At 53.6% G+C, this 41,421-nt stretch carries 47 protein-coding genes, 4 tRNA genes and 2 rRNA genes (1 of these 53 running past the window's edge); 1 reads left to right on the forward strand and 52 read right to left on the reverse strand.

The window, feature by feature from the left end:
• Positions 1-1,037, reverse strand: the 5' portion of a protein-coding gene (locus tag EQV93_RS03440) for an MFS transporter (RefSeq protein WP_122782084.1). The gene continues 355 nt to the left of window position 1, outside the view; only the first 1,037 of its 1,392 coding nucleotides appear in the window; the start codon lies at positions 1,035-1,037; the stop codon falls past the left edge of the window.
• 197 nt (positions 1,038-1,234) lie between these two features.
• On the opposite strand from EQV93_RS03440, the gene uvrA reads away from it, so the two are divergent.
• Positions 1,235-4,069 (forward strand): excinuclease ABC subunit UvrA, encoded by a 2,835-nt coding sequence (uvrA, locus tag EQV93_RS03445; protein WP_240890884.1) that lies wholly within the window; start codon positions 1,235-1,237, stop codon positions 4,067-4,069.
• 66 nt (positions 4,070-4,135) lie between these two features.
• Here uvrA and bfr read toward each other — a convergent pair whose 3' ends face one another.
• The 51 genes from bfr to EQV93_RS03700 all read right to left on the reverse strand — a co-directional run.
• Positions 4,136-4,600, reverse strand: a complete 465-nt coding sequence (gene bfr, locus EQV93_RS03450; RefSeq protein WP_122782086.1) for a bacterioferritin — start codon at positions 4,598-4,600, stop codon at positions 4,136-4,138.
• Positions 4,601-4,755: 155 nt separating this feature from the next.
• The gene (locus EQV93_RS03455) at positions 4,756-6,204 is read right to left on the reverse strand and encodes a catalase (protein WP_122782087.1); all 1,449 of its coding nucleotides are present in this window, start codon (positions 6,202-6,204) and stop codon (positions 4,756-4,758) included.
• A gap of 179 nt (positions 6,205-6,383) precedes the next feature.
• Positions 6,384-6,770, reverse strand: coding sequence for a 50S ribosomal protein L17 (rplQ, locus tag EQV93_RS03460; protein ID WP_016779185.1), 387 nt, complete (start codon positions 6,768-6,770; stop codon positions 6,384-6,386).
• A 42-nt stretch (positions 6,771-6,812) separates the two neighbouring features.
• A complete protein-coding gene (locus tag EQV93_RS03465; protein WP_003176403.1) occupies positions 6,813-7,814 on the reverse strand; it encodes a DNA-directed RNA polymerase subunit alpha in 1,002 nt (333 codons plus the stop codon).
• Positions 7,815-7,836: 22 nt separating this feature from the next.
• On the reverse strand, positions 7,837-8,457 hold the full coding sequence (gene rpsD / locus EQV93_RS03470) for a 30S ribosomal protein S4 (RefSeq protein WP_003444359.1): 621 nt from the start codon (positions 8,455-8,457) through the stop codon (positions 7,837-7,839).
• An 18-nt stretch (positions 8,458-8,475) separates the two neighbouring features.
• Complete coding sequence (rpsK, locus tag EQV93_RS03475) at positions 8,476-8,865, reverse strand: 30S ribosomal protein S11 (RefSeq protein WP_007924177.1); 390 nt, start codon at positions 8,863-8,865, stop codon at positions 8,476-8,478.
• Positions 8,866-8,895: 30 nt separating this feature from the next.
• Complete coding sequence (gene rpsM, locus EQV93_RS03480) at positions 8,896-9,252, reverse strand: 30S ribosomal protein S13 (protein WP_016779184.1); 357 nt, start codon at positions 9,250-9,252, stop codon at positions 8,896-8,898.
• Positions 9,253-9,381: 129 nt separating this feature from the next.
• Positions 9,382-9,498, reverse strand: coding sequence for a 50S ribosomal protein L36 (rpmJ, locus tag EQV93_RS03485; protein ID WP_002555468.1), 117 nt, complete (start codon positions 9,496-9,498; stop codon positions 9,382-9,384).
• Positions 9,499-9,526: 28 nt separating this feature from the next.
• The gene (gene secY / locus EQV93_RS03490) at positions 9,527-10,855 is read right to left on the reverse strand and encodes a preprotein translocase subunit SecY (RefSeq protein ID WP_003444361.1); all 1,329 of its coding nucleotides are present in this window, start codon (positions 10,853-10,855) and stop codon (positions 9,527-9,529) included.
• Positions 10,856-11,293: a 50S ribosomal protein L15 gene (rplO, locus tag EQV93_RS03495; protein ID WP_003444362.1), complete on the reverse strand. Its 438-nt coding sequence runs from the start codon at positions 11,291-11,293 to the stop codon at positions 10,856-10,858.
• Positions 11,294-11,296: 3 nt separating this feature from the next.
• On the reverse strand, positions 11,297-11,473 hold the full coding sequence (gene rpmD / locus EQV93_RS03500) for a 50S ribosomal protein L30 (RefSeq protein WP_003444363.1): 177 nt from the start codon (positions 11,471-11,473) through the stop codon (positions 11,297-11,299).
• A 2-nt stretch (positions 11,474-11,475) separates the two neighbouring features.
• Positions 11,476-11,976, reverse strand: a complete 501-nt coding sequence (gene rpsE, locus EQV93_RS03505; RefSeq protein ID WP_003186035.1) for a 30S ribosomal protein S5 — start codon at positions 11,974-11,976, stop codon at positions 11,476-11,478.
• A 3-nt stretch (positions 11,977-11,979) separates the two neighbouring features.
• Complete coding sequence (gene rplR, locus EQV93_RS03510; RefSeq protein WP_122782088.1) at positions 11,980-12,330, reverse strand: 50S ribosomal protein L18; 351 nt, start codon at positions 12,328-12,330, stop codon at positions 11,980-11,982.
• A gap of 10 nt (positions 12,331-12,340) precedes the next feature.
• The gene (gene rplF / locus EQV93_RS03515) at positions 12,341-12,874 is read right to left on the reverse strand and encodes a 50S ribosomal protein L6 (RefSeq protein WP_016779180.1); all 534 of its coding nucleotides are present in this window, start codon (positions 12,872-12,874) and stop codon (positions 12,341-12,343) included.
• A 12-nt stretch (positions 12,875-12,886) separates the two neighbouring features.
• Complete coding sequence (gene rpsH / locus EQV93_RS03520) at positions 12,887-13,279, reverse strand: 30S ribosomal protein S8 (RefSeq protein WP_122782089.1); 393 nt, start codon at positions 13,277-13,279, stop codon at positions 12,887-12,889.
• A 211-nt stretch (positions 13,280-13,490) separates the two neighbouring features.
• Positions 13,491-13,796 carry a 30S ribosomal protein S14 gene (gene rpsN / locus EQV93_RS03525; RefSeq protein ID WP_019409906.1) on the reverse strand — a complete coding sequence of 102 codons (306 nt, stop codon included), beginning with the start codon at positions 13,794-13,796 and terminating at the stop codon, positions 13,491-13,493.
• Between the two features lie 13 nt (positions 13,797-13,809).
• Positions 13,810-14,349, reverse strand: a complete 540-nt coding sequence (gene rplE / locus EQV93_RS03530) for a 50S ribosomal protein L5 (protein WP_003186044.1) — start codon at positions 14,347-14,349, stop codon at positions 13,810-13,812.
• Between the two features lie 22 nt (positions 14,350-14,371).
• The gene (gene rplX, locus EQV93_RS03535; RefSeq protein ID WP_003444369.1) at positions 14,372-14,686 is read right to left on the reverse strand and encodes a 50S ribosomal protein L24; all 315 of its coding nucleotides are present in this window, start codon (positions 14,684-14,686) and stop codon (positions 14,372-14,374) included.
• Positions 14,687-14,697: 11 nt separating this feature from the next.
• The gene (gene rplN, locus EQV93_RS03540; protein ID WP_002555479.1) at positions 14,698-15,066 is read right to left on the reverse strand and encodes a 50S ribosomal protein L14; all 369 of its coding nucleotides are present in this window, start codon (positions 15,064-15,066) and stop codon (positions 14,698-14,700) included.
• A 23-nt stretch (positions 15,067-15,089) separates the two neighbouring features.
• On the reverse strand, positions 15,090-15,356 hold the full coding sequence (rpsQ, locus tag EQV93_RS03545) for a 30S ribosomal protein S17 (RefSeq protein ID WP_003194644.1): 267 nt from the start codon (positions 15,354-15,356) through the stop codon (positions 15,090-15,092).
• 2 nt (positions 15,357-15,358) lie between these two features.
• Entirely contained in the window at positions 15,359-15,550 is a 192-nt protein-coding gene (rpmC, locus tag EQV93_RS03550) for a 50S ribosomal protein L29 (protein WP_003444371.1), read from the reverse strand.
• On the reverse strand, positions 15,550-15,963 hold the full coding sequence (rplP, locus tag EQV93_RS03555; protein ID WP_003444372.1) for a 50S ribosomal protein L16: 414 nt from the start codon (positions 15,961-15,963) through the stop codon (positions 15,550-15,552). The genes rpmC and rplP overlap by 1 nt, the downstream gene beginning before the upstream one ends.
• Before the next feature lie 12 nt (positions 15,964-15,975).
• The gene (rpsC, locus tag EQV93_RS03560) at positions 15,976-16,662 is read right to left on the reverse strand and encodes a 30S ribosomal protein S3 (RefSeq protein ID WP_003176422.1); all 687 of its coding nucleotides are present in this window, start codon (positions 16,660-16,662) and stop codon (positions 15,976-15,978) included.
• Between the two features lie 13 nt (positions 16,663-16,675).
• Positions 16,676-17,008, reverse strand: coding sequence for a 50S ribosomal protein L22 (rplV, locus tag EQV93_RS03565; RefSeq protein ID WP_003444373.1), 333 nt, complete (start codon positions 17,006-17,008; stop codon positions 16,676-16,678).
• A 13-nt stretch (positions 17,009-17,021) separates the two neighbouring features.
• Complete coding sequence (rpsS, locus tag EQV93_RS03570; RefSeq protein ID WP_003232420.1) at positions 17,022-17,297, reverse strand: 30S ribosomal protein S19; 276 nt, start codon at positions 17,295-17,297, stop codon at positions 17,022-17,024.
• A gap of 16 nt (positions 17,298-17,313) precedes the next feature.
• Positions 17,314-18,138 (reverse strand): 50S ribosomal protein L2, encoded by an 825-nt coding sequence (rplB, locus tag EQV93_RS03575; RefSeq protein WP_095037963.1) that lies wholly within the window; start codon positions 18,136-18,138, stop codon positions 17,314-17,316.
• A 14-nt stretch (positions 18,139-18,152) separates the two neighbouring features.
• Positions 18,153-18,452, reverse strand: coding sequence for a 50S ribosomal protein L23 (gene rplW, locus EQV93_RS03580; RefSeq protein WP_003444375.1), 300 nt, complete (start codon positions 18,450-18,452; stop codon positions 18,153-18,155).
• Positions 18,449-19,051: a 50S ribosomal protein L4 gene (gene rplD / locus EQV93_RS03585; protein ID WP_019409903.1), complete on the reverse strand. Its 603-nt coding sequence runs from the start codon at positions 19,049-19,051 to the stop codon at positions 18,449-18,451. The genes rplW and rplD overlap by 4 nt, the downstream gene beginning before the upstream one ends.
• Before the next feature lie 12 nt (positions 19,052-19,063).
• Entirely contained in the window at positions 19,064-19,699 is a 636-nt protein-coding gene (gene rplC / locus EQV93_RS03590) for a 50S ribosomal protein L3 (RefSeq protein WP_003444377.1), read from the reverse strand.
• A gap of 81 nt (positions 19,700-19,780) precedes the next feature.
• Positions 19,781-20,092 (reverse strand): 30S ribosomal protein S10, encoded by a 312-nt coding sequence (gene rpsJ, locus EQV93_RS03595; RefSeq protein WP_003186070.1) that lies wholly within the window; start codon positions 20,090-20,092, stop codon positions 19,781-19,783.
• A 141-nt stretch (positions 20,093-20,233) separates the two neighbouring features.
• Complete coding sequence (gene tuf, locus EQV93_RS03600) at positions 20,234-21,427, reverse strand: elongation factor Tu (protein ID WP_146384565.1); 1,194 nt, start codon at positions 21,425-21,427, stop codon at positions 20,234-20,236.
• A 35-nt stretch (positions 21,428-21,462) separates the two neighbouring features.
• Complete coding sequence (gene fusA / locus EQV93_RS03605; protein WP_122785684.1) at positions 21,463-23,568, reverse strand: elongation factor G; 2,106 nt, start codon at positions 23,566-23,568, stop codon at positions 21,463-21,465.
• Positions 23,569-23,598: 30 nt separating this feature from the next.
• The gene (gene rpsG / locus EQV93_RS03610; RefSeq protein ID WP_019824369.1) at positions 23,599-24,069 is read right to left on the reverse strand and encodes a 30S ribosomal protein S7; all 471 of its coding nucleotides are present in this window, start codon (positions 24,067-24,069) and stop codon (positions 23,599-23,601) included.
• A gap of 123 nt (positions 24,070-24,192) precedes the next feature.
• Positions 24,193-24,564: a 30S ribosomal protein S12 gene (rpsL, locus tag EQV93_RS03615; protein ID WP_002555494.1), complete on the reverse strand. Its 372-nt coding sequence runs from the start codon at positions 24,562-24,564 to the stop codon at positions 24,193-24,195.
• A 215-nt stretch (positions 24,565-24,779) separates the two neighbouring features.
• A complete protein-coding gene (gene rpoC / locus EQV93_RS03620) occupies positions 24,780-28,979 on the reverse strand; it encodes a DNA-directed RNA polymerase subunit beta' (RefSeq protein WP_122785685.1) in 4,200 nt (1,399 codons plus the stop codon).
• Positions 28,980-29,043: 64 nt separating this feature from the next.
• Entirely contained in the window at positions 29,044-33,117 is a 4,074-nt protein-coding gene (rpoB, locus tag EQV93_RS03625; protein WP_122785686.1) for a DNA-directed RNA polymerase subunit beta, read from the reverse strand.
• 219 nt (positions 33,118-33,336) lie between these two features.
• Positions 33,337-33,702, reverse strand: a complete 366-nt coding sequence (gene rplL / locus EQV93_RS03630) for a 50S ribosomal protein L7/L12 (RefSeq protein WP_048378431.1) — start codon at positions 33,700-33,702, stop codon at positions 33,337-33,339.
• An 80-nt stretch (positions 33,703-33,782) separates the two neighbouring features.
• Complete coding sequence (gene rplJ / locus EQV93_RS03635; RefSeq protein ID WP_122785687.1) at positions 33,783-34,283, reverse strand: 50S ribosomal protein L10; 501 nt, start codon at positions 34,281-34,283, stop codon at positions 33,783-33,785.
• Between the two features lie 195 nt (positions 34,284-34,478).
• On the reverse strand, positions 34,479-35,174 hold the full coding sequence (gene rplA / locus EQV93_RS03640) for a 50S ribosomal protein L1 (protein WP_122785688.1): 696 nt from the start codon (positions 35,172-35,174) through the stop codon (positions 34,479-34,481).
• Entirely contained in the window at positions 35,174-35,605 is a 432-nt protein-coding gene (gene rplK, locus EQV93_RS03645; RefSeq protein WP_240890885.1) for a 50S ribosomal protein L11, read from the reverse strand. Before rplK ends, rplA begins: the two co-directional genes overlap by 1 nt.
• Before the next feature lie 120 nt (positions 35,606-35,725).
• Positions 35,726-36,259 carry a transcription termination/antitermination protein NusG gene (nusG, locus tag EQV93_RS03650; protein ID WP_094992107.1) on the reverse strand — a complete coding sequence of 178 codons (534 nt, stop codon included), beginning with the start codon at positions 36,257-36,259 and terminating at the stop codon, positions 35,726-35,728.
• A gap of 9 nt (positions 36,260-36,268) precedes the next feature.
• Positions 36,269-36,637, reverse strand: a complete 369-nt coding sequence (gene secE / locus EQV93_RS03655; protein ID WP_122785689.1) for a preprotein translocase subunit SecE — start codon at positions 36,635-36,637, stop codon at positions 36,269-36,271.
• 45 nt (positions 36,638-36,682) lie between these two features.
• Positions 36,683-36,758: transfer RNA gene (locus EQV93_RS03660), tRNA-Trp, on the reverse strand.
• A gap of 242 nt (positions 36,759-37,000) precedes the next feature.
• Positions 37,001-37,076 (reverse strand) — tRNA-Thr (locus EQV93_RS03665).
• 26 nt (positions 37,077-37,102) lie between these two features.
• Positions 37,103-37,176: transfer RNA gene (locus EQV93_RS03670), tRNA-Gly, on the reverse strand.
• A gap of 24 nt (positions 37,177-37,200) precedes the next feature.
• A tRNA-Tyr gene (locus tag EQV93_RS03675) sits at positions 37,201-37,285 on the reverse strand.
• Between the two features lie 161 nt (positions 37,286-37,446).
• On the reverse strand, positions 37,447-37,872 hold the full coding sequence (locus tag EQV93_RS03680) for a hypothetical protein (protein ID WP_240890886.1): 426 nt from the start codon (positions 37,870-37,872) through the stop codon (positions 37,447-37,449).
• A 7-nt stretch (positions 37,873-37,879) separates the two neighbouring features.
• On the reverse strand, positions 37,880-38,623 hold the full coding sequence (locus tag EQV93_RS03685; protein WP_146426768.1) for a pantothenate kinase: 744 nt from the start codon (positions 38,621-38,623) through the stop codon (positions 37,880-37,882).
• Positions 38,613-39,560, reverse strand: coding sequence for a bifunctional biotin--[acetyl-CoA-carboxylase] ligase/biotin operon repressor BirA (gene birA / locus EQV93_RS03690; RefSeq protein ID WP_240890887.1), 948 nt, complete (start codon positions 39,558-39,560; stop codon positions 38,613-38,615). Before birA ends, EQV93_RS03685 begins: the two co-directional genes overlap by 11 nt.
• Before the next feature lie 231 nt (positions 39,561-39,791).
• Positions 39,792-39,907: ribosomal RNA gene (gene rrf, locus EQV93_RS03695) — 5S ribosomal RNA — on the reverse strand.
• A 153-nt stretch (positions 39,908-40,060) separates the two neighbouring features.
• A 23S ribosomal RNA gene (locus EQV93_RS03700) occupies positions 40,061-41,421 on the reverse strand; the annotation flags it as partial.

The following is a 41,421-nucleotide window of genomic DNA, read 5'->3' on the forward strand; positions in this document are numbered from 1 at the left end:
ACCCCCATCGCCGTGCCCTTGCCGCCTGCCGGTGACACCTTGCTGATAAGCGAAGGCAATGAAGCTTCCAGCAAGTTGAACGCGGTAAAAAACACCACAGTGCCAATCACCAATGTTCGCAAGCTGTCACCGAACTGCCAAAAGAATAGCTCAGTGAGCATCAACGTACCCACAGCGCCAAGCAAAACTCGTTTCATTTTGCGTTTCTTTTCGCCATAGATGATGAATGGGATCATGGCAAAGAAAGAAATCAGCAACGCGGTCAGGTACACCCACCAGTGTTGCTCTTTGGGCAGGCCGGCCTTTTCAACCAGCGCCAGCGGCAACGCAATAAAGCTGGACATCAACATGGCATGTAACACAAAGATGCCCAGGTCCAGTCGCAGCAGGTCGGGATGACGCAGTGTTGGCAACAGCGCCTGCCTGGCTACGCCGGACTCACGATGCTGCAAGGTGCCGGTTGAGCGCGGCACCATGAACATGACGATCACGATCCCCACCAACGCCATTGCAGCCGTAGCCAGAAACAGGCCGGACAAACCAAAAGCGTTGGTCAGCAGTGGCCCTACCACCATTGCGACAGCAAACGATAAACCAATGGTCATACCAATCATGGCCATGGCTTTGGTGCGGTGCTGTTCGCGGGTCAGGTCTGATAGCAGCGCCATCACTGCTGCGGAGATCGCGCCTGCACCCTGCAGGACTCGTCCAGCGATAACACCCCAGATCGAGTCAGAGTTAGCTGCCAGCACACTGCCGAGAGCGAAGACGATCAAACCAAGGTAGATGACGGGCCGGCGACCGATACGGTCAGAAATGACACCGAAAGGAATCTGAAAAAGCGCCTGAGTCAGACCATAAGCGCCAATGGCCAAGCCAATCAGGGCAGGCGTCGCACCGGCGAGGTCCATCCCGTAGGTCGCCAACACCGGCAATACCATAAACATGCCAAGCATACGGAAGGCGAACACAAGGGCCAGACCACTTGCTGCTCGGGTCTCGCCGCTGCTCATGCGTTCGCTGTGGGGATCGTGCATGGAAAAACCTCATGTGAACCGGCGGCGATTCTACCAGTCCCATCGTGTAACAGCACACACACGAGAGAGGCGCGACGCTTTGTCACGTAAAAGTTATAAATGGCCTTTAATGACATCGTGCCATTAAGGGCCTGCACACTTTTCGCACAGAACCGTATACTCATTCGTTTACGTAATGCCCGCCAAGCGAGGCCGCAGTGGACAAGATCCTGATACGTGGGGCACGAACCCACAACCTGAAGAACATCGACTTGACCCTGCCAAGGGACAAACTGATCGTCATCACCGGACTGTCTGGCTCCGGCAAATCATCCCTGGCGTTTGACACGTTGTACGCCGAAGGCCAGCGCCGTTATGTCGAGTCACTGTCGGCCTATGCCCGGCAATTTCTTTCGATGATGGAAAAGCCTGACGTTGATACGATCGAGGGCTTGTCGCCGGCAATTTCCATCGAACAGAAATCGACGTCGCACAACCCGCGTTCGACAGTCGGCACCATCACTGAAATTTACGATTACCTGCGCCTGTTGTATGCCCGCGTCGGTATCCCGCGCTGCCCGGATCACGATATTCCGCTGGAAGCCCAGACCGTCAGCCAAATGGTTGATTTGGTGCTGGCGCAGCCTGAAGGCAGCAAACTGATGCTGCTGGCCCCGGTGATCCGAGAGCGTAAAGGTGAACACCTTTCGGTCTTTGAAGAGCTGCGAGCTCAGGGGTTCGTGCGCGCTCGCGTTGACGGCAAGTTGTGCGAGCTGGACGAGTTGCCGAAACTCGACAAGCAGAAAAAACACACGATTGATGTGGTGGTCGACCGCTTTAAAGTTCGTGCCGACTTGCAGCAACGCCTCGCAGAATCGTTTGAAACCGCTCTAAAACTGGCTGATGGTATTGCGCTGGTCGCTCCGATGGACGACGAGCCTGGCGAAGAGATGATCTTCTCTGCGCGCTTCGCCTGCCCTATCTGTGGTCACGCGATCAGTGAGTTGGAGCCCAAGCTCTTTTCGTTCAACAACCCTGCGGGTGCCTGCCCGACTTGTGACGGCTTGGGGGTGAAGCAGTTTTTCGATATCAAGCGGCTGGTCAATAGCGAGTTGACGCTTGCCGAAGGCGCCATACGCGGCTGGGATCGACGAAACGTTTATTACTTCCAGATGCTCGGAGCGCTGGCCAAGCATTACGATTTCAGTCTGGAAGTGCCGTTTGGTGAATTGCCTGCCGATAAGCAAAAAGTCATTTTGTATGGCAGCGGCACCCAGAATGTAGATTTTCGCTATCTGAATGATCGCGGCGATATCGTGAAACGTGCGCACCCTTTTGAAGGCATCGTGCCGAACCTTGAGCGGCGTTATCGTGAAACCGAGTCCGCCACTGTACGCGAAGAGCTGGCGAAGTTTTTGAGTACCCAGTCATGCCCTGATTGCCGTGGTACTCGTTTACGCCGCGAGTCCCGTCACGTATGGGTGGGCGAGAAAACACTGCCTGCCGTGACCAGCATGCCTATTGGCGATGCGACCGAATACTTCAGCACCCTGAGCCTGACCGGGCGACGCGGTGAAATCGCGGACAAAATCCTTAAGGAGATCCGCGAACGCCTTCAGTTCCTTGTGAATGTGGGGCTCGATTATCTGTCCCTGGATCGCAGCGCCGATACGTTGTCCGGCGGTGAGGCGCAGCGTATTCGCTTGGCCAGTCAGATCGGCGCGGGCCTGGTCGGCGTGTTGTACATCCTCGATGAGCCCTCGATTGGTCTGCATCAGCGCGACAACGATCGTTTGCTGGGCACGCTCAAACATCTGCGTGATATCGGCAACACCGTGATTGTGGTTGAACACGATGAAGACGCTATTCGCCTGGCGGACTACGTGGTCGATATTGGCCCCGGTGCGGGCGTTCATGGCGGCCATATCGTTGCCCAAGGCACTCCAGCAGAAGTGATGGCGCACCCTGACTCGCTGACAGGCAAGTATTTGTCTGGCCGTGTGAAAATCGCCGTGCCTGCCAAACGTACACCACGCAACAAAAAGCTGACGCTGTCACTCAAAGGTGCGCGCGGCAACAACTTGCGCAACGTGGATCTTGAAATCCCGATTGGCCTGCTGACCTGTGTCACCGGCGTATCGGGGTCGGGTAAATCTACGCTGATCAACAATACGCTTTACCCGCTAAGCGCCACCGCCTTGAACGGCGCGACTACGCTGGAAGCGGCTGCTCACGACAGCATTAAAGGTCTGGAGCATCTGGACAAGGTAGTTGATATCGATCAAAGCCCGATTGGACGCACACCCCGCTCCAACCCGGCGACGTACACCGGCCTGTTTACCCCGATCCGTGAATTGTTTTCAGGCGTGCCTGAGTCTCGGTCGCGGGGCTACGGCCCAGGGCGTTTCTCCTTCAATGTGAAGGGCGGGCGTTGCGAAGCATGTCAGGGTGATGGCTTGATCAAGGTAGAAATGCACTTTCTGCCGGACATCTATGTGCCTTGTGATGTGTGCAAGAGCAAACGCTACAACCGCGAAACCCTGGAAATAAAATACAAGGGCAAGAGCATCCACGAAGTGCTCGAGATGACGATCGAAGAAGCCCGCGCGTTCTTCGACGCTGTACCTGCGCTCGCTCGTAAGCTACAAACGCTCATGGATGTAGGTTTGTCGTATATCAAGCTGGGGCAATCCGCCACGACGCTGTCAGGCGGGGAGGCGCAGCGGGTCAAGCTGTCTCGTGAGCTGTCCAAGCGTGATACCGGCAAGACGTTGTACATCCTTGATGAACCTACAACTGGTCTGCACTTTGCCGACATTCAACAGTTACTGGATGTACTGCATCGCTTGCGTGATCACGGCAATACCGTGGTCGTGATCGAGCACAATCTGGACGTGATCAAAACTGCTGACTGGTTGGTGGATCTTGGGCCGGAAGGTGGCTCCAAGGGTGGTCAGATCATTGCGACGGGTACGCCTGAAGAGGTTGCCGAGATGAAGCAGTCGCATACGGGTTTCTACCTGAAGCCATTGCTGATTCGCGACAAGGCTTAAATTGACCCACGAAAAAGCCCCTGTCACCGAAAGATGTCAGGGGCTTTTTTTTGAGGCTTGAATCGATCAGAGCTGCGACTGGAGGTAGTTCTGCAAACCAATCGATTTGATCAGACCCAGCTGCTTTTCGAGCCAGTAGGTATGGTCTTCTTCCGTATCAGCCAACTGAATACGCAGCATGTCTCGGCTCACGTAGTCCTTGTGCAGCTCACATAACGCGATGCCTTTACAGAGTGCCGCGCGCACCTTGTACTCAAGGCGCAGGTCAGCTGCGAACATCTCGGGCACTGTAGTGCCTACGTCCAGGTCATCGGGGCGCATGCGCGGCGTACCTTCGAGCATCAGAATCCGGCGCATCAACGCATCAGCGTGTTGTGCCTCCTCTTCCATTTCGTGGTTGATACGCTCGTAAAGCTTGGTGAAGCCCCAATCCTCGTACATACGGGAATGGACAAAGTATTGGTCACGTGCAGCCAGCTCACCGGTGAGCAACGTGTTGAGGTAATCGATTACGTCCGGGTGCCCTTGCATCGCCGCACATCTCCCTGCTTGAAAGTCTGTAGTTTGAACCAAGCCGACCGAGAGGTCACGGATCAATCGCAATAAAACATCCAATATGCGTAGAAAATGAGGCTAAATAACGCAAAAACCGCCCAATTGAGGGCGGTTCTGCTTCTCACTTAGAGTTAGTTCCCAGTTACGCCCAGTGCTTTGGCAATGCCTTCGCCATAGGCTTGGTCGGCATTGTAAAAATGCTGCAACTGACGCTCTACGACATCACTTGATACATTGGCCATGGTGCCTGCAATGTTGTTGATCAACAGCGTCTTCTGTTCGTCACTCATTAAACGAAACAGTGCACCGGCATAGCTGTAGTAGTCCGAGTCTTCGCGGTGATCGTAACGATCGGCTGCACCGCTCAACGCCAGTGGCGGCTCTGCAAATTGAGGAGCCTGCTTGGGCGCATCGGCGTAGCTGTTAGGCTCATAGTTAGGTGCAGCGCCGCCGTTGTTACCGTAGGCCATCGAACCATCACGCTGATAGGTGTGCACAGGCACACGTGGCGCGTTGACCGGCAAGTGCTGATGGTTGGTGCCCACACGGTAGCGATGCGCATCTGCATAAGCGAACACCCGCCCTTGCAGCATGCGGTCAGGCGAGAGACCCACACCGGGAATCATGTTGCTTGGGCCAAATGCCGCCTGCTCAACTTCAGCAAAGTAGTTCAACGGGTTGCGGTTCAACTCCAACTCGCCAATTTCGATCAGCGGAAACTCTTTCTGCGACCAGGTTTTGGTCACATCGAACGGGTTGTCATGATGGGACGCAGCTTGCGCTTCGGTCATGACTTGCATGCACACACGCCATTTAGGGAAATCACCGCGCTCTATCGCCTCAAACAAGTCACGCTGAGCATAATCGGGATCGGTGCCTGCCAGACGTGCTGCTTCAGCGGGCGGTAGATTTTTGATCCCTTGTTTGGTCTTGTAGTGCCACTTCACCCAGTGCCGTTCACCCGCCGCATTGATCAGGCTGTAAGTGTGGCTGCCGAAACCGTGCATGTGGCGGTAGCCATCGGGAATCCCGCGATCAGAAAACAGGATCGTGACCTGGTGCAGTGACTCAGGAGAGTGCGACCAGAAGTCCCACATCATTTGCGCACTTTTCAGATTGCTTTGCGGCAGACGTTTTTGGGTGTGGATAAAGTCAGGGAATTTAAGCGGGTCACGGATAAAAAACACCGGAGTGTTGTTACCCACAATGTCCCAGTTCCCTTCTTCGGTGTAGAACTTGATCGCAAAGCCACGTGGGTCTCGCTCGGTGTCAGCGGAGCCGCGCTCGCCACCTACGGTCGAAAATCGCATAAAGGTGGGCGTTTGCTTTCCAACGGTATCAAACAGCTTGGCACTGCTGTACTGCGCAATATCACGGGTCAGGGTGAAGGTGCCATGAGCACCTGAACCTTTGGCGTGCACACGACGCTCGGGAATATTTTCGCGATTAAAGTGCGCGAGCTTCTCAATCAGATGAAAGTCATCGAGCAACAGGGGGCCACGAGGCCCAGCCGATCGCGAGTTCTGGTTGTCAGCAACAGGGGCGCCACTGGCGGTCGTAAGCGTTTTGGTCAGGCTCATGCTAATCCTTCCTCAGTCAGTCTTGATGCTGCCGGCTAATCGGCTGAGGACGAGTATTGACCACGATCTCTAAACGGGCAAATGCATTGAACTTCACAAACCAATAGAAAATAACAATAGCTAAATGACGCGCACAAAAAACCGGGCACTAGGCCCGGTTCTCTGTAGAGACTGACGTCTTACTCAGCGGATACAGCTTCACCGCCAACTGGACGATCAACCAACTCGACGTACGCCATAGGCGCGTTGTCGCCAGCGCGGAAACCGCACTTGAGGATGCGCAGGTAGCCACCCTCACGAGTTGCATAACGCTTGCCCAGATCGTTGAACAGCTTACCAACCATAGCTTTCGAACGAGTACGGTCGAAAGCCAGACGGCGGTTAGCAACAGAATCAATCTTGGCCAGAGTAATCAGCGGCTCAGCAACGCGACGCAATTCTTTGGCTTTCGGCAGAGTCGTTTTGATCAGCTCGTGCTCGAACAACGACACTGCCATGTTTTGAAACATAGCCTTGCGGTGCGAGCTAGTGCGGCTCAGGTGACGACCACTTTTACGATGACGCATGGTTCATTCCTTACCAAACACAACGTTCGGTGATTACGACGATCAGGCAGTCGCCTTGTCGTCCTTCTTAAGACTTGCAGGCGGCCAGTTGTCGAGGCGCATGCCGAGGGACAGACCACGGGAGGCCAGAACGTCCTTGATTTCAGTCAAGGATTTCTTGCCCAGGTTCGGAGTCTTCAACAGTTCTACTTCGGTGCGCTGAATCAGGTCACCGATGTAGTAAATGTTCTCCGCCTTAAGGCAGTTGGCCGAACGCACGGTCAGTTCCAGATCGTCAACCGGACGAAGCAGGATCGGATCGATCTCGTCTTCCTGTTCGATAACCACTGGCTCGCTGTCACCTTTGAGGTCGACGAATGCAGCCAACTGCTGTTGCAGAATGGTTGCAGCACGACGGATAGCCTCTTCAGGATCCAGGGTACCGTTGGTCTCCAGATCAATAACCAGCTTGTCCAGGTTAGTACGCTGTTCGACACGGGCGTTTTCCACCACGTATGCGATACGGCGAACCGGGCTGAACGAAGAGTCAAGCTGCAAGCGACCAATGCTGCGGCTTTCATCTTCATCGCTCTGACGCGAGTCTGCTGGTTCATAACCACGACCACGAGCTACGGTGAGCTTCATGTTCAAGGCGCCGTTAGACGCCAGGTTGGCGATTACGTGATCGGGATTAACGATCTCGACATCATGATCCAGCTGAATATCGGCAGCGGTAACCACCCCCGAACCCTTCTTCGACAAGGTCAGCGTAACTTCGTCACGGCCGTGCAGCTTGATAGCCAGACCTTTAAGGTTCAACAGGATTTCAATTACGTCTTCCTGTACACCTTCGATGGCGCTGTACTCGTGGAGCACACCATCAATCTCGGCCTCGACTACTGCACAGCCTGGCATTGAGGACAACAGGATGCGTCGCAGCGCGTTGCCCAGGGTGTGGCCAAAACCACGCTCGAGAGGCTCGAGAGTGATTTTAGCGCGGGTTGGACTGACAACTTGCACATCAATATGGCGAGGTGTCAGGAACTCATTTACCGAAATCTGCATGGATGCACCTATTTTCTAGCCCTTACTTGGAGTAGAGCTCGACAATCAGGCTTTCGTTGATGTCGGCGGACAGATCACTGCGAGCAGGAACGTTCTTGAAAACGCCCGACTTCTTCTCAGTGTCTACTTCTACCCATTCTACGCGGCCACGTTGGGCACACAGATCGAGAGCTTGGACAATGCGAAGCTGGTTCTTTGCTTTCTCGCGGATAGCGACCACGTCACCAGCACGAACCTGGTAGGACGGAACGTTTACGGTTTGACCGTTAACGCTGATCGACTTGTGCGATACCAACTGACGAGATTCGGCACGAGTAGAACCGAAACCCATACGGTATACGACGTTATCCAGGCGGCATTCGAGCAGTTGCAGCAGGTTTTCACCGGTTGCACCTTTTTTGCCAGCAGCTTGTTTGTAGTAGCCGCTGAACTGACGCTCGAGAACGCCGTAGATACGACGGACCTTCTGCTTTTCACGCAGTTGGGTACCGTAGTCGGATTGGCGACCGCGGCGTTGGCCGTGGATGCCTGGAGCAGCTTCAATATTGCACTTCGATTCGATAGCGCGCACACCACTCTTCAGGAAGAGATCGGTGCCTTCACGACGTGCCAGTTTGCATTTTGGACCAATGTAACGAGCCATTCTTTACAGTCTCCTGGATTACACGCGGCGCTTCTTCGGCGGACGGCACCCGTTGTGCGGGATAGGCGTCACGTCGGTGATGCTGGCGATCTTATAGCCACAGCCGTTCAAAGCACGGACAGCGGACTCACGACCTGGACCTGGGCCCTTAACGTTAACGTCAAGGTTTTTCAGGCCATATTCCAGCGCAGCTTGACCAGCACGTTCAGCAGCTACTTGAGCAGCGAACGGGGTGGACTTGCGAGAACCGCGGAAACCCGAACCACCGGAGGTTGCCCAAGAAAGCGCATTACCCTGACGGTCGGTGATGGTCACGATGGTGTTGTTGAAAGACGCGTGGATGTGGGCGATGCCATCAACCACTGTCTTTTTAATTTTCTTACGAGGACGAGCAGCAGGTTTTGCCATGACTAAATTCCTGTCGATTCGCTGGTGCGATTACTTGCGGATCGGCTTACGCGGACCTTTGCGAGTACGCGCGTTGGTCTTGGTACGCTGACCGCGTACTGGAAGACCACGACGATGGCGCAGACCGCGGTAGCAGCCCAAGTCCATCAAGCGTTTGATTTTCATGTTGACTTCACGACGCAGGTCACCTTCAGTGGTGAACTTCGCCACTTCGCCACGCAGCAACTCAATCTGCTCGTCGCTCAGATCCTTGATCTTAGCGGCTGGGTTTACACCAGCATCCGCACAGATTTTCTGTGAGGTAGTGCGACCAACACCATAGATGTAGGTCAGCGAGATAACAGTGTGCTTGTTATCTGGAATGTTAACGCCTGCAATACGGGCCATTCAGTGGGACTCCAATTGACAGCTACCTACGCCCCGGAAGCCAAGAAATAGGGCGCGAGATAATATCGCTGTAATAACAAATAATCAACCCAGCAGCGCACTAGCTGCTGGGCTTCAAACAGATCACACTCAGCCTTGGCGCTGTTTGTGACGTGGTTCCGCGCTGCAAATTACTCGAACAACACCTTCGCGGCGAATAATCTTGCAGTTACGGCACAGCTTTTTCACCGATGCACGAACTTTCATCACCAACTCCTATCACCTTATGGACACTTCAGCGAAGCATTCCGCTGCCGTAGCCCTTCAGGTTGGCTTTCTTCATCAGGGATTCGTACTGGTGTGAAACGAGGTGCGATTGTACTTGGGACATGAAGTCCATAACAACCACGACAACGATCAGCAACGAGGTCCCGCCAAGGTAGAACGGAACGTTTGCTGCAACCACCAGGAACTGGGGCAACAAGCACACGGCCGTCATATAAAGAGCACCGAACAGAGTCAAACGAGTCAAAACGCCATCAATATAGCGTGCCGACTGCTCACCTGGACGGATACCCGGAATAAAGGCACCGGACTTCTTCAGGTTTTCCGCTACGTCTTTCGGATTGAACATCAACGCCGTATAGAAGAAGCAGAAGAAAATAATCCCTGCACTAAACAGCAGAATATTCAACGGCTGACCAGGAGCGATCGACTGCGAGATGTCCTGCAACCAGCCCATACCTTCAGACTGACCGAACCAGGCACCCAGCGAAGCCGGGAACAGCAAAATGCTGCTCGCAAAAATAGCCGGAATAACACCGGCCATATTCACTTTCAGCGGTAGGTGGCTCGTCTGTGCAGCAAACACCTTGCGGCCCTGCTGACGCTTGGCGTAGTGAACAGCAATACGACGCTGGCCACGCTCAATGAACACCACAAAACCGATAATCGCTACTGCCAGCAAACCGATAGCAACCAGAGCGAAGATATTGATATCACCCTGACGCGCAGACTCGAAAGACTGCCCTATTGCTCTCGGAAGACCGGCGACGATACCCGAAAAAATCAACATCGAGATACCGTTGCCAACTCCGCGCTCAGTAATCTGCTCACCCAGCCACATCATGAACATTGCACCTGCCACAAACGTGGTAACTGCAACGAAATGGAAGCCTAGATCACCAGTGAACGCGACGCCCTGCCCTGCCAAACCAATGGACATGCCAATGGCCTGGACAAGAGCAAGAGCGACAGTGAGGTAGCGGGTGTACTGGCTTATCTTGCGACGACCAGCTTCACCTTCCTTCTTCAACTGCTCCAGCTGTGGGCTGACAGCGGACATAAGCTGCATGATGATCGATGCCGAAATGTACGGCATGATCCCCAGCGCAAAAATACTCATCCGCTCCAGCGCACCGCCGGAAAACATGTTGAACAAGCTAAGTATGGTCCCCTCATTCTGTCGAAACAGGTCCGCTAGCCGGTCCGGGTTGATACCTGGAACTGGGATGTGTGCGCCTATTCGGTAGACGATAATCGCCAAGAATAGAAATCGCAGACGAGCCCAGAGCTCGGACAACCCGCCTTTGCTGAGCGCTGAGAGAGCACCTTGCTTAGCCATTTATTCCTCGAACTTGCCGCCAGCTGCTTCGATAGCCGAACGCGCACCTTTGGTGGCGCCGATTCCCTTGCCGATTGTGACAGCGCGAGTAACTTCACCGGACAGCATGATTTTCACACGCAGTACGTTGACGTTGATCACGTTGGCATCTTTCAGGGTCTGCACAGTAACGATGTCGCCTTCCACTTTAGCCAGCTCGGACAAACGCACTTCTGCGCGATCCATGGCTTTCAGGGAAACGAAACCGAACTTAGGCAGACGGCGATGCAGCGGCTGTTGACCGCCTTCAAAGCCTGGAGCAATAGTGCCACCGGAGCGGGAGGACTGACCTTTGTGACCACGGCCACCAGTCTTACCCAAACCACTACCGATACCACGGCCCGGACGATGCTTTTCGCGACGGGAACCCGGCGCTGGACTCAGATCATTGAGTTTCATCGATTAACCCTCTACACGCAGCATGTAGTAAGCCTTGTTGATCATCCCGCGATTCTCGGGAGTATCAAGTACTTCTACAGTGTGACCGATGCGACGCAGACCCAGACCCTTAATGCACAGTTTGTGATTAGGGATGCGGCCGGTCATGCTTTTGATCAGCGTTACTTTAACGGTAGCCATGATCAGAAGATCTCCTTAACGCTTTTGCCACGCTTAGCGGCAATAGACTCAGGAGACTGCATAGCTTTCAAACCTTTGAAAGTGGCGTGAACCACGTTTACCGGGTTAGTCGAGCCGTAGCACTTGGCCAGTACGTTCTGAACACCAGCAACTTCGAGGACAGCACGCATAGCGCCGCCAGCGATGATACCGGTACCTTCAGAAGCAGGCTGCATGTAAACCTTGGAAGCGCCGTGGGCGGATTTCATGGCGTACTGCAGAGTGGTGCCGTTCAGGTCCACTTGAATCATGTTGCGGCGAGCAGCTTCCATTGCCTTCTGGATCGCAGCAGGCACTTCACGTGACTTGCCACGGCCGAAGCCAACGCGCCCTTTACCATCACCAACCACGGTCAACGCGGTGAAAGTGAAGATACGGCCGCCTTTAACGGTTTTGGCTACGCGGTTAACTTGAACCAGCTTCTCAATGTAGCCTTCGTCGCGCTTTTGGTCGTTATTTGACATAACTTAGAACTCCAGCCCAGCTTCACGAGCAGCCTCAGCCAGCGCTTTCACGCGGCCGTGGTACTTGAAGCCAGAGCGGTCGAAAGCCACCTGCGAGACGCCAGCGGCTTTTGCACGCGTAGCGACCAGCTGGCCAACCTTTGTGGCCGCGTCGATGTTGCCAGTGGCACCATCACGCAGTTCTTTGTCCAAAGTCGAGGCGCTTGCCAAGACTTTGCTGCCGTCGGCCGAGATGACCTGGGCGTATATATGCTGAGACGAGCGGAACACGCAGAGACGCACGACTTCGAGTTCGTGCATTTTCAGACGTGCTTTGCGAGCGCGACGCAGTCGAGTAACTTTTTTGTCGGTCATTTGCTATGCCCTACTTCTTCTTGGCTTCTTTACGACGGACGACTTCGTCCGCGTAACGTACACCCTTACCTTTATAAGGCTCTGGTGGACGGAAACCGCGGATCTCAGCGGCCACCTGACCTACCAGTTGCTTATCGATACCCTTGATCAGGATGTCGGTTTGGCTTGGGGTCTCAGCGGTGATGCCTTCCGGCAATTCGTAATCCACTGGGTGCGAGAAGCCAAGAGCCAGGTTCAGCACTGTGCCTTTTGCTTGCGCTTTGTAACCAACACCGACCAGCTGGAGCTTGCGCTCGAAGCCTTGGCTTACGCCTTGGACCATGTTGTTTACCAACGCACGAGTGGTACCAGCCATTGCACGTGTTTGTTGATCGCCATTGCGAGCAGCGAAACGCAGCTCACCAGCTTCTTCAACAATTTCAACGGACGAATGGATGTTCAGTTCTAGAGTGCCCTTGGCACCCTTCACCGAAAGCTGTTGGCCGGCGAATTTTACTTCGACACCAGCTGGCAGCTTAACGGGGTTCTTAGCGACGCGTGACATGCTTATCCCCCCTTAGAACACAGTGCAAAGAACTTCGCCGCCGACACCGGCAGCGCGCGCAGCACGATCCGTCATCACACCTTTGTTGGTGGAGACGATAGACACACCAAGACCGCCACGAACTTTCGGCAGATCATCAGAGGACTTGTACTGACGCAGGCCTGGACGGCTAACGCGCTTAACTTCTTCGATAACCGGACGGCCTTCGAAGTACTTCAGCTCGATAGACAGCAGAGGTTTTGTTTCGCTGCTGATCTGATAATCCGCGATGTAACCTTCGTCTTTAAGAACTTTGGCTACAGCTACCTTCAACGTGGAAGACGGCATGCTTACGACGGACTTTTCAGCCATCTGGGCATTACGGATTCGAGTTAGCATGTCCGCTAACGGGTCCTGCATACTCATGGGCTAGATGCTCCTGATACAAAAAAAATTAGCCTTGCGGCTACAACTTTCGCCGAGTACTCAATGCTCAAAAAGCACGGGCTCAGGCGAGCCGGTCATTCTAGACACACGTCAGAAATGAATCAAGCCCCAATAGGGGCTTGATTCATATTCAAGGTCACCGGCTGTCAGGATCTTGAGACCCTGGCAGCGATAACTTTGCCTGTGCGCCTTACCAGCTGGCTTTAACCAGACCTGGTACGTCGCCACGCATTGCTGCTTCACGCAATTTGTTACGGCCCAGGCCGAACTTGCGGTAAACACCATGCGGACGGCCAGTCAGGCGGCAGCGGTTACGCATGCGCGCAGCGCTTGCGTCACGTGGCTGCTTCTGCAGAGCAACTTGAGCTTCCCAACGGGCTTCTGGACTTGCGTTCAGATCCACGATGATAGCTTTCAGCTCAGCACGCTTCTTGGCGAACTTGGCAACCGTGAGCTGACGTTTCAGCTCGCGGTTTTTCATGCTCATCTTAGCCATGGTCCTACTCCAATCAGTTGCGGAACGGGAATTTGAAAGCACGCAGCAAGGCGCGACCTTCATCATCTGTCCGAGCAGTGGTGGTCAGGGTAATGTCCAGACCGCGGAGGGCATCGATTTTGTCGTAGTCGATTTCCGGGAAGATGATCTGCTCTTTTACGCCCATGCTGTAGTTACCACGACCATCGAAGGACTTGGCATTCAGGCCGCGGAAGTCGCGTACCCGAGGCAGGGAGATCGACAGCAGACGATCCAGGAATTCGTACATACGCTCACGGCGCAGAGTTACTTTGACGCCGATCGGCCAGCCTTCGCGAACTTTAAAGCCTGCGATGGACTTGCGAGCGTAGGTCACAACAACTTTTTGACCAGTGATCTTTTCCAAATCAGCTACAGCGTGCTCGATGACTTTTTTGTCACCGATCGCTTCGCCCAAACCCATGTTCAGGGTGATTTTGGTAACGCGCGGAACTTCCATCACGTTCGAAAGCTTAAGTTCTTCCTTAAGTTTCGGAGCGATTTCCTTCCGGTAAATCTCTTTTAGTCGTGCCATGGTCTTATCTACCTAGCAGTGTTCAAGCATCAACCGCTTTTTGGGTCGACTTGAAGACACGAATTTTTTTGCCTTCTTCTACTTTGAAACCAACGCGGTCAGCCTTGTTGGTTTCGCCGTTGAAAATGGCTACGTTAGAAGCGTCCAGTGGAGCTTCTTTCTCGACGATACCGCCTTGTACGCCCGACATCGGGTTAGGCTTGGTATGACGCTTTACCAGGTTCAGACCGCCAATAACCAGACGGTTGTTAGCGAGAACCTTAAGCACCTTACCGCGCTTACCTTTGTCTTTGCCGGCGATCACGATGATCTCGTCGTCACGACGAATCTTTTGCATGTCGGATCTCCTTACAGCACTTCTGGGGCGAGCGAGACGATCTTCATGAACTTCTCAGTACGAAGTTCACGGGTCACTGGCCCAAAGATACGGGTGCCGATCGGCTCTTGCTTGTTGTTCAGAAGAACAGCAGCGTTGCCATCAAAGCGGATAATGGAGCCATCAGCACGACGTACGCCGTGACGAGTGCGGACTACAACAGCAGTCATCACTTGGCCTTTTTTCACTTTACCGCGAGGAATTGCTTCCTTCACGGTAACTTTGATGATGTCACCGATACCAGCGTAACGACGATGGGAGCCACCCAGCACCTTGATGCACATAACGCGGCGTGCGCCGCTGTTATCGGCCACATCGAGCATGGATTGAGTCTGAATCATATAATTTCTCCGACCCCTAGTCCTTAGACTTCCACAGCGCGTTCGAGAACATCAACCAATGCCCAAGACTTAGTCTTGGCCATCGGACGAGTTTCACGAATAGTGACTTTGTCGCCGATGTGGCACTGATTGGTTTCGTCGTGCGCGTGCAGCTTAGTCGAACGCTTAACGTATTTACCGTAGATCGGGTGCTTAACGCGACGCTCGATCAGAACGGTGATGGTTTTGTCCATCTTGTCGCTGACAACACGGCCAGTCAGCGTACGGACAGTTTTTTCGGCTTCAGCCATGATTACTTACCTGCCTGCTGTTTGAGCACAGTCTTCACGCGAGCAATGTCACGCTTAACTTGCGAGAGCAGATGCGACTGCCCCAACTGGCCAGTTGCTTTCTGCATACGCAGATTGAACTGGTCGCGCAGCAAGCCGAGCAGTTGCTCGTTCAGCTGCTGTGCGGATTTTTCACGAAGTTCATTCGCTTTCATCACATCACCGTCCGTTTAACAAAGGAGGTGGCGAGCGGCAGCTTTGCAGCAGCCAGGGCGAAAGCCTCACGCGCCAGCTCTTCAGTAACACCCTCGATTTCATACAGGACTTTGCCTGGCTGAATCTGGGCAACCCAATATTCCACGTTACCCTTACCTTTACCCATCCGAACTTCGAGTGGCTTTTTGGTTACAGGCTTGTCCGGGAATACACGGATCCAGATCTTGCCGCCACGTTTAACGTGACGGGTCAGTGCACGACGCGCTGACTCGATCTGACGAGCGGTGAGACGACCACGAGCAACAGACTTCAGCGCATATTCGCCGAAGCTGACTTTGCTACCGCGCAATGCCAAGCCACGGTTGTGGCCAGTCATCTGCTTGCGGAACTTCGTACGCTTAGGTTGTAACATTTGGCGTACCCCTTACTTAGCAGCTTTTTTACGAGGCGCTGGTGCTTGTGGCTTCAGTTCTTCTTGGCGACCACCAATTACTTCGCCTTTGAAGATCCAAACCTTTACACCGATCACACCGTAAGTGGTGTGAGCTTCGTAGTTGGCATAGTCGATGTCGGCACGCAGGGTGTGCAATGGCACACGACCTTCGCGATACCATTCAGTACGTGCAATTTCAGCACCGCCGAGACGACCGCTCACTTGGATTTTGATGCCTTTGGCACCAATGCGCATAGCGTTCTGTACAGCGCGTTTCATCGCGCGACGGAACATTACACGACGCTCCAGCTGCTGAGCTACGCTCTGCGCAACCAGCATACCGTCGAGTTCCGGCTTGCGGATCTCTTCGATATTGATGTGCACAGGCACACCCATTTGCTTGGTCAGGTCCTGACGCAGTTTCTCAACATCTTCACCTTTCTTCCCGATAACAATACCTGGACGAGCAGTGTGGATGGTGATGCGTGCAGTTTGGGCCGGACGATGGATATCGATACGGCTTACGGACGCGCTTTTTAGTTTGTCTTGGAGGTATTCACGCACCTTCAGATCTGCGAACAAGTAGTCCGCATAAGTCCGACCGTCTGCGTACCAGACGGAGGTGTGCTCCTTGACGATTCCCAGGCGAATGCCAATGGGATGTACTTTCTGACCCATCTCTTCGACTCCGTTACTTGTCAGCAACCTTGACAGTGATATGGCAAGACCGCTTGACGATGCGATCAGCGCGGCCTTTGGCACGCGGCATGATGCGCTTCAGCGAACGCCCTTCGTTGACGAAAACGGTGGCGACTTTAAGGTCGTCAACGTCTGCGCCTTCGTTATGCTCGGCGTTGGCTACGGCCGACTCCAGCACTTTCTTGATGATCTCGGCGGCTTTCTTGTTGCTGAAAGCCAACAGGTTGAGCGCTTCGCCCACCTTCTTCCCGCGGATCTGGTCGGCGACCAAGCGGGCTTTCTGGGCGGAGATTCGAGCGCCCGACAACTTAGCGGCTACTTCCATCGTTCCTTACCCCTTAACGCTTGGCTTTCTTGTCTGCCACGTGCCCACGATAAGTGCGGGTACCGGCAAACTCGCCTAGTTTATGGCCAACCATGTCTTCGTTCACGAGAACTGGGACATGAAGACGACCGTTATGCACAGCGATGGTCAGACCGACCATTTGTGGCAGGATCATCGAACGACGCGACCAGGTTTTCACCGGTTTGCGATCGTTCTTTTCCGCCGCCACTTCGATCTTCTTCAGTAGGTGAAGATCAATAAAAGGACCTTTTTTCAGAGAACGTGGCACTGTCGTATCCCTCTATTTACTTGCGACGACGGACGATCATTTTGTCGGTACGCTTATTACCACGAGTCTTCGCGCCCTTAGTCGGGAAGCCCCATGGCGATACCGGATGACGACCACCAGAGGTACGACCTTCACCACCACCATGTGGGTGGTCAACCGGGTTCATGGCAACACCACGAACGGTTGGGCGAACGCCACGCCAGCGTTTGGCACCAGCTTTACCCAGCGAACGCAGGCTGTGCTCGGAGTTCGAGACTTCGCCCAGCGTTGCACGGCATTCAGCCAATACTTTACGCATTTCACCGGAACGCAGACGCAGGGTCACGTAGACACCATCACGAGCGACCAGCTGAGCCGAAGCACCAGCGGAACGAGCGATCTGTGCGCCTTTGCCCGGCTTCAATTCGATGCCGTGTACGGTGCTACCAACTGGAATGCTGCGCAGCTGCAACTGGTTGCCTGGCTTGATCGGAGCCAAAGCACCCGAAATCAGCTGGTCGCCAGCGCTCACGCCTTTAGGGGCGATGATGTAACGGCGTTCGCCGTCTGCGTACAACATAAGAGCAATGTGAGCAGTACGGTTTGGATCGTATTCGATACGCTCAACAGTGGCTGGAATGCCATCTTTGTCGTTGCGACGGAAGTCGACCATACGGTAATGCTGTTTATGACCACCACCGATGTGACGAGTGGTAATACGGCCATTGTTGTTACGACCACCAGTCTTCGATTTTTTCTCGAGCAGCGGTGCGTGAGGAGCGCCTTTATGCAGCTCCTGGTTGACCACCTTGACCACATGACGGCGGCCAGGGGAAGTCGGTTTGCATTTAACGATTGCCATGATGCACCCCTTCCTTACTCAGCACTGCTGCTGAAATCGAGATCTTGGCCTGGCTGAAGGGAGATTACTGCCTTCTTCCAGTCATTACGCTTGCCCACGCCGCGAGCGGTGCGCTTGCTCTTACCCAGAACATTCAGGGTAGTAACACGCTCAACTTTCACGCTGAACAGGCTTTCGACGGCCTTCTTGATTTCCAGCTTGGTTGCATCAGTAGCAACCTTGAAAACGAACTGGCCTTTCTTGTCTGCCAGAACCGTAGCCTTCTCGGAAACGTGCGGGCCAAGCAGAACTTTAAATACGCGTTCCTGGTTCATCCCAGCAGCTCCTCGAATTTCTTCACGGCCGACACGGTGATCAACACCTTGTCGTATGCGATCAGACTAACTGGATCGGAACCTTGCACGTCACGAACATCAACGTGTGGCAGGTTACGAGCAGCCAGGTACAGGTTCTGATCAACAACTTCAGACACGATCAGAACGTCTGTCAGACCCATGCCAGTCAGTTTGTTCAGCAGATCTTTGGTTTTCGGCGCTTCAACAGCGAAGTCCTGAACCACGACCAGACGATCAGTACGCACCAGCTCAGCAAGGATGGAACGCATTGCTGCGCGATACATCTTCTTGTTCAGCTTCTGAGAGTGATCTTGTGGGCGAGCTGCGAAAGTAGTACCACCGCCGCGCCAGATTGGGCTACGGATAGTACCGGCACGAGCACGGCCAGTACCTTTCTGACGCCAAGGGCGCTTACCGCCACCACGAACGTCGGAACGGGTTTTTTGCTGCTTGCTACCTTGACGGCCGCCGGCCATGTAGGCCACGACTGCTTGGTGAACCAGCGTCTCATTGAACTCGCCGCCGAATGTCAGTTCGGAAACTTCGATCGCTTGAGCGTCATTTACATTTAATTGCATGTCAGCTTCCCCTTAACCGCGAGCCTTGGCCGCCGGACGTACAACCAGGTTGCCGCCAGTAGCGCCAGGAACAGCACCCTTGACCAACAACAGATTGCGTTCAGCGTCGACGCGCACTACTTCGAGGGACTGCACGGTCACGCGCTCAGCGCCCATATGACCGGACATTTTTTTGCCCTTGAATACACGACCAGGAGTCTGGCACTGGCCAATAGAGCCCGGGACGCGGTGGGAAACGGAGTTACCGTGAGTGTTATCTTGGCCACGGAAATTCCAACGCTTGATCGTACCCTGGAAGCCTTTACCTTTGGACTGACCGGTCACATCGACCATCTGACCTGCGGTGAAGATTTCAGCGTTGATCAGATCGCCTGCCTGGTACTCGCCTTCTTCAAGGCGGAATTCCATTACGGTACGACCAGCAGCAACGTTTGCTTTAGCGAAGTGACCCGCTTGAGCAGCTGTTACGCGCGAAGCGCGACGCTCGCCGACAGTGACTTGCACTGCACGATAGCCATCGGTTTCTTCAGTTTTGAACTGGGTGACGCGATTCGGCTCGATCTCAATGACCGTGACCGGAATGGAGACACCTTCTTCGGTGAAAATACGGGTCATACCGCATTTACGACCGACTACACCAATAGTCATGTTGTAAACCTCATGAGTGTACGGGGCTTTCACCCGCTATGGCCGCCCATTTCAGAGCGTTACACGACTAAGACCCAAGTCTTAGCCGAGGCTGATCTGTACTTCCACACCGGCCGCCAGATCTAGCTTCATAAGAGCATCAACGGTTTTATCCGTTGGCTGAACGATGTCCAGTACGCGCTTATGAGTACGGATCTCGTACTGGTCACGCGCGTCTTTGTTGACGTGCGGGGAAACCAGAACAGTGAACCGCTCTTTACGAGTAGGCAGTGGAATAGGACCACGAACCTGAGCACCAGTACGTTTCGCGGTTTCCACGATTTCCTGGGTTGATTGGTCGATCAGGCGATGGTCAAAAGCCTTCAACCTGATACGGATTTGCTGATTTTGCATTGGATTTCAGACTCCGATTGCTGTTCCCACCGAGCGCAATACGCCCGTTAAAAGGAGGCGCAATTCTATAGACGGCCCCAGCGGGTGTCAACTCAATAAAAAAGCCCCCGCTGAGCGGGGGCCTTTTTAAGCGATCAACGATTACTCGATGATTTTGGCTACAACGCCAGCGCCTACAGTACGACCGCCTTCACGGATTGCGAAACGCAGGCCGTCTTCCATTGCGATAGTTTTGATCAGGGTAACAACCATTTTGATGTTGTCGCCCGGCATTACCATCTCAACGCCTTCCGGCAGTTCGCAGTTACCAGTTACGTCAGTTGTACGGAAGTAGAACTGAGGACGGTAGCCTTTGAAGAACGGAGTGTGACGACCGCCTTCTTCCTTGCTCAAAACATAAACTTCAGCTTCGAACTTGGTGTGCGGCTTAACCGAACCTGGCTTAACCAGAACCTGGCCACGCTCAACGTCGTCACGCTTGGTACCACGCAGCAGAACGCCGCAGTTCTCGCCTGCACGACCTTCGTCAAGCAGCTTGCGGAACATTTCAACGCCGGTGCAAGTGGTAACAGTTGTGTCACGCAGACCAACGATTTCCAGTGGGTCTTGAACGCGAACGATACCGCGCTCGATACGACCAGTTACAACAGTACCGCGACCAGAGATCGAGAACACGTCTTCGATTGGCATCAGGAACGGCTTGTCGATAACACGAACTGGATCTGGAATGTAAGTATCCAGAACTTCTACCAGTTTACGAACGGCAGTGGTGCCCATTTCGTTGTCGTCTTTGCCTTCCAGCGCCATACGAGCCGAACCGATGATGATCGGAGTGTCGTCGCCTGGGAAGTCGTAAGTCGACAGCAGGTCACGAACTTCCATCTCAACCAGTTCCAGCAGCTCAGCGTCGTCTACCAGGTCAGCCTTGTTCAGGAAAACCACGATGTACGGAACGCCAACCTGACGGGACAGCAGGATGTGCTCACGGGTTTGTGGCATCGGACCATCAGCGGCCGAACAAACCAGGATAGCGCCGTCCATCTGAGCAGCACCGGTGATCATGTTCTTCACGTAGTCAGCGTGACCTGGGCAGTCAACGTGAGCGTAGTGACGGATCAGCGAGTTGTATTCAACGTGCGCAGTGTTGATCGTGATACCACGAGCTTTTTCTTCTGGCGCGCTGTCGATTTTATCGAAGTCAACGATTGCCGAACCGAAAACTTCGGAGCAAACACGAGTCAGAGCTGCGGTCAGTGTGGTTTTACCATGGTCAACGTGACCGATAGTGCCAACGTTGACGTGCGGTAGGGAACGATCAAATTTTTCTTTAGCCACGACAATTAACTCCTTGCCTAAAGGACTGAACTAAATCAGCCTTGTTTTTTAGTAACAGCTTCGACGATGTGCGACGGAGCTGTATCGTATTTTTTGAATTCCATAGAGTAGCTTGCGCGACCCTGAGACATGGAACGAACGTCGGTCGCATAACCGAACATTTCACCCAACGGAACTTCAGCACGAATTACTTTGCCGGAGACCGTATCTTCCATACCTTGGATCATGCCGCGACGACGATTCAAGTCGCCCATCACGTCACCCATATAGTCTTCAGGTGTAACAACCTCTACCGCCATGATCGGCTCAAGCAACTCACCACCGCCTTTGGAGGCCAGTTGCTTGGTAGCCATGGAAGCAGCCACCTTAAACGCCATCTCGTTGGAGTCGACGTCGTGGTAAGAACCATCAAACACGGTAGCCTTCAGGCCGATCAGCGGATAGCCGGCAACAACACCGTTCTTCATCTGCTCTTCGATACCCTTCTGGATAGCCGGGATGTATTCCTTAGGAACCACACCACCTACCACTTCGTTCACGAATTGCAGACCTTCCTGACCTTCGTCAGCAGGTGCAAAACGGATCCAGCAATGGCCAAACTGACCACGACCGCCGGACTGACGAACGAACTTGCCTTCGATCTCACAGCTCTTCGTGATGCGCTCACGATACGAAACCTGAGGCTTACCGATGTTGGCTTCGACGTTGAACTCACGGCGCATCCGGTCAACCAGGATGTCCAAGTGCAGCTCGCCCATGCCAGAGATGATCGTTTGACCGGTCTCTTCATCAGTTTTTACGCGGAAAGATGGATCTTCCTGAGCAAGTTTGCCCAGAGCGATACCCATTTTTTCCTGGTCATCCTTGGTCTTAGGCTCAACGGCAACCGAAATAACCGGCTCCGGGAAGTCCATACGAACCAGAATGATTGGCTTGTCAGCGCTGCACAAGGTTTCACCAGTGGTGACGTCCTTCATGCCGATCAAGGCCGCGATGTCACCAGCGCGTACTTCCTTGATCTCTTCACGGGCGTTTGCGTGCATTTGCACCATACGACCCACACGCTCTTTCTTGCCTTTAACCGAGTTGATTACGCCGTCGCCGGAGTTCAACACGCCCGAGTAAACTCGAACGAAGGTCAAAGTACCCACGAATGGGTCAGTAGCGATCTTGAACGCCAGAGCCGAGAACGGCTCGTTGTCGTCTGCATGACGCTCCAGCTCGATAGTCTCGTCATCCGGGTCAGTACCCTTGATGGCAGGAATCTCGGAAGGAGCAGGCAGGTAGTCGATAACGGCGTCGAGAACCAGGGGAACACCCTTGTTCTTGAACGAAGAACCGCAAACAGCCAGAACGATCTCACCAGCAATAGTACGCTGACGCAGAGCGGCCTTGATTTCCTCGTTGGTGAGTTCTTCACCCTCGAGGTACTTGTTCATCAGCTCTTCGCTGGCTTCGGCCGCAGCCTCAACCATGTTACCGCGCCACTCTTCAGCCAATTCCAGCAATTCAGCAGGAATCGCCTCACGACGTGGAGTCATACCCTTGTCAGCGTCATTCCAGTAAACAGCTTCCATGGACATCAGGTCGATCTGACCCTGGAAGTTGTCTTCTGAACCGATAGCCAATTGGATTGGCACCGGAGTATGACCCAGACGCTGCTTGATCTGACCGATCACGCGCAGGAAGTTGGCACCAGCACGGTCCATCTTGTTTACATAAACAAGACGTGGAACGCCGTATTTGTTGGCTTGACGCCATACGGTTTCCGACTGAGGCTCAACGCCCGAAGTACCGCAGAACACAACGACCGCGCCGTCGAGTACACGCAGGGAACGTTCAACTTCAATAGTGAAGTCAACGTGGCCCGGTGTATCGATTACGTTGAAACGATACTGGTCTTTGTGCTGCTTAACGGAACCCTGCCAGAAGGCGGTAATAGCAGCAGAAGTAATGGTAATACCACGCTCCTGCTCCTGAACCATCCAGTCTGTGGTCGCGGCGCCGTCATGCACCTCGCCCATTTTGTGACTTTTGCCAGTGTAAAAAAGGACGCGCTCGGTGGTGGTGGTTTTACCAGCATCCACGTGAGCAACGATACCGATGTTACGGTAGCGATTAATCGGAGTAGTACGAGCCATAAAGCCCTCGCAAAATGAGTTGCGCTGAAATTAGAAGCGGTAGTGCGAGAAAGCTTTGTTGGCTTCAGCCATACGGTGCACGTCTTCACGCTTCTTAACTGCTGCGCCTTTGCCTTCAGCAGCGTCCAACAGTTCGCCAGCCAAGCGCAGAGCCATAGACTTCTCGCCGCGCTTGCGGGCGAAGTCTACCAACCAGCGCATTGCCAGGGCGTTACGACGGGACGGACGAACTTCGACCGGAACCTGGTAAGTAGCACCGCCTACACGGCGCGACTTCACTTCGACCAGCGGAGCGATGGCGTCGAGAGCTTTCTCGAAGATTTCCAGGGGATCGCTGTTCTTGCGTTCTTTAACCTTTTCCAGCGCGCCATAAACGATACGCTCGGCAACGGCTTTTTTGCCGCTTTCCATTACGTGGTTCATGAACTTGGCCAGAATTTGGCTTCCGTATTTTGGATCGTCAAGCACATCGCGCTTGGCTGCTACGCGTCTTCTTGGCATGGATAAGCCCTCAAACGGTCTTCAGGTTAGCTCGGAACCATTACACCCAGAGGATGCACGCCCGACCTTACTCTTATCGACTCAGAAAAAAAGAAATCTGCAATTTTTACCAGTAACCGAAAACTACTTCGGCTTCTTGGTACCGTACTTCGAACGACCTTGGTTACGACCTTTAACGCCGGAAGTATCCAAAGAGCCGCGAACGGTGTGATAACGAACACCTGGCAAGTCTTTTACACGACCGCCACGAATCAGTACCACGCTGTGTTCTTGCAGGTTGTGACCTTCACCACCGATGTACGAGGAAACCTCGAAACCGTTGGTCAGGCGCACACGGCATACTTTACGCAGTGCCGAGTTAGGTTTTTTCGGCGTAGTTGTATACACACGGGTGCATACGCCACGACGTTGCGGGCAGTTTTGCAGCGCAGGCACGTCGGATTTCTCGACGATACGCTTACGCGGCTGACGTACCAGCTGGTTGATAGTTGCCATCTACTAGCTCCACTGTTGTCTTGCGACGCTATTGTCTTGCAAGAAAAGCAAAATGGCAGGAACGAATTCCCGCCAAATTTAGGGGTACAAGAGTCTAAAGAGGATCTTGTCCCCAGTCAAGGCAAGGCCCCGACACTTCCACTCACCAAACCCAGACAATTGCCAGGATTCGATGAACGGAACTGCCGGGGCCCGCCCATCATTTACCGCAGAACTCAGTTACCGCTCGAGTTCAGCGCTTCGGTCAGTGCAGCTTCCACTTCACTGGCGCTTACGCGCAACGGTTTGTCAGCATCACGGCGACGCTTACGCTCGCTGTGATAAGCCAGACCGGTACCAGCCGGGATCAAACGACCCACGACCACGTTTTCTTTCAGGCCGCGCAGGTAATCGCGCTTGCCGGTTACCGCTGCTTCGGTCAGTACTCGCGTAGTCTCTTGGAAAGAGGCCGCGGAGATGAACGATTCAGTCGACAACGACGCCTTGGTGATACCCAGCAGAACACGAGTGAACTTGGAGACAAACTTGTCTTCAGTGCTCAGACGCTCGTTCTCAGTCAACACCTGGGTCAACTCCATCTGGTCGCCCTTGATGAAGGTGGAATCACCAGACTCGGCAATTTCAACTTTACGCAGCATCTGACGCAGAATCGTCTCGATGTGCTTATCGTTGATTTTTACGCCTTGCAGACGGTAAACGTCCTGAATCTCGTTAACGATGTACTTGGCCAGCGCACTCACACCCAGCAGACGCAGGATGTCATGTGGATCGCTAGGACCGTCGGAGATAACTTCACCGCGGTTCACTTGCTCGCCTTCGAAGACGTTCAGGTGACGCCACTTTGGAATCAGCTCTTCGTACGGATCAGTACCGTCGTTCGGGGTAATAACCAGACGGCGCTTGCCTTTGGTTTCTTTACCGAACGCGATGGTGCCGCTGACTTCAGCCAGAATCGAGGCTTCTTTCGGGCGACGTGCTTCGAACAAGTCAGCAACCCGTGGCAGACCACCGGTGATGTCTCGAGTCTTCGAAGTTTCTTGCGGAATACGAGCGATAACGTCACCGATCGCGATTTCCGCACCATCCGCTACACCGACCAAGGCGTTAGCTGGCAGGAAGTACTGAGCCGGTACGTCGGTACCTGGCAACAGCAGATCCTTGCCATCAACACCGACCATCTTGACGGCTGGACGAATGTCCTTGCCGGCAGCTGGACGGTCTTTGGCATCAAGCACTTCAATGTTGGTCATACCGGTCAATTCGTCAGTCTGACGCTTGATCGTGATGCCTTCTTCCATGCCCACGTAGGTCACGGTACCTTTCATTTCAGTAACGATTGGGTGAGTGTGCGGATCCCACTTGGCTACGATAGAGCCAGCGTCAACCTTGTCACCTTCTTTAACCGAAATAACGGCGCCGTACGGCAGTTTGTAACGCTCACGCTCACGACCGTAGTCATCAGCGATCGCCAACTCACCGGAACGCGATACCGCTACCAGACAACCATCTACACGCTCTACGTGCTTCAGGTTGTGCAGACGGACAGTACCGCCATTCTTCACCTGAACGCTGTCAGCAGCAGAGGTCCGGCTTGCCGCACCACCGATGTGGAACGTACGCATTGTCAGCTGTGTACCCGGCTCACCGATCGACTGTGCAGCGATTACGCCGACAGCTTCACCGATGTTCACCTGGTGACCACGAGCCAGATCACGGCCGTAGCACTTGGCGCAGATACCGAAGCGGGTTTCGCAGCTGATTGGCGAGCGAACGATCACTTCGTCGATGCTGTTCAGCTCGATGAATTCAACCCACTTCTCGTCAACCAGAGTGCCTGCAGGAACAATGATTTCCTCAGTACCCGGCTTGAATACGTCACGGGCGATCACTCGACCCAGAACGCGCTCACCCAACGGCTCAACAACGTCACCGCCTTCGATGTGCGGAGTCATCAGCAGACCGTGTTCGGTACCGCAGTCAACCTCAGTCACCACCAAGTCTTGCGCAACGTCTACCAGACGACGCGTCAGGTAACCGGAGTTAGCTGTTTTCAAGGCGGTATCCGCCAGACCCTTACGAGCACCGTGAGTCGAGATGAAGTACTGAAGTACGCTCAAACCTTCACGGAAGTTCGCAGTAATCGGCGTTTCGATGATGGAACCGTCTGGCTTGGCCATCAGACCACGCATACCGGCCAGCTGACGGATCTGCGCAGCAGAACCCCGAGCACCGGAGTCAGCCATCATGTACATCGAGTTGAACGACTCTTGCTCAACTTCAACACCGTGACGATCAATAACCTTCTCTTTCGAGAGGTTCGACATCATGGCCTTGGAAACTTCGTCGTTAGCCTTCGACCAAAGGTCGATTACTTTGTTGTACTTCTCGCCCTGTGTTACCAGGCCCGAGGCGTACTGGCTTTCGATCTCTTTCACTTCATCGGTTGCAGCCGCGATGATGCGAGCTTTCTCATCCGGGATAACGAAGTCGTTAACACCGATGGATACGCCAGAGATGGTCGAGTAAGCAAAACCGGTGTACATCAACTGGTCAGCGAAGATCACGGTCTCTTTCAAACCAACCACGCGGTAGCACTGGTTGATCAGCTTGGAGATCGCCTTTTTCTTCATCGGCAAGTTGACGACGTCGTACGACAGACCTTTTGGCACAACCTGGAACAACAGCGCACGACCGACAGTGGTGTCGACGATACGGGTGTTGCTCACGCTGCCGCCATCACGGTCATTGACAGTTTCGCTGATGCGAACCTTGACCTTGGCATGCAGTGCGGCTTCACCGGCACGGAACACACGGTCAACTTCTTGCAAGTCAGCGAATACACGACCCTCGCCTTTAGCGTTGATCGCTTCACGCGTCATGTAGTACAGACCCAATACAACGTCCTGCGACGGAACGATGATTGGCTCACCGTTGGCTGGCGACAGAATGTTGTTGGTCGACATCATCAGCGCACGTGCTTCCAACTGGGCTTCCAGTGTCAGCGGTACGTGAACAGCCATTTGGTCGCCGTCGAAGTCGGCGTTGTACGCAGCACAGACCAGCGGGTGCAGCTGGATAGCTTTACCTTCGATCAGTACGGGTTCAAACGCCTGGATACCCAGACGGTGAAGGGTCGGTGCACGGTTGAGAAGTACTGGGTGTTCGCGGATGACTTCAGCGAGAACGTCCCAAACTTCCGGCAGCTCGCGCTCAACCATCTTCTTGGCGGCTTTAATGGTGGTAGCAAGACCACGCATTTCCAGCTTGCCGAAGATGAACGGCTTGAACAGCTCGAGTGCCATTTTTTTCGGCAGACCGCACTGGTGCAGACGCAAGGTCGGACCTACGGTAATTACCGAACGACCCGAGTAGTCAACACGCTTACCGAGCAAGTTCTGACGGAAACGACCTTGTTTACCCTTGATCATGTCAGCCAAGGATTTCAGAGGACGCTTGTTGGAACCTGTGATAGCGCGACCGCGACGGCCGTTGTCGAGCAATGCATCGACGGCTTCTTGCAACATACGCTTTTCGTTACGCACGATGATGTCCGGAGCGGACAGATCAAGCAGGCGCTTCAAGCGGTTGTTACGGTTGATCACTCGACGGTACAGATCGTTGAGGTCGGAAGTCGCGAAACGACCACCATCCAACGGAACCAAAGGACGCAGATCTGGCGGCAGAACCGGCAGAACGGTCAGAACCATCCACTCAGGAAGGTTGCCGGAGCCCAAAAAGGCCTCCATCAACTTCAAGCGCTTGGACAGTTTCTTGATTTTGGTTTCGGAGTTGGTTTGCGGAATTTCTTCGCGCAGACGGCCAATCTCGTGCTCCAGGTCGATAGCGTGCAGCAGCTCACGAACAGCCTCAGCACCCATACGGGCATCGAAGTCGTCGCCGAACTCTTCCAGCGCTTCGAAATACTGCTCATCGTTCAGCAGCTGACCTTTTTCCAGAGTGGTCATGCCCGGATCAATAACGACATAGCTCTCGAAGTAGAGAACGCGTTCGATATCACGCAGGGTCATGTCCATCAGCAAGCCGATACGGGACGGCAGCGATTTCAGGAACCAGATGTGAGCAACTGGCGAAGCCAGTTCGATGTGAGCCATGCGCTCGCGACGGACCTTGGCCAGTGCGACTTCAACGCCACACTTCTCACAGATCACACCACGGTGCTTCAAGCGCTTGTACTTACCGCACAGGCACTCGTAATCCTTTACCGGGCCAAAGATCTTGGCGCAGAACAGGCCGTCACGCTCAGGCTTGAACGTACGGTAGTTGATGGTTTCCGGCTTTTTAACTTCACCGAACGACCACGAACGGATCATCTCAGGCGATGCCAATCCAATACGGATGGCGTCGAACTCTTCGACTTGACCCTGGTTTTTCAGCAAATTCAGTAGGTCTTTCAAGGCCTTTCCTCCTGGCGGAGCAGAGAGCGGGCAGAACAGCCCCGCTCTCGATTCGCGTCACGTGTTATTCGGTTTCCAGATCGATATCGATGCCGAGGGAACGAATTTCTTTGATCAACACGTTGAAGGACTCGGGCATGCCCGGCTCCATACGGTGATCGCCATCCACGATGTTTTTGTACATCTTGGTACGGCCGTTCACATCGTCCGACTTCACTGTGAGCATTTCTTGCAGAGTGTATGCCGCGCCGTAAGCTTCCAGCGCCCAGACCTCCATCTCCCCGAAACGCTGACCACCGAACTGAGCCTTACCACCCAGCGGCTGCTGGGTAACCAGGCTGTAAGAACCAGTAGAACGAGCGTGCATCTTGTCGTCTACCAAGTGGTTCAGCTTCAGCATGTACATGTAGCCAACGGTAACCGGACGTTCGAACTGGTTGCCGGTACGACCGTCAGTCAGCGTCATCTGGCCGCTGTCTGGCAGGTCTGCCAAACGAAGCATTGCCTTGATTTCGCTTTCTTTGGCACCGTCGAACACCGGGGTAGCCATTGGCACACCGCCGCGAAGGTTCTTCGCCAGATCAAGGATTTCTTGATCCGAGAAGTCATCCAGGCTTTCTTGACGACCGCCAATTTCGTTGTAGATCTCATGCAGGAACTTACGCAGGTCAGCGACCTTGCGTTGTTCTTCAATCATGAGGTTGATCTTCTCGCCCAAACCTTTGGCTGCGAGGCCCAGGTGAGTTTCAAGAATCTGACCAACGTTCATACGCGAAGGTACGCCCAACGGGTTGAGGACCACATCAACCGGGGTGCCATTGGCATCGTACGGCATGTCTTCAACCGGCATGATCACGGAGACCACACCTTTGTTACCGTGACGACCAGCCATCTTGTCACCCGGCTGGATGCGACGACGGATTGCCAGGTAAACCTTGACGATTTTCAGCACGCCCGGAGCCAGGTCATCGCCCTGCTGCAGTTTGCGCTTCTTGTCTTCGAACTTATCGTCCAGCAGACGACGGCGATCGATGATGTAGGCCTGAGCTTTTTCAAGCTGCTCGTTCAGAGCGTCTTCAGCCATGCGCAGTTTGAACCACTGCCCATGCTCAAGACCGTCCAGGATTTCATTAGTGATTTCCTGACCTTTCTTCAGACCAGCTCCACCTTCGGCTATACGGCCAACCAGTGCAGAGCGCAGACGTTCAAAAGTGGCGCCTTCAACGATGCGGAACTCTTCGTTCAGGTCCTTGCGGATCTCGTCCAGCTGGGTCTTCTCGATCGACAGGGCACGAGCATCACGCTCAACGCCGTCGCGAGTGAAGACCTGCACGTCGATAACAGTACCTTTGGTACCGGTAGGTACACGCAGGGAAGTGTCTTTAACGTCGCTGGCTTTTTCACCAAAGATTGCGCGCAACAGCTTCTCTTCTGGAGTCAGCTGAGTCTCACCTTTCGGAGTAACCTTACCGACCAGAATGTCGCCAGCGCCAACTTCAGCACCTACGTAAACAATACCGGCTTCGTCCAGTTTGTTCAGTGCAGCTTCACCCACGTTCGGGATGTCTGCAGTGATCTCTTCAGGCCCAAGCTTGGTGTCACGTGCCACACAGGTCAGTTCCTGAATGTGGATCGTGGTAAAGCGATCTTCTTGAACAACTCGTTCCGACAGGCAGATGGAGTCTTCGAAGTTGTAACCGTTCCAGGCCATGAACGCGATGCGCATGTTCTGACCCAGTGCCAGCTCACCCATATCGGTGGACGGGCCGTCAGCCATGATGTCGCTACGCTGTACACGATCACCTTTGCGAACCAGCGGACGCTGGTTAATGCAGGTGTTCTGGTTGGAGCGGGTGTATTTGGTCAGGTTGTAGATGTCGACACCGGCTTCACCAGTCTCTACTTCATCATCAGCAACACGAACCACGATACGGCTAGCGTCTACAGAGTCGATCACGCCGCCACGACGAGCCACGACGCAAACGCCGGAGTCACGAGCTACGTTACGCTCCATGCCGGTACCTACCAGCGGCTTGTCAGCACGCAGGGTCGGTACAGCTTGACGCTGCATGTTGGAACCCATCAACGCACGGTTGGCGTCATCGTGTTCCAGGAACGGGATCAGCGACGCTGCAACCGAAACTACCTGCTTCGGAGAAACGTCCATCAAGGTGACGTCTTCCGGCGCCTTAACGGTGAATTCGTTCAAGTGACGAACAGCTACCAACTCGTCGATCAGCACTTTCTTGTCGTTCATCGTGGCCGAAGCCTGAGCGATCACGTGATCAGCTTCTTCGATAGCGGACAGGAAAACGATCTCGTCGGTCACCAATGCATCTTTCACAACACGGTACGGGCTCTCAAGGAAGCCGTACTGGTTGGTGCGAGCATAAGCAGCCAAGGAGTTGATCAGACCGATGTTCGGACCTTCCGGCGTTTCAATCGGGCATACACGACCGTAGTGAGTCGGGTGTACGTCACGAACTTCAAAGCCAGCACGCTCACGCGTCAGACCGCCCGGGCCCAGTGCAGAAACACGGCGCTTGTGGGTGATCTCGGACAGCGGGTTGTTTTGGTCCATGAACTGGGACAGCTGGCTGGAACCGAAGAACTCTTTCACCGCAGCAGCCACAGGCTTGGCGTTGATCAGGTCTTGCGGCATCAAGCCTTCGCTTTCAGCCATCGACAGACGCTCTTTGACCGCACGCTCAACACGTACCAGGCCAACGCGGAACTGGTTTTCTGCCATTTCGCCAACACAGCGAACACGACGGTTACCCAGGTGGTCGATGTCATCGACGATGCCTTTGCCGTTACGGATGTCGACCAGAGTCTTCAGTACCGCGACGATGTCTTCTTTGCACAACACGCCCGAACCTTCGATCTCGGTACGACCGATACGACGGTTGAACTTCATCCGGCCGACCGCAGACAGGTCATAGCGCTCAGGGCTGAAGAACAGGTTGTTGAACAGAGTCTCGGCAGCGTCCTTGGTTGGCGGCTCGCCTGGACGCATCATGCGATAGATCTCGACCAGCGCTTCCAATTGATTGCTGGTGGAGTCGATCTTCAGCGTGTCGGAAACGAATGGACCACAGTCGATATCGTTGGTGTACAACGTTTCGATGCGAACAACCTGGCTCTTGGCAATTTTCGCCAGAATCTCGGTGGTCAGCTCGGTGTTGCACTCTGCAATGATTTCACCAGTTGCCGGATGCACGATAGCTTTGGCCGTTGTGCGACCCAGGACGTAGTCCAGAGGCATAACAAGCTGCTTGATACCGGCTTTTTCCAGCTGGTTGATATGGCGAGCAGTAATACGACGACCTTGCTCGACAATAACCTTGCCTTTGTCATCGGTAATATCGATAGCCGCGATTTCACCGCGCAGACGCTGTGGTACCAGTTCCAGGCTGATGGTTTCGCCCTGAACGTGGAATACGTTGGTGGTGTAGAACGCGTCCAGCACCTGCTCAGTCGTATAACCCAGCGCGCGCAGCAATACCGATGCAGGCAGCTTGCGACGACGGTCAATACGTACGAACACGCAATCTTTCGGGTCGAACTCAAAGTCCAACCACGAACCACGGTAAGGAATGATACGCGCGGAATAAAGCAGTTTACCGGAGCTATGCGTCTTGCCGCGGTCGTGATCGAAGAACACGCCCGGGGAACGGTGCAGCTGGGAAACAATTACACGCTCAGTACCATTGATTACAAAGGTACCGTTTTCAGTCATCAGGGGGATTTCACCCATGTAGACTTCTTGCTCTTTGATGTCCTTGATCGCTTTGTTCGACGATTCTTTGTCGAAAATGATCAAACGAACTTTTACCCGCAAAGGTACGGCGTACGTTACGCCACGCAACACGCATTCTTTGACATCAAATGCCGGCTCGCCCAAGCGATAACCGACATACTCCAGCGCAGCATTGCCGGAGTAGCTGATGATCGGGAAAACGGATTTGAAGGCCGCATGCAGGCCCACGTCGCGGAACTTATCTTTAGTCGCTCCCGCCTGCAAGAATTCACGATACGAATCCAGCTGGATTGCCAAGAGATACGGCACATCCATGACGTCCGGCAACTTGCTAAAGTCCTTGCGGATACGTTTTTTCTCAGTATATGAGTAAGCCATCAGCGTTCCCCAGCTTGGTCACCTGCTTGTTTGGCCTCTCCCGACGGGAGCAGCCAGAAAATCGTGCAAACCCCTTGGTTTGCTCCACCGCACAGGGTGGTTACAGCACGTCAAAGGCACCAACCTAGTCGGTTGCCAATAACGGAAAAAGGCCGGTGGCAAGAGCCACCAGCCATCAGCCTCAGCTTAACGCCTGGGCTGGAGACGCAAGGTCGATGCTTACTTCAGCTCGACTTTAGCGCCTGCTTCTTCCAAGGTAGCCTTGGCTTTGTCAGCTGCGTCTTTAGCAACAGCTTCCAGAACCATAGCTGGAGCGCCGTCAACTACTGCCTTGGCTTCTTTCAAGCCCAGACCAGTCAGTTCACGAACAGCCTTGATCACGTTAACTTTCTTCTCGCCAGCTTCCAGCAGCATGACGTTGAATTCAGTTTGCTCTTCAACAACAGCAGCGGCAGCAGCAGGACCAGCAGAAGCAGCAGCAGCGGAAACGCCGAACTTCTCTTCCATTGCTTTGATCAGTTCAACGATTTCCAGAACGGATTTTTCGCCGATTGCTTCGATGATTTGGTCGTTAGTCAGAGACATGACTATTAATTCCTGTATTGGGGTGACAGCCTAAGCGGCCATCGAAATAAACAATAAACGCCGAAAAAAGTCGCTCAGCCTTAGGCTGCAGCAGCTTCTTTCTGGTCGCGAAGTGCCGCCAGAGTACGAGCCAATTTGCTGGTAGCGCCTTGAATCACGCTCATCAGCTGAGAAATTGCTTCGTCACGGGTCGGCAGACTTGCCAGTACGTCGATCTGATTAGCTGCGAGGAACTTGCCCTCGAACGCAGCTGCCTTGATCTCGAACTTATCCTGACCTTTTGCGAATTCTTTGAAGATACGAGCAGCAGCGCCCGGATGTTCTTGGGAGAATGCAATCAAGGTCGGGCCAGTGAACACGTCGTTGAGAACACTGTATTCAGTGTCAGCAACAGCGCGCTTTAGCAGGGTGTTACGTACAACACGTACGTATACGCCAGCTTCACGAGCCTCTTTACGGAGTCCGGTCATAGCGCTTACTGTCACACCGCGGGCATCAGCCACAACAGCGGACAGGGCAACTTTGGCAGCCTCGTTGACTTCAGCGACGATGGCCTTCTTGTCTTCGAGTTTAATTGCCACGGGTTTAACTCCTGCTTGTTACCGTTTCATCCAACCTGGGTCGGATGTCGTTTTGGTGTCTGATTCGGTAAGGAACCGGGAGCACCATCTGCGTAGGCTTGAGGTTTAAGGCTTTCACCGCCTACGGTCTTGGATAGCCCCCGCCAGGCAGGGACCCCAATCTTTCATTGGCGCAGCATGCTGCGCCAATTTGTTTTACGCGTCCAAAGAACCTTGGTCGATGACCAAGCCTGGGCCCATAGTGGTGCTCAGGGTAACGCGCTTAACGTAAATACCTTTCGAGGAAGCTGGCTTGATACGCTTCAGATCAGCGACCAGGGCTTCAACGTTTTCCTTCAGCTTGACAGCGTCGAAACCGACCTTGCCAACGGAAGTGTGGATGATACCGTTTTTGTCGGTGCGATAACGAACCTGACCAGCTTTTGCGTTCTTAACCGCAGTAGCTACGTCTGGAGTTACAGTACCAACCTTCGGGTTAGGCATCAGGCCACGTGGGCCCAGGATCTGACCCAACTGACCTACAACACGCATTGCGTCCGGGGAGGCAATAACTACGTCATAGTTCAGGTCGCCGCCTTTCATTTCTGCGGCCAGGTCGTCCATACCAACGCGATCTGCGCCGGCTGCCAGAGCAGCTTCAGCAGCTGGACCCTGAGTGAACACAGCTACACGTACAGTCTTGCCAGTGCCGTGTGGCAGCACAGTAGCGCTACGAACAACCTGGTCAGATTTACGTGGGTCTACGCCCAAGTTGATAGCGATGTCAAAAGACTCGCTGAACTTAACAGTCGACAGCTCGGCCAACAGAGCAGCAGCGTCTACAAAGTTGTAAGACTTGCCAGCTTCAATTTTACCGGCGATAGCCTTTTGGCGCTTAGTCAGCTTAGCCATTACACACCCTCCACGTTAAGGCCCATGCTACGAGCAGAACCGGCGATGGTACGCACGGCTGCATCCATGTCAGCAGCAGTCAGATCCGCGTTTTTGGTTTTCGCGATTTCTTCCAGCTGTACACGAGTAACAGTGCCAACCTTAACGGTGTTTGGACGAGCGGAACCGCTAGTCAAACCGGCAGCCTTCTTCAGCAGAACCGAAGCAGGAGTCGATTTGGTTTCGAATGTGAAGCTACGGTCGCTGTATACAGTGATGATCACAGGAGTCGGCAGGCCTGGCTCAATACCCTGAGTACGGGCGTTGAAAGCTTTGCAGAATTCCATGATGTTCACACCGTGCTGACCCAGAGCTGGACCAACAGGTGGGCTTGGGTTGGCCTGAGCGGCCTTCACTTGCAGCTTGATGTAAGCGGTAATCTTCTTGGCCATGAGGCACTCCAATTACGGGTTCAGACGCCTAAATCAAAAGGCTCCCCGGTTACTTGCGTGTTTATCCCAGTGACGACAAAACCCCACAGCCGAAGCCATGGGGTTGGGATGCGTGCTCAGTTAGACCTTTTCGACCTGACTGAACTCTAGCTCTACCGGAGTAGAGCGACCGAAAATGAGCACAGCCACTTGGATGCGACTCTTTTCGTAGTTTACTTCTTCGACCGTACCATTGAAATCGGCAAACGGCCCGTCAGTGACTCGAACAACTTCGCCCGGCTCGAACAACGTCTTCGGCTTAGGCTTATCGCTACCATCAGCAACGCGACGCAGAATCGCTTCTGCCTCTTTATCTGTAATCGGTGCCGGCTTGTCAGCGGTGCCACCAATAAAGCCCATGACACGAGGAGTATCCTTGACTAAGTGCCAAGTCCCTTCGTTCATGTCCATTTGGACTAGCACATAACCAGGGAAGAATTTCCGCTCGCTTTTGCGCTTCTGGCCATTACGCATTTCAACCACTTCTTCAGTGGGAACCAGAATCTCGCCGAAGCCATCTTCCATGCCTGCCAGCTTAATACGCTCGATCAAAGAGCGCATAACATGCTTTTCGTAACCCGAATAAGCATGCACTACGTACCAACGCTTAGCCACGGGACACCCTTAGCCAACAATCAAGGAAACGAGCCAACCGAGCAGGGAATCTAAACCCCACAACAGCAACGCCATAACAAGAACAACAGCCACCACGATCAACGTGGTCTGCGTAGTTTCTTGGCGAGTAGGCCATACGACTTTACGAATCTCAGCACGAGCTTCCTTTACCAGGACAGCGAACGACTTGCCTTTCGCAGTCTGCAACCCGATGTAGGCAGCGACAGCAGCAATAACAAGGAGAGCGATGACGCGATACAGGATCGGCGAACCAGAGTAGTACTGATTCCCAACAACGCCAACCACAACAAGGGCAACCACTGCTAGCCACTTGAGTAGATCGAAGCGAGAGCCTTGAACTTCAGCCTTGGGAGTCATCAAAGAGGATCCTGTGAAAAGAAAGCCAGATGCAATGAGAGAATCTGGCAGGTCAGGAGGGAATCGAACCCCCAACCTACGGTTTTGGAGACCGTCGCTCTGCCAATTGAGCTACTGACCTAAAACATTATCGAGCCGCCGATTATGCCGACCCGAGAGAGACTTTTCAACAACCAATGCAATTACTTTTTGCCGACAGACCCAAACAGCCCACCAAACACCGCAAGCAACTGTATGCAAGCCACTTACAACAGCAACAGCAACCGGAGCAGCAGCACAAAAAAGCACTACCAGCAAACACCCCGAACAAGCTTTCCAGCCTGTTAAAACAAAGGCAGATATTTTCATATCTGCCTTGTTATATGGAGCTCTTGAGCGGATTTGAACCGCTGACCTCACCCTTACCAAGGGTGTGCTCTACCAACTGAGCTACAAGAGCAAAAACTACCTTCAAGCCAGCATAAATGGAGCGGGTGGCGGGAATCGAACCCGCATCATCAGCTTGGAAGGCTGAGGTTCTACCACTAAACTACACCCGCAAATCATGCTGATTTGCGAAAATATGGTGGAGGGGGAAGGATTCGAACCTTCGAAGTCGTAGACGTCAGATTTACAGTCTGATCCCTTTGGCCGCTCGGGAACCCCTCCTGAGCTGAGCGGGATTCTACAGCATCCCAACTCTTTGTCAATCACTTTTCTTAATAAAATCATCAAGTTAGGAAATTGACTCACTTCACTTGGCGCCCATCTTACGACGTTCACTGTGGAGCGGGCGCCATTCTATGCAAAGAATGGGACAGCTGCAACCCCTAGCATCGGCTTTTTTTGTATTTTAAGCCTTTGAATTCATTAGCAAGCCCTTGCAATAGCTCTTCACTCGCTTGAACCTGGTTTTCCTGAGCAATGCGATAGTGAAACTCTGCAAGCTCGGCGTTGGCCGAGGTAGCTGGTACCAGCTTTATATTCAAGCTCTCAAGCTTCAGCTCTAGCCCCCGAAGCTGCTCGCCATCATTAATCCCAGCCAAGTAAGTGCAGAGATCATCAACGTCGGACGCTTTCATGGCGCCAGATAAAGGCAGCATTGGCGGCACTTCATTAAGCAACTGAATGGTGCGCTTGCCATTTGTAGGCACTGATAACGAGCCCACTTCCTTAACCTTCACTGGAGCTTCTTGCTGATGCCATACATAGTAAAAAACATTCAGCACGACAAGGAGCAGAAACATCCAACGCATAGAAACCTCAAGCAATAGGACAAGCGACAGCCAAACCGATAAATACTAAATCCTGAACAAGCTTGGCATCTGGCACCACATCGACCACAAGGCAAGCATCCCCCCCAGTGAGGAACACTACAAAATCATCCCCCCAATACTCATGCGCCAATTGCAACTGAGTCATTACAAACCCTCGCAGCATCAATAAGCACCCGCGCTCAACGGCTTCAGCTGTAGAGCGACCCGGAGTAAAACTGTGCAATGCTTGCTCAGCCAAAACTTTGTCGTACCGGATACGCCGCGTGTGGGTGCGCAGCTGGTTGCGCATCAATGGCAATCCAGGGCAAATGAACCCTCCCAAGTGAGCACCATCTGCCGCTACAAAATCGGAGGTTACCGCAGTGCCGAAATCAAGTATCAAACATGCACCTTTTGCCAGCTCGAACCCACCCAGCAGTGCTAGCCAACGATCCAAACCCAGGCGCTCGAAGTCCTTATAGCCATTTTTGACGCCCGCCACAGCTCGAGCTGGCTGGGCACTGAGAACTTCCACCCCAAAGCTGGCCTCAAGTGTGGCAATCAGATCAGCAGTTTCTTCATCACTTCGCACGCTCACCAGACGACAGCAGCGCACTCTCAACGCCGTATGCGCCGACACCGCAGTGACCAGTGCAGCATTTGTATCAGCAACACCGCCACAGACCGAGACATCACCGCTAAGTACACGCCACTTTATGAAACTATTGCCACAGTCCAATTCAAGAATCATGGCGTAACCTCAAACTCAATTCGCCACCGCTGTATATTTTCTCTGTACCGCCCACATCTATACGCAACGCACCCTGACCATCAATGCCAAGAACAGTACCATCGACCTTGTGACTACCGGCGATCAATGACACCTCTCGCCCTTGCCATAGATGATTCTCTTCCCACTCCGACTGCATCACAGAAAAGCCCTGCATCTCATGCTGCTGAAAATACTGATGCAGCCTATTATTGAGAATTACAATAAATTCATTGCGATTGATAGAGCGACCTGTCTCCAAGCGAACTGACGTCCATGCTTGATCAACCTCTTCAGTCGCTTTCATATTGACGTTGATGCCAATGCCCAACACGACATGACACACGTCAGCAGGATCGCCGACCAGCTCAAGCAGAATGCCAGCGATTTTTTTGCTACCCACGAGCACATCATTTGGCCACTTGAGACCAGCATTAGAAGTACCGATGTCGCGCAACGCATTCAACACTGCCAGACCGACGACTAGACTAAGCCCCTCAAGCTGACGCATCCCACCCTCAATGCGCAAAACGAGACTGAAGTAGATATTTTCTGCGAACGGACTGACCCACTTACGACCTCGGCGACCGCGACCCGCACTTTGCTGCTCTGCCAATACAGCAAAGGGGGCGGCCTCACCCCGACCAATAGCACGCAATGCCTCAGCGTTAGTTGAGTCCAGCGCTTGATGGATAAGCGCTGGCCAGGGACTGGATGGGATCTGCTCGGAATCAAGCAGCTCTAGCGGTGAAGCCAATTGATAACCACGACCGCGAACCTTATGAATAGACAAATTCAAGTCTGACTCCAAGTGCTGCAGCTGCTTCCATACAGCACTACGGCTTATACCGAGAGCCTGACCCAAGGCCTGTCCCGAGTGAAATCGACCATCTTTAAGGAGTTTCAACAACGTCAGCATTCACGTATCACCTCACAATGAGGGAGGCATGATAGCTATGCGCTAGGCCATTGCATACCCAACCACCAAAGCATAACTGCGTCATCGAAATTACTGGCAAGTCAGCCAAAAACGCCATTGCGTGCACAGTAGATATCCTCATTAAAAATGAAGACACATGCTTCCTGCGCTTTTTCGCGCACAAAAACAAACCCCCTGTCTGCGTGAGCAGACAGGGGGTTTGGAATTTAATCTTGACGATGACCTACTCTCACATGGGGAAACCCCACACTACCATCGGCGATGCATCGTTTCACTACTGAGTTCGGGATGGGATCAGGTGGTTCCAATGCTCTATGGTCGTCAAGAAATTCGGTAGCCAGCGCGTTTAACCTTGCGGTCAACGTTCCAGCGAATGGGTATGTAATAGAATTCGGTGCTTTGTGAATGCAAACTTTCGGTTTGTATCGTCTTCACACACCGCAATCTGGTCTCTTCGACGCAAATTGCTTGGGTGTTATATGGTCAAGCCTCACGGGCAATTAGTATTGGTTAGCTCAACGCCTCACAGCGCTTACACACCCAACCTATCAACGTCGTAGTCTTCGACGGCCCTTTAGGGAACTCAAGGTTCCAGTGAGATCTCATCTTGAGGCAAGTTTCCCGCTTAGATGCTTTCAGCGGTTATCTTTCCCGAACATAGCTACCCGGCAATGCCACTGGCGTGACAACCGGAACACCAGAGGTTCGTCCACTCCGGTCCTCTCGTACTAGGAGCAGCCCCTCTCAAATCTCAAACGTCCACGGCAGATAGGGACCGAACTGTCTCACGACGTTCTAAACCCAGCTCGCGTACCACTTTAAATGGCGAACAGCCATACCCTTGGGACCGGCTTCAGCCCCAGGATGTGATGAGCCGACATCGAGGTGCCAAACACCGCCGTCGATATGAACTCTTGGGCGGTATCAGCCTGTTATCCCCGGAGTACCTTTTATCCGTTGAGCGATGGCCCTTCCATACAGAACCACCGGATCACTAAGACCTACTTTCGTACCTGCTCGACGTGTCTGTCTCGCAGTCAAGCGCGCTTTTGCCTTTATACTCTACGACCGATTTCCGACCGGTCTGAGCGCACCTTCGTACTCCTCCGTTACTCTTTAGGAGGAGACCGCCCCAGTCAAACTACCCACCATACACTGTCCTCGATCCGGATAACGGACCTGAGTTAGAACCTCAAAGTTGCCAGGGTGGTATTTCAAGGTTGGCTCCACGCAGACTGGCGTCCACGCTTCAAAGCCTCCCACCTATCCTACACAAGCAAATTCAAAGTCCAGTGCAAAGCTATAGTAAAGGTTCACGGGGTCTTTCCGTCTAGCCGCGGATACACTGCATCTTCACAGCGATTTCAATTTCACTGAGTCTCGGGTGGAGACAGCGCCGCCATCGTTACGCCATTCGTGCAGGTCGGAACTTACCCGACAAGGAATTTCGCTACCTTAGGACCGTTATAGTTACGGCCGCCGTTTACCGGGGCTTCGATCAAGAGCTTCGCGTTAGCTAACCCCATCAATTAACCTTCCGGCACCGGGCAGGCGTCACACCCTATACGTCCACTTTCGTGTTTGCAGAGTGCTGTGTTTTTAATAAACAGTCGCAGCGGCCTGGTATCTTCGACCGGCGTGGGCTTACGCAGTAAATGCTTCACCCTCACCGGCGCACCTTCTCCCGAAGTTACGGTGCCATTTTGCCTAGTTCCTTCACCCGAGTTCTCTCAAGCGCCTTGGTATTCTCTACCCAACCACCTGTGTCGGTTTGGGGTACGGTTCCTGGTTACCTGAAGCTTAGAAGCTTTTCTTGGAAGCATGGCATCAACCACTTCGT

It is taken from the genome of Pseudomonas sp. TMW22091, assembly GCF_022496705.1.
GTDB classification, from domain to species: domain Bacteria; phylum Pseudomonadota; class Gammaproteobacteria; order Pseudomonadales; family Pseudomonadaceae; genus Aquipseudomonas; species Aquipseudomonas saxonica.

Excerpts from the sequence above, each read along its gene's own strand:
- rpsG (WP_019824369.1), bottom strand. The coding sequence starts at position 24,069 with ATGCCAAGAAGACGCGTAGCAGCCAAGCGCGATGTGCTTGACGATCCA.
- bfr (WP_122782086.1), bottom strand. The coding sequence starts at position 4,600 with ATGCAAGGGCACCCGGACGTAATCGATTACCTCAACACGTTGCTCACC.
- fusA (WP_122785684.1), bottom strand. The coding sequence starts at position 23,568 with ATGGCTCGTACTACTCCGATTAATCGCTACCGTAACATCGGTATCGTT.
- rplO (WP_003444362.1), bottom strand. The coding sequence starts at position 11,293 with ATGAAACTCAATGATCTGAGTCCAGCGCCGGGTTCCCGTCGCGAAAAG.
- rpmJ (WP_002555468.1), bottom strand. The coding sequence starts at position 9,498 with ATGAAAGTTCGTGCATCGGTGAAAAAGCTGTGCCGTAACTGCAAGATT.
- rplX (WP_003444369.1), bottom strand. The coding sequence starts at position 14,686 with ATGCAAAAGATTCGTCGTGACGACGAGATCATCGTGATCGCCGGCAAA.
- rplL (WP_048378431.1), bottom strand. The coding sequence starts at position 33,702 with ATGTCTCTGACTAACGACCAAATCATCGAAGCAATCGGCGAAAAATCC.
- EQV93_RS03455 (WP_122782087.1), bottom strand. The coding sequence starts at position 6,204 with ATGAGCCTGACCAAAACGCTTACGACCGCCAGTGGCGCCCCTGTTGCT.
- rpsQ (WP_003194644.1), bottom strand. The coding sequence starts at position 15,356 with ATGGCTGAAGCCGAAAAAACTGTCCGTACGCTGACTGGCCGTGTTGTC.
- rplA (WP_122785688.1), bottom strand. The coding sequence starts at position 35,174 with ATGGCTAAGCTGACTAAGCGCCAAAAGGCTATCGCCGGTAAAATTGAA.
- rpoB (WP_122785686.1), bottom strand. The coding sequence starts at position 33,117 with ATGGCTTACTCATATACTGAGAAAAAACGTATCCGCAAGGACTTTAGC.
- rplV (WP_003444373.1), bottom strand. The coding sequence starts at position 17,008 with ATGGAAGTAGCCGCTAAGTTGTCGGGCGCTCGAATCTCCGCCCAGAAA.
- rplF (WP_016779180.1), bottom strand. The coding sequence starts at position 12,874 with ATGTCACGCGTCGCTAAGAACCCCGTTAAGCTGCCAGCTGGTGTCGAA.
- EQV93_RS03680 (WP_240890886.1), bottom strand. The coding sequence starts at position 37,872 with ATGCGTTGGATGTTTCTGCTCCTTGTCGTGCTGAATGTTTTTTACTAT.
- rplC (WP_003444377.1), bottom strand. The coding sequence starts at position 19,699 with ATGACTATTGGTGTAGTCGGTCGTAAATGCGGTATGACCCGTATTTTC.
- rpsM (WP_016779184.1), bottom strand. The coding sequence starts at position 9,252 with ATGGCCCGTATTGCAGGCGTTAACATTCCAGATAACAAGCACACTGTT.
- secE (WP_122785689.1), bottom strand. The coding sequence starts at position 36,637 with ATGACTCCCAAGGCTGAAGTTCAAGGCTCTCGCTTCGATCTACTCAAG.
- birA (WP_240890887.1), bottom strand. The coding sequence starts at position 39,560 with ATGCTGACGTTGTTGAAACTCCTTAAAGATGGTCGATTTCACTCGGGA.
- rpsH (WP_122782089.1), bottom strand. The coding sequence starts at position 13,279 with ATGAGTATGCAGGACCCGTTAGCGGACATGCTAACTCGAATCCGTAAT.
- secY (WP_003444361.1), bottom strand. The coding sequence starts at position 10,855 with ATGGCTAAGCAAGGTGCTCTCTCAGCGCTCAGCAAAGGCGGGTTGTCC.
- rplP (WP_003444372.1), bottom strand. The coding sequence starts at position 15,963 with ATGTTACAACCTAAGCGTACGAAGTTCCGCAAGCAGATGACTGGCCAC.
- rpsD (WP_003444359.1), bottom strand. The coding sequence starts at position 8,457 with ATGGCTCGTTACATTGGTCCAAAATGCAAACTGGCACGTCGTGAAGGC.
- rplB (WP_095037963.1), bottom strand. The coding sequence starts at position 18,138 with ATGGCAATCGTTAAATGCAAACCGACTTCCCCTGGCCGCCGTCATGTG.
- rpsJ (WP_003186070.1), bottom strand. The coding sequence starts at position 20,092 with ATGCAAAATCAGCAAATCCGTATCAGGTTGAAGGCTTTTGACCATCGC.
- rplE (WP_003186044.1), bottom strand. The coding sequence starts at position 14,349 with ATGGCACGACTAAAAGAGATTTACCGGAAGGAAATCGCTCCGAAACTT.
- rplQ (WP_016779185.1), bottom strand. The coding sequence starts at position 6,770 with ATGCGTCATCGTAAAAGTGGTCGTCACCTGAGCCGCACTAGCTCGCAC.
- rpsC (WP_003176422.1), bottom strand. The coding sequence starts at position 16,662 with ATGGGTCAGAAAGTACATCCCATTGGCATTCGCCTGGGAATCGTCAAG.
- rplK (WP_240890885.1), bottom strand. The coding sequence starts at position 35,605 with ATGGCCAAGAAGATTACCGCTTACATCAAGCTGCAAGTGAAGGCCGCT.
- rplW (WP_003444375.1), bottom strand. The coding sequence starts at position 18,452 with ATGAACCAGGAACGCGTATTTAAAGTTCTGCTTGGCCCGCACGTTTCC.
- EQV93_RS03685 (WP_146426768.1), bottom strand. The coding sequence starts at position 38,623 with ATGATTCTTGAATTGGACTGTGGCAATAGTTTCATAAAGTGGCGTGTA.
- rplR (WP_122782088.1), bottom strand. The coding sequence starts at position 12,330 with ATGACCGACAAAAAAGTTACTCGACTGCGTCGCGCTCGCAAAGCACGT.
- rpmD (WP_003444363.1), bottom strand. The coding sequence starts at position 11,473 with ATGGCTACCGTTAAAGTAACGCTGATCAAAAGCATGACCGGCCGCATC.
- rpsL (WP_002555494.1), bottom strand. The coding sequence starts at position 24,564 with ATGGCAACTATCAACCAGCTGGTACGTCAGCCGCGTAAGCGTATCGTC.
- rplN (WP_002555479.1), bottom strand. The coding sequence starts at position 15,066 with ATGATTCAGACTCAATCCATGCTCGATGTGGCCGATAACAGCGGCGCA.
- rpsE (WP_003186035.1), bottom strand. The coding sequence starts at position 11,976 with ATGTCAAATAACGACCAAAAGCGCGACGAAGGCTACATTGAGAAGCTG.
- EQV93_RS03465 (WP_003176403.1), bottom strand. The coding sequence starts at position 7,814 with ATGCAGATTTCGGTAAATGAGTTCCTGACACCTCGCCATATTGATGTG.
- rpmC (WP_003444371.1), bottom strand. The coding sequence starts at position 15,550 with ATGAAAGCGAATGAACTTCGTGAAAAATCCGCACAGCAGCTGAACGAG.
- rpsN (WP_019409906.1), bottom strand. The coding sequence starts at position 13,796 with ATGGCTAAGATGAGCATGAAAAACCGCGAGCTGAAACGTCAGCTCACG.
- rpsK (WP_007924177.1), bottom strand. The coding sequence starts at position 8,865 with ATGGCAAAACCTGCTGCTCGTCCTCGTAAGAAAATTAAAAAGACAGTG.
- rplD (WP_019409903.1), bottom strand. The coding sequence starts at position 19,051 with ATGCAATTAAATGTAAATGACGCTCAAGCGATCGAAGTTTCCGAACTG.